This window comes from Nocardia thailandica NBRC 100428 (assembly GCF_000308795.1).
GTDB classification, from domain to species: domain Bacteria; phylum Actinomycetota; class Actinomycetes; order Mycobacteriales; family Mycobacteriaceae; genus Nocardia; species Nocardia thailandica.
This window is the reverse complement of sequence record NZ_BAGK01000025.1, coordinates 1-55,735: the sequence shown is the minus strand read 5'-3', so window position 1 is coordinate 55,735 and position 55,735 is coordinate 1. Positions and strand designations below refer to the sequence as shown.

Sequence of the window (55,735 nt, the reverse complement as noted above, 5' to 3'; positions counted from 1 at the left end):
GGTGCGGCGCCGTGATGCCCTCGTCGACGAGATGCGCCGCGCAGGAGACGAAGTCGGTGAAGGTGTTCTTCTTGGCCCCGGTCTTGCCCTGCTCGTACCACTGCCTGCCCATCTCGCCGCCGCCGCGCACGTGCGCGACCGCGAACGCCATGCCGCGGTCGAGCAGCGAGAGCCGCGAGACCGAGAAACTCGGATCGATGTTGACCTCGTAGGCGCCGTACCCGTAGAGCAGCAACGGCTTCGGGCCCTCGCCGTGATCCTTGCGCTGGACCAGCGAGATCGGGATGCGGGTGCCGTCGGAGGCCACCGCCCACAGGCGGTGCTGCTCGTAGGCGTCGGGGTCGAAGCCGCCGAGGACCGCGTCCTCCTTGCGCAGCAGCAGTTCGCCGCTGGCGGGCACGTAGTCGAACACCCGCATCGGGGTGATGAAGGAGGTGACCCCGACCCGGACGGTCGGCTGCTCCCACTCCGGGCTGGAACCCGTACCGACGGTGAACAATTCGAGCCCGAAGTCCAGCTCGACGCGCTCGCCGTAGCCCTCGGCGGTCAGCGGCCACACCGCGAGCCGGGACTGCGCGTCGCGGCGGTAGCCGAGCACGAGGAAGTCCCGGAACGCGTCGATGTCCTCGAGCCGGACGTCGTGGCGGTGGCCGATCAGCAGAGTCATGTTCGCCGGGTCGGCGACCGGGGCCTCGGCGAGGACGAAGTTCTCGGCCTTCTCGCCGTCGACCACGTCGTTGTGCAGGATCAGGAAGCGGTCCTCGCCGCCGATCACCGCGTGCTCGACGGAGTAGTCCACGCCCTCCCGGCGCGGCAGCACGACGCGGAATTCGCCTTCGGGACGGTCGGATTCGAGCGCCCAGTACTCCGAGGTGATCTTCGAACCGAGCACGATGAACAGGTAGCGCTCGGAGCGGCTCGGCGCGATGCTCACCCAGTAGCGCTCGTCCTCCTCGTGGAAGACGACCACGTCGTCGTCGTGGCTGGTGCCGATCCGGTGCCGCCAGACGGTGTCGGGACGCCACGACTCGTTGACCGTCTGATAGAAGAGGTGCGTGCCGTCCAGGGACCAGACCGCGCCGCCCGCGGTGCCGCTGATCTCGTCGGGCAGCAGCTCGCCGGTGCGCAGGTCCTTCACGCGCAGGGTGTAGCGCTCGTCGCCGGTGGTGTCGACCGAGTACGCCAGCAGGGCGCCGTCGTGGCTGACCGTCGCCGCGCCGAGCTGGATGAACTCCAGGCCCTCGGCGAGCACGTTCATGTCGAGCAGGACCTCCTCGCCCTCGATCGCGACGCCGGTCTCCAGCACCGGCGGCGACCAGGCGTCGAGGCCCTCGGCGGTCGCGTCGATGGGACAGCGGCACGTCGAGCGGTACTGCTTGCCCTCGAAGCTGCGCGAGTAGTACCAGAAGTCGCCGATCCGGGTCGGCACCGACAGGTCGGTCTCCTGGGTGCGCGACTTGATCTCGTCGAAGATCTTGTCCCGCAACGGCTGCAGGTGGGCCGTGCGCGCCTCGGTGTAGGCGTTCTCCTCCTCCAGGTACGCGATGACCTCGGGGTTGTCCTTGTCCCGGAGCCATTCGTACTCGTCGACGAACACGTCGCCGTGGTACGTCCGCTCGGTGGGCACCTTCTTCGCGATCGGCTCCGCCGTTACCACCCGATTCTCGCCTGCCATGGGTCCACCGTAGTCGTCGCGGGCCGAGCGGTCCCGCCGACTCGTCGACGGCCCGCGCCCGGCGCGGCCGGTCGCTATGCTCGTGCCATGCGGGTGGGGTATGCGGTCGCGGTGCTGTTCTCGGTCGCCGGGCTGCTGTCCGCGGGCGCGGCCGCGGCGCCCGCCCGGGCCTGCGCCTGCGGCGGCGTGGTGAGCGCGGGCGACCGGGCCACGGTCGGCGGCGAGACCGCCGTGGCGAGCTGGGACGGTCGGCGCGAGACCGTCCTCATGCGGCTCGACATGCGGTTCGACGGCGACCGGGCGGCCCTGATCGTGCCGACCCCGACACCGGCCACGGTGCGCGCGGGAGACGCCGCGGTGTTCGGCGAACTGGCCCGGCTGACCGCGCCGGAGCGGGTCACCGAGACCGACTGGTTCGGCTCGCCGGGCTTCGACGGCGCGAGCGCGGGCGCCCCGGGCGGCGCCCCGACCGTGCACGACCAGGTCCGGCTCGGCCCGCTGGAGGCGACCACCCTGTCCGGCGGCGACCTCACCGGCCTGCGCGCCTGGCTCGACGAGCACGGGTACACGATGAAGCCGGAGGTCACCGCCACCCTCGACCCGTACCTGCGCGAGGGCTGGTCCTTCGTCGCCCTTCGCCTCACCGGCAGCACTGCCCTCACCGGCGCCCTCGACCCCGTGGCGTTCGCCTTCGACACCGACCGCTTCGTCTACCCGATGCGCATGTCCGCGGCGGCCACGGCGGCCCAGTCGGTCCGGCTCTACCTGCTCGGCGAGCACCGCCTCGCCCGCACGGACGCCGACGCCGCGACCCAGAGCACCCGCACCGCCTTCGCGGGCCGGGTCGACCTGTCGGGCGCGCCCGCGCTGGCCGCGCTCGCGCCGCCCACCCACACCTACCTCACCGAGCTCGCGGTCTCGGTGCCGCGCCCGGCGGCCATCACCACCGACTTCACCTTCGCCGCCGCGCCGACCGACGACCCGGTGCGCGACCACTACGTCGCCCGGGAGTACGTCGACATCCTCGGCCTGCCCGCCGGTTACGTGCTGATCGTCGCCGGACTGTCGGCCGTGGTCGTCGCGGGCGCGGTCGTCGTCGGCGCCCGCAGGCGACACGGTTGATCCCACGTTCGCCGCGCGTGGCGGGCCCGCGGCGCGGCTTCCCGCGGGCGACGGCCGGGCGCGTGATCCGGATCCACGTCCGGCCCGGCGGCGATGTCCGCTCCGGTGCTCAGCCCGCGAGGCGCACGCTGCCGAAGATCCGCCGGGCCAGGTCGGGCGTGACCTCGCCGGGGACGCCCCGCGCGGCGGCGATCACCAGCACGAGCTGCGGATCCGTCGGCCCGGCGAAGGCGAAGGTGTAGGCCGAGAACTCGACGGCCGCGCAGCCCGCGTGCCCGTGCAGCCAGGTGCCCGAGGTCTCGACATACTGACCGGCGATCCCCGAGCCGGTGGTGAGGGCCGCGGGCGGGGACGCGCGGCGGGTCCAGCCGGAGCTGTCGAAGCCGAGCTGGGCCACATCGGTCCCGACCTGGGCGGCCGCCGCGGCGAGCCCCGGGGCGTCGGGCCGACGGTTGACGAACGTGACCGTGCGGGTGGACTTCTCGCAGTAGTACTTGCCGTCGGTGGTGGCGCCGACGCCGGAGACCCGGCCGCCGCCGGGCGTCTCGTAGCCCCGGATGACGCCCGGCTCGTCGACCACCCAGCCTGCGGGCACGTCGTAGGCGATGCCGCGCGACCGCACCGCCACGCCCTGGAACCCGGGGACGACGGCGGCGACGACCGCTTCCGAGGTCGTCGCCGGGGCGCGGGGCGTCGTGGTCACGGCGGGCGCGGTCGAGACGATCGCGGAGCGGGCGCCGCCCCCGCGCACCGGCGAGGCGTGCAGCGCGACGGTGCCCCCGGCGATCAGCAGGATCAGTGCCCCGAGGAGCAGGAGCGCGGCGCGCACCGACAGCGTGCCCGCGCGGACCGGCCGCTTCGGTGCCGGGCCCGTGTCGCGGATCGGTTCGGGCGGGCCCGGATGCGCCTGCGGCGCACTCTCGTACAGCCGCTGCCCGGCGGGTGGCCGCTGCCACACCGAATCGGGTTCCCACCCCTGGTCCGTCACCGATCACTCCAACGCCGACTCCCCATACGCGGTGAAAAGTACCACCGCGTACGGGGATTCGTGCGCGGATGCTCAGGCGCCGAGCGCGGACCCGATGGTCGGCCAGGAGGCGTGCAGCGCGTCCTGCCAGTACGACCAGGAGTGCGTGCCGACCGGGTGGTAGTCGATGTCGGCACCGATGCCCGCGGCGCGCAGGCGCTGATCGAAGGCGACCATGCAGGTGTTGACGCCGAGCTCGAGCGGGCCGCCGAGGAAGATGTTCTCCGCCAGCTGGGGTTTCAGCTCCGCCTCGTGCGGGCCGGGGATGCCGGTGCCGGTGGACAGGTAGAGCGCCTTGCCGCGCAGGCGCTCGATCATCAGGGCGGGGTCGTGCGCGGCCCACTCCGGGCTGCCCGGCGCACCCCACATGTTGCCGGGGTTGCCGCCGCTGCGCACGATCGAGAACATCATCGCGCCCGCCGCCATGGCGATGTCGGGGCAGGCGCTGTAGCCCGCGACGGCCCGGTAGAGGCCGGGGTGCCGGGCGGCGAGGATGTAGGCACCGTTGCCGCCCATCGACAGTCCGCCGATGCCGTTGACGCCGTTGCCGTCGAATCGCGCGTCGATCAGGCCGGGGAGTTCCTGGGTCAGGAAGGTCTCCCACTTGTAGCGGCCGAAGCGCGGATCGTCGGTGATCCAGTCGGTGTAATAGCTGGCCTGGCCCCCGATCGGCAGCACCACGTTGACGTTCTTGGTGCGGAAGAACGCCTCCGCGTCGGTGGCGTTCGTCCAGGTGCTCTGCCCGACCCCGGGGTCGAGCCCGTCGAGCAGGTAGAAGGTGCCGCGCGAACCGCCGCCGGCGGGATGCAGCACCTGCAGGTCGATGGGGCGGCCCATGGCGGGCGAGTCGACCGTGATGGCGGTGCGGGTCGGCGATAGTTCGGTGGAGCCGATGATCGCCGCGGCGGACGCCGGGGCGGGGTGCGCGACCACGGGCGCGAGCAGACCGAGAGCACATGCCAGCACAGAAGCAGCAACACCAGTTCGACGCACGACCCACCCTCCAAAACCGCATGCCAAAGGACAGTCCAAGGTAACGCGCGCGTTAACGCTTACCCGGCATTTGGTGTTTCGGGCGTTTCGTCAGCAAACCGCCCAGTTCGCTACGTCCGGTTCGCCCGGTCCAACGCGCCGCGGAGGGAACCCGCCAGGTAGTCGAGGTCGGCGCGGGGTGGGGAGGTGGGCCGGGCGCGCAGACCGAAACCGTCGCCCGGCGTGCGGGGGATGACGTGCAGATGCACGTGGAAGATCTCCTGGCCGGCGGTCACGCCGTCGGCCAGGAAGAAGTTGACGCCGTCCGCCGCCACCTCGCTGTCGCGCAGCGCCTGGGCGATCTTCTGCCCGACCTGGAAGAGCCTTCCGCCCAGGTCCGGATCGAGTTCGGCCAGGCTGGTCGCGGCCCGCTTGGGCACGACCAGGACGTGACCCGGCGTCACCGGCCGGATGTCCATGAAGGCGAGCACGTCGTCGTCCTCGTAGACCTTCGACGCGGGAGCGGTCCCGGCGATGATCTCGGAGAAGATGGTGTAGGGATTCACTAGAGGATCGGGGACGGCGTGTAGCGCGCGGCCTCGGGATCGGCCTCGATCAGCTTCTGGACCCGGGCGACCACCTCGGCGGTCTGATCGCCCGCGGCGCCGATGAAGGCCGACTTGTCGGCCAGCGCCTCGTCGAGGGCGGCGCGGTCCAGCGGCATCCGCTCGTCGGCGGCGAGGCGGTCGAGCAGGTCGGGTTCGCGGCCCTGCTCACGCATGGCGAGCGCGACGGCCACCGCGTGCTCCTTGATGACCTCGTGCGCGGTCTCGCGGCCGACGCCGGCGCGCACCGCCGCCATGAGGATGCGGGTGGTCGCCAGGAAGGGCAGGTAGCGCTCCAGCTCACGCGAGACAACGGCCGGGTAGGCGCCGAACTCGGCGAGCACGGTCAGGAAGGTCTCCATCATGCCGTCGATGGCGAAGAAGGCGTCCGGCAGTGCGACGCGGCGCACCACCGAGCAGAAGACGTCGCCCTCGTTCCACTGCGCGCCCGCCAGTTCGGCCGCCATGGAGGCGTATCCGCGCAGCACGACCTGCAGGCCGTTGACGCGCTCGCAGGAACGGGTGTTCATCTTGTGCGGCATGGCCGACGAGCCGACCTGGCCGGGCTGGAAGCCCTCGGTGACCAGCTCGTGGCCCGCCATCAGGCGGATGGTGTGCGCGAACGACGACGGACCCGCGCCGACCTGGACCAGCGCGGAGAGCACGTCGTGGTCGAGCGAACGCGGGTAGACCTGCCCGACGCTGGTGAACACGTCGGCGAAGCCGAGGTGCCGGGCGACCTGCTGCTCGAGCGAGGCCAGCTTGGCCGCGTCGCCGCCGAGCAGGTCGAGCATGTCCTGGGCGGTGCCCATCGGGCCCTTGATGCCGCGCAGCGGATAGCGGTCGATCAGCTCGCGCAGGCGGGTCAGCGCGACGAGCAGTTCGTCGGCGGCCGAGGCGAAGCGCTTGCCGAGGGTGGTGGCCTGGGCGGCCACGTTGTGCGAGCGGCCCGCCATGACCAGTTCCTGGTACTGCGCGGCCCGCTCCCCCAGCCGGGCGGCGATGGCGACGCCGTGCGCGTAGACGTGCTCGAGCGAGAGGCGGATCTGCAGCTGCTCGACGTTCTCGGTGAGGTCGCGGCTGGTCATGCCCTTGTGCACGTGCTCGTGGCCCGCGAGGGCGTTGAACTCCTCGATGCGGGCCTTCACGTCGTGGCGGGTGACCCGCTCGCGCTCGGCGATCGAGGCCAGGTTCACCTGGTCGATGACCCGCTCGTAGTCCTCGATCACCCCGGCGGGGACGTCGATGCCCAGCTCGGACTGCGCCCGCAGCACCTCGAGCCACAGCTTGCGCTCGAGCACGATCTTGTTCTCGGGCGACCAGAGCGCGACGAGCTCCGGGCTGGCGTAACGGGTGGCGAGGACATTGGGGACGAGGCTCACGGGCACTCAGTCTAGTTGGCGCACTCGTTCGGGCTGCTGGGGGACCATATTGGCCACGTTGGGCACGACCGGCGGCGCCACCAGGTCGATGAGTTCGAGCAACCCGGCGCGGGCGGTGCGGCGCGGTTCGGGCTGGCCCTCGATCAGCGCCGACACGACCGCGCTGTCCACCACCGCGACGAGCCTGCGCAGTTGCTCGGGGCGCACGACCCGGTCCGAACGGCGTAGGACGTCGGCCAGCAGGTCCTCGAGCTTGGCCCGTAGTCGCAACTGCACCTCGCGCAGCTCGGGGTGCCGCGCCGAGGCGACGGAGCGTTCGTAGCGGGCGATGACCTGCCCGCTCGCGTCCCCGGTGTCCGGGCCGACCAGCAGATCCAGCACGAGGTCGACCGTCGCCTCGGCGCCGCGGCGCCGGTGGCTGACCTCGCCGACGCGCCTGCGCATGGCGTCGAGCTCGACCGTGCCGCTGAACTCCACCGCGCGCGCGATGAGGTCTTCCAGGGACTCGAAGTAGTAGGTGGTCGAAGCCAGCGGGAGGTCGGCGCGAGTGGCGACCGAGCGATGCCGGACGGCGTCGAATCCGCCTTCGAGCAACAGCTCAGCCGCCGCCGCCACCAGAGCTTGGCGACGTCGTTCGCCTTTCGGAGTCGTCGCGGTGGTCACCGCGGGATCGTGCCAATCGTCATCAGTTCAACCGTGCGCAATCGTCATCGGGGAAACGCGGAAAAATAGGACTGACTGTGTTTTACCGCATCCCGGCACAGATGTGTTCGTACTGCGCAAAGTTGTTGTCGCACATCACTTCCGATAACCGACTGGTCAGTCTCGCAGATAGCCGGAAAGTCGCTCGAGCGCGAGCTCGATATCGGCGGTCGCCCCGGCAAAGGAGAAGCGAACGGTCCGGTCGCCTCGTACGGTGTCGAAATCGAGGCCTGGCGCCAGCGCCACCCCGGTGTGCGCGAGGACCCGCGCGCACCAGGCGCGCGAGTCCTCGGTCAGGTGGCCGATGTCGGCGTAGGCGTAGAAGGCGCCGTCGGCGGGGGCCAGGTCGGTGATGCCCAGCTCCGGCAGACCCTTCAGCAGCAGCTCGCGGTTGCGCGCGTAGCGGCGCACGTGCCCGTCCAGCTCGTCCTTCGCCTCCGGGCCGAAGGCGTGCGCGGCCGCGTACTGGGAGATCGCGGGCGGGCAGACGGTCATGTTGGAGGCCAGCCGTTGCAGCGCGGGACGCAGGTCGGCGGGCGCCAGCATCCAGCCCAGCCGCCAGCCGGTCATCGAGAAGTACTTCGACACCGACCCGATGACCACCGACTCCCGCGAGAACTCCCAGGCCGAGGCCGTCGGCTCGGCGTCGCCGTAGGTGATGCCGTGATAGATCTCGTCCGAGATCAGCAGCGTGCCGTTGGCCTCGCACCAGCGGGCCAGCGCCGCCAGCTCGGCCGGGTCGATCATGGTGCCCGTCGGGTTGGCCGGGCTCGCCACCACCAGGCCCGCGGGCGGGGCGGGCAGCGCCTCGAGCATCGCCACCGTCGGCTGGAACCGGGTGTGCGGGCCGCAGTCCAGCTCGACGACCTCGCAGCCGAGCGCGCGCAGCGTGTTGCGATAGGCCGGGTAGCCGGGACGGGCGACCACCACCGTGTCACCGGCGTCGAACGCGGCCAGGAAGATCAGCGTGAACGCGCCGGAGGACCCGGTCGTCACCACCACCTCGTCGGGGTGCACGTCGTAGCCGTAGGTCCGCCGATGGTGCGCGGCGATCTCCTCGCGCAGGGGCAGGATGCCGAAGGTCTCGGTGTAGCCGAGCAGCTCGGCGTCGATCGCGGCCCGCGTCGCGCGCAGCACCGGGGCGGGCGCCTTGGTCGACGGCTGACCCGCCGCGAGCACCAGCACGTCACCGTGCGACCGGGCCCGCTCGGCAGCCGCTTTCCACACGTCCATGACGTAGAAAGGGGGAATGGTCGACCGGCGTGATTCTCTGGACACCCGAATGACGGTAGAGCACCCGTCCGCGCGCGCACGCGGATAAGGTCGGCACAATGGCTCCGACAGCGAACAGGGAGGCAACCCACCGGCGGGCACGTCCCCGCCGGCGACGGAGCGCGGGGGCAGCATGACCGACACCGACACCGAGCTCGCCCCGGACCCGAAGGCCGAGCCGCGGGCCAGGACGCCCCGCTTCGCCCACGGCGTCGCCCTGCGCGCCGACTGGCGCGAGCACCTCGATACCCGCTCCCTGCGCGGGCGCGTGAGCGACCGGCTCGCCCGGCACCCCGCCGTCGGCGCCGTCCTGGCCGAGCTGCGCCGCGGCGAGCTGCGCACGGTGTTCCTCGCGCGGCCCCGCGCGGGCGCCGAGGCCCTGTGGGCCCGCAGGCCCGACCGCGAGCAGACCGTGCGCTTCCTGCGCAGGCACCGCGTGCTCATCGCCGGGCTGCTCGCGGTCGCCCTGTTCGCGGCCTCGGACACCCGCATACTCTCCGAACTCGGCGGCGAACCCGCCCCCGGCGAGGCGCAACCGGTCGCCCTCGCCTATCCCCCACAGCTGCAGAACACACCGCAGTCGGTGCGCCGCATGCTCACCGCCATCGCCAACGGCGAGAAGCGCCGCGAGGCCGCGGTCGTCGCCGCCGCGTCGCGGGCCACCCTGGAACGCGCCAAGGCCGAGGCCGCCGCGGCCGCCTCCGGGGAATGGCAGCCCTGGATCTCCAGCGCGCCGACCACGGTGCCGAACGTCGTCGTGCCCGGCACCGCCCTGCCCGGCGGCGGATTCAGCCTGCCCGCGCGTGGCCTGTTCACCTCGGGCTTCGGCTCACGCTGGGGCACCCTGCACCGCGGTATCGACATCGCGGCCGCCATCGGCAGCCCGATCTACGCCGTCGCCGACGGCACCGTCATCGACGCCGGGCCCGCCCAGGGCTTCGGCCTCTGGGTCCGGATCCGCCACGACGACGGCACCATCACGGTCTACGGGCACATGTACGACTTCTTCGTCTCGGTCGGCGAACGCGTGCCCGCGGGCATGCAGATCGCCCGCATCGGCAACCGCGGCGACTCCACCGGCCCGCACCTGCACTTCGAGGTCATCCAGAACGGCGAGCACATCGACCCGCAGCCCTGGCTGGCCCTGCACGGGCTGTCGCTGACCTGATCGGCCGCGCTCAGCCCTGCGGGATGGTCACCTCGGTCGCGCCGATGTCGGTGCGGAAGTGGCTGCCGGGCAGCTTGATCCGGCTCAGCCGCTCGTAGGCCCGCTCGCGCGCCTGCGCGAGATCCGCGCCGACACCGACCACGTTGAGCACCCGGCCACCCGCGGACACCAGCGCGCCGTCCTCCCGCTGACCGGTGCCCGCGTGCAGCACCAGCGTGTCCCCGTCGACCGCGCCCTCGCCCGCGCCGCTGATGACGTCACCGACGCGGGGGCGACCCGGGTAGTTCTCGGCGGCCAGCACGACGGTGATCGCCGAGCCGTCCTTCCAGCGCGGGGCCTCCACCTCCGCCAGCCGGCCGGTCGCGGTGGCGTGCAGCAGCTCCGCGAACGGGCTGTCGAGCAGCGCCAGCACCGCCTGGGTCTCGGGATCACCGAAGCGGCAGTTGAACTCGACGACGGCCGGACCCGCCACGCCGATCGCCAGACCGGCGTAGAGCAGGCCGGAGAACGACGACCCGCGGGCGACCAGCTCGGCCGCGACCGGCTTGACCACGTCCTCGACGATCTCGGTCAGCGTCTCGGCGGGCAGCCACGGCAGCGGCGCGTAGGCACCCATGCCGCCGGTGTTGGGGCCGCTGTCGCCGTCCCCGACGCGCTTATGATCCTGGGCGGGCAGCAGCGGGACGACGGTCTCCCCGTCGACCAGGCAGAACAGCGACACCTCCGGCCCGTCGAGGAACGACTCGAGCAGCACGGGGTGGCCCTGCTCGAGCAGCTCGGCGCCGTGATCGCGGGCGGCCCGGCGATCGTCGGTCACCACGACGCCCTTGCCCGCCGCGAGGCCGTCGTCCTTGACCACCCAGGTGGGACCGAAGCGGTCGAGGGCGGCGTCCAGGTCGGCCGGGTTGTCCACGATCTCGCTGTGCGCGGTGCGCACGCCCGCGGCGGCCATGACGTCCTTGGCGAACGCCTTGGATCCCTCGATCCGGGCGGCCGCGCCCGACGGGCCGAACACCGGGAAGCCCGCCGCGCGCACCGCGTCGGCGACGCCGAGCACCAGCGGCACCTCGGGACCGATGACCACCAGGTCGGCGGCCACGTCGGTGGCCAGCGCCACCACGGCCTCGGCCGAGGTCTGGTCGACCTGGCGCAGCTCGGCGAGCTGGCCGATACCCGGATTGCCGGGGGCGGCGACGACCGCGGTCACCGACGGGTCCCGGCGCAGGGCCAGGACGAGGGCATGTTCACGGGCTCCGGATCCGATGACGAGTACGCGCACGGCAGACAGCCTAGAGGACGGGCCGCCCACCGCATCCGGCCAGGTACCTGGGGTAATCCCGATGTTCATCTGCCGTCCACTGCTTACGGAGGCATCATGGAGGGAATACCGCACACAGGGCGGGGCTACACGAAAGGTGTGTGCGCACAATGGGTCTCATCAGCGGCATGATGGGCAACGCGGGTCCGATCGAACCCGCCTCGGCGCAGCAGGAGTTCGGCAGGCTGCTCGGCAACGGCGAGCAGATCTACGCCGGGTTCCTCCTGGTCCGCGACGCCATGCTGTTCACCAACCGCAGGCTGATCATGGTCGACAAGCAGGGCATCTCCGGCAAGCGGACCAGCTACCACTCCATCCCCTACCGCTCGATCTCCCACTTCTCGGTGGAGACGGCCGGTCACCTCGACCTCGACGCCGAGCTCTACATCTGGATCGGCAGCGACCCGTCCCCGATCAAGCAGAAGTTCAACCGCCAGGTCGACATCTACGAGGTGCAGGGCATCCTGTCGCACTTCATCGCCGTCTAGGGTCGCGCGGGTCCCGGCCACGGCCCGCGCGCACTAGGCTCGCCGCTATGGCATCCGTCTTCAGCGCGATCATCGCAGGTCAGATCCCCGGCCGCTTCGTATGGGAGGACGACGAGTTCGTCGCCTTCCTCACCATCGCCCCGGTCACCCCGGGCCACACCCTGGTGGTGCCGCGCGCCGAGATCGACCAGTGGCAGGACGTCGACGGCGAGGTCTTCGCCCGCCTGACCGCCGTCGCCCAGACGATCGGCCGCGCCGTGCGCGCCGCCTTCGACGCCCCCCGCGCCGGCCTGCTCATCGCCGGCCTCGAGGTCCCGCACCTGCACCTGCACGTCTTCCCGGCGTACTCGCTGACCGACTTCGACATCTCCGGCGCCGACCCCGACCCGTCCCCGGAGTCCCTGGACGAGGCCCAGGCCAAGATCAAGGCCGCCCTCCGCGACCTGGGCCACGGCGCCAACGTCCCGGACTGAGCGCGGACGTCGTTCTACCGCCGGCGCGATCGGGGAGGTCGATGCGGCAGTGGGCGAGGGCGCAGTGCCCCCGCCCACGCCGACACGACTCCCGCAGGCGGATCGAATCTCCACCAGGTCCGGACAGATCAGACTCGGGTGCGAGCTTCCGTCGCGGGTTCCGCTGCGAAACCGGTTGCCGTCACCGTGATCACGCACCGCTCTTCGCGGCGGTCTGTCTCATGGACGGCTTCCAGCAGGTGAGTCGACATCAATGTCATCCACCAGGCCCACGGCGGTTCCGGGGCTCCCCCCTGCTCGGCCTCGCCGGCAATTCGCCGGTAGTAGCTGTGCAGCTCCGGGGCGGTGAAGAGGATCTCGATCGGATGTTCCAGCTTGCGGTCACCACGCGAACCGATCGCCAGATGCCCGTGGTCGGTCTGACCGATACTCAGGTTCCATTCGCGGCCGGCCGCGACAACCGACTCGATGAGTTCGTCAGTGGTTGGGTCAGGCACCCCACACCACCGCCTGCGCGGGGGCAGCCGTGCCGATGAGGGTTGCGATCAGTGCTGTAGACGCCGCGGTTGCCGCGAGCAGCCGAGTTCGATTCATGGTGCCGATTCCCCTTCCCCGTGTTCGCCGGAGCCGGCGCACACTCCTTCGACCTCGAACGGGCACCTGTGGCCCCGTTCGTTGCGGTCACCTGGATTCGACGACGTCGGACCCTTCTCGGTTCCCTGACGTGAGGGGCGTCACCTTCCGGGCTGAGATCGTCGAAGCAGCCGGAGTGCCGAATCGGCGAAGGTGAGACGCCGGCAGGTTCAGCGGCGAGAAGAGTGCTGCGAGGGAAACACCGATTCGTGGATCAATACTCGCTATCGCTCTGCGCAGACGGGTTGGGTCCGGCCGCGACTCGCAGACGAGACCGGTCGGCCAGGTGTGAGACGCCGCAGGCGGCCGGATCAGGCACACGAGAATGGCTCCGATCCAGGTCGGAGCCATTCTTCAGGTTGAGCCCCCTGTCAGGATTGAACTGACGACCTTCGCTTTACAAGAGCGGTGCTCTACCACTGAGCTAAGGAGGCGTGTGGCGCCGAGCCGCGGCCATCATAACCGGGCACACCGGTCCGCGGCACCGCGGAGGTGCCGGCGGACCGGTGCGCTCGGTGATGCGTCCCGGGCGCAGTATCGGTTACCGCAGGTCAGGACTGGGCGCGGGCCGCATCGTCGGCGGCCATCGCGTCACGCAGGCTCTTGGGACGCATATCGGTCCAGTTCTTCTCGACGTACTCGACGCAGGCGGCCCGGCTGTCCTCGCCGAACACGACACGCCAACCCGCCGGGACCTCGGCGAATGCGGGCCACAGGGAGTGCTGTTCCTCGTCGTTGACCAGAACGAAGAAGCGGCCGTCCTCGTCGTCGAAGGGGTTGGTGCTCAATTTCACCTCACTGGATACTGGCGCTTGGTACGGGAGTGCTCCGCGGGCTCCACGGGTCCCGGCTCGTGTGGCACACGAGTGGCAGGGCCCCGGAGAAACCCCGAGCGTTGTGTCGACCCTAGCAAGGGAGACGTTACGTGTAGGCAGTTACCTCCGTGCGGAAATCAGCCTGCGAAGAAATCGAGCAGGATCTTGTTGACCGCCTCCGGCCGCTCCAGGTAGCCGTAGTGGCCCGTGTCGGGGATCTCCTGGTACCGGGCGCCGGGGATGGCCTCGGCCACCTCACGCGACAGATACGGCGGGATCATGCGGTCGTCGGCGAACCCGATGGCCAGACACGGCACCGTGATGGCGCGGTAGGCGGCGACCCGGTCGAAGTCGTGGGCCATCGAGCGCTGGGCGCGGATGCCCGCCGTGGACGGGCCGCCGGTGAACTCGAACAGGTCGAGCCAGTCGCGCGCGGCGGCCTTGTCGGCCATCGTGGCGGGCGACAGGTTCATCACCGCGGTCAGCGCCGCCTCGAACTTCGGCGGCAGCGTGGTGCCCGCCGCGTCGAGCGCCTGCTCGCCCTCCGACAGGGTCTTCTGGAACTGGTCGAGCCTGCCGTGCCCGGCCATGAAGACGGCCTTGCGGACCAGGTCGGGCCGGGCCAGCGCGAGCTCCTGGGCCACCCGCGCCCCCATGGAGGTGCCCGCGACCAGGGCGGGGCCCTCGCCGAGGAACTCGATGAGGGCGGCGGTGTCGGCCACCAGCTGCTCGATCCGGATCTCGCCGCCGCCCTCGTAGGACGGCGCGATGCCGCGGTTGTCGAAGGTGCACACGCGGTAGCCCGCCGCGACCAGCGCGGGCACCTGGTGCAGTTCCCACACCCGGCCCGGCGAGCCGGTGCCCATGATCAGCACCACCAGCGGGCCGCCACCGGGCACATCGGTGCCCTTGGTACGGTCGCCCTTGACCTGATAATTCAGTGGGATCCCGTTGACCGTGGCCAGTGGCATAGCGAACCTTTCGATAGCGGATCCGATCTCGGGTCACGGTAACCGACGTTTCGGTATGTGTGCCGCCCCACGTCATGGGGGCCCCGCAGTTCACCGCTGGTCCACTCGCGCCCGATAACATTGTTCATTCGCACACCCTGCCCGGATCCGGAGGACAGATCACCATGCCCGCCAAGAGCAGCGCCAACGACATCGCCGACGACGACCTCGAGCCTCTGGCCGACGAGACCGCGCGCCAGGCGCAGCGCGTCGTCGCCGCCTACGCCGAGGACGCCGACGAATGCCGCATGCTCCTGTCGATGCTGGGTATAGGCCCTAGCGTCCGCGGCGAGTAGACCTCCCCGGCACGACACAACCGAAAAGCGGGACCCTGCGACTGCGCAAAGGATGCGTGAGTGGACCAGATGAGTGACCGACAGTCCGACAACCCGTCCGAGACCAGCGATGCCGTCGTGACCGCGCCCAGCGACCACGGTTCCGGCTTCGTCGTGGTGGCCAACCGCCTGCCCGTCGACCTGGAACGGCTGCCCGACGGCACCACCCGCTGGAAGCGCAGCCCGGGCGGTCTGGTGACCGCGCTGGAGCCGGTGCTGCGCAGCAACAAGGGGGCCTGGGTCGGCTGGGCCGGCGTGCCCGACGTCGACGTCGACCCGATCATCGAGGACGGCCTCGAACTGCATCCGGTGCCGCTGACGGCGCAGGAGGTCGAGGACTACTACGAGGGCTTCTCCAACGGCACCCTGTGGCCGCTCTACCACGACGTGATCGTGCGCCCGGTCTACGACCGGCAGTGGTGGGCCGCCTACGTCGAGGTCAACCGGCGGTTCGCCGAGGCGACGGCCAAGGTAGCCGCGCAGAACGCCACCGTCTGGGTGCAGGATTACCAGTTGCAGCTGGTCCCCAAGATGCTGCGCATGCTGCGCCCCGATCTGACCATCGGTTTCTTCCTGCACATCCCGTTCCCGCCGGTCGAGCTGTTCATGCAGATGCCGTGGCGGACCGAGATCGTCGAGGGTCTGCTCGGCGCCGACCTGATCGGCTTCCACCTGCCCGGCGGCGCGCAGAACTTCCTCTACCTGGCGCGGCGGCTGGCCGGTCAGCCGACCTCGCGCGGCACCGTCGGTGTGCGATCCAAGCTCGGTGTGGTGCAGGTCGGGTTCCGCACGGTCCGGGTCGGCGCGTTCCCCATCTCGATCGCCTCGGCGGAGATGGACGAGTACTCGCGGCGGCGTTCGGTCCGGGAGCGGGCGGCCAAGATCCGGGCCGAGCTGGGCAACCCGAAGAACATCATGCTCGGCGTCGACCGGCTCGACTACACCAAGGGCATCGACATCCGGCTCAACGCGCTCCAGGAGCTGCTGCAGGAGGGCCGTATCGACCCGTCCGAGACGGTCATGGTGCAGCTGGCCACCCCGAGCCGCGAGCGGGTGCAGAGCTACATCCAGATGCGGGGCGACATCGAGCGGCAGGTCGGCCGGATCAACGGCGAGTTCGCCCGCGTCGGCTATCCGGTGGTGCACTACCTGCACCGGCCCATCCCCCGCGACGAGCTGATCGCGTTCTTCGTCGCCGCCGACGCCATGCTGGTCACCCCGCTGCGCGACGGCATGAACCTGGTGGCCAAGGAGTACGTGGCCTGCCACAGCGACCTCAACGGCGCGCTGGTGCTCAGCGAGTTCACCGGTGCCGCGGCCGAACTGCGCCAGGCCTACCTGTGCAACCCGCACGACCTGGACAGCGTCAAGACCGCGATCCTCGGCGCGCTCGACGACGACCGCGACACCAAGCGCCGCAAGATGCGGACCATGCGCCGCCAGGTGCTGACCCACGACGTGGACCGCTGGGCCCGCGCGTTCCTCGACGCGCTGTCGCACGGCAGCGTCGCCGGCGCGGCCCTGCTCACCGACCCGGCCGACTTCCCCGACACCGCCCGCTGACGCGGGCGGCACACAGCGACCTCACAGCGTTCCTCCAGCACCTTCCCAGCGCGGTGGGGCAGCATGGTCGCCATGCCCGAAGCCCGCATCCTGGTCGTCGACGACGAGCCGATGATCGTCGAGCTGCTGTCGGTGAGCCTGCGGTTCCAGGGCTTCGAGGTGGCTACGGCCGCCGACGGCGCCGCGGCGCTCGACCGTGCCCGCACGTTCCGGCCCGAGGCGCTGATCGTCGACGTGATGATGCCCGGCATGGACGGCTTCGGCCTGCTGCGCAGGCTGCGCGCCGACGGCATCGACGCCCCTGTGCTGTTCCTGACCGCCCGCGACGAGGTCGAGGACAAGGTCAACGGCTTGACCATGGGCGCCGACGACTACATCACCAAGCCCTTCAGCCTGGAGGAGGTCGTGGCCCGGCTGCGGGTCGTGCTGCGCCGCGCGGGCCGCGCCGAGCCGAGGGCCGAACCCTCGCGGCTGCGCTTCGCCGACATCGAGCTCGACGACGACACCCACGAGGTGTGGAAGGCGGGTGAACCGGTCGCCCTGTCCCCCACCGAGTTCACGCTGCTGCGCTACTTCATGGTCAACGCGGGCACCGTGCTGAGCAAGCCGCGCATCCTGGATCACGTGTGGCGCTACGACTTCGGCGGCGAGGTCGGGGTGGTGGAGACCTACGTGTCGTATCTGCGCAAGAAGGTCGACACCGGACCGGAGCGACTCATCCACACCCTGCGCGGCGTGGGTTATGTGATGCGCGAGCCGCGATGAGCCGCCGCGTGCGCGGGCTGTCGGCGGTGCCGTTGCGCGTGACGCTGGTCGTGGCGCTGGTGGCGCTGGCCGGGTTCGGGCTCGCCGTCTCCGGTTTCGTGGTCACCCGGGCCATGGCGACGTCGCTGGACAACCGGACCGACGCGCAGCTGCGCGAGGGCGCCGCCGACTGGACCCGGATACTGCGGGGTCCCGCGCCCCCGCCCCAGCTGCCGGTGCCCGCGCCGGGCTCCAAGCACTCCCCTAGCCGCTACTACCTCGTCGGCCACAACACCAACGGGCGGGACGTGCTGCTGAACAACGTGTTCGGCGTCGACACCGCGCCCGCGCTGCCGGATCCGCCCGCGCACCAGCCGGTGACCGTGGGTTCGGTGGGCGACTCCCCCGTGCTGTGGCGGGTGCTGACCGAGGAGACCCCCGATTCGACCGTCACCATCGCGCTGCCGCTGACCGAGAACATCGAGACCGTCCGCAAGCTCGTCCTCGTGCAGCTGACGGTCGGCGCGGTGGTGCTGGTCGTGCTGGCCGTTGCGGCCTACTTCCTGGTGCGCGGCAGTCTGCGCCCGCTGCGGCGGGTGGAGGCGACCGCGGCGGCCATCGCGGGCGGTGACCTGCATCGCCGCGTGCCGGTGCGCGGCACCAGGACCGAGGTCGACCGGCTCTCGGAGTCGCTGAACACCATGCTCACCCAGATCCAGCAGGCGTTCGCCGCCACCGAGGCCTCGGAGTCCGCGGCCCGCGAGTCCGAGGGCCGGATGCGGCGGTTCGTCGCGGACGCCAGCCACGAGCTGCGCACGCCGCTGACCACCATCCGAGGTTTCGCCGAGCTCTACCGGCAGGGCGCGACCGCGGACCCGGCGCTGTTCATGGACCGGATCGAGCACGAGGCGCAGCGCATGGGGCTGCTCGTGGAGGACCTGCTGATGCTCGCCCGCCTCGACGCCCAGCGACCGGTGGAGACCCGCCCGGTGGACCTGCTGACCCTGGCGGGCGACGCCGTACACAGCGCCCGCGCGGCCGCCGCCGCCCGCGCCGACGCCGGGCGCGACATCGCCCTCGACGTCGCGGACGGCGCCGGCACCCTCGAGGTCCTGGGCGACCGCCACCGCCTCGGCCAGGTGCTGACCAATCTGCTCAACAACGCGCTCACCCACACCCCGCCCGACGCCCGGATCACCGTGCGGCTGACCCCGCACCGCGACGAGGTGCGCGTCGAGGTCGTCGACACCGGTCCCGGCCTGCCGCCGGAGGACGCCGAGCGGATCTTCGAGCGCTTCTACCGCACCGACACCTCGCGCACCCGCGCGAGCGGCGGCACCGGGCTGGGGCTGTCGATCGTGCAGGCGCTGGTCGCCGCGCACGGCGGCGTGGTCGCCGTGGAGCAGACGCCCGGCGGCGGGGCGACGTTCGTGGTGCGCCTGCCCCGCGACCCGGCGGAGCCGATCAGACCGGCGTGACCTGGGCGACCAGCCAACGGTCGTCGGACTTGTCCAGCGACACCCGCACCCGGGTGCCGGTGGTCTGGCCCTCCGGCGCGTCCTTGCTGGTGGTCAGCTGGTTCAGGTACAGCAGCACCACCGCGTGGCCGGCGTCGGCGCTGACCACGCCGCCCGCCTGCATGGTGGCCTTCACCGTCAGCTGCTTCTCCTTGGCGCCGGGCACGATGGCCTGGTTGATCAGCTTGAGGTAATCCTCGCGGAAGCCCGGGGTGAGCGCGTCGGCCGCCTTCGGCAGCTCGGTCTCCACGGTGCCGGGCTCGTAGCTGAACATCGCGGTGACGGTGCGGCTCGCCGCGGTCAGGGCGTCCTCGCGGGCCTGGTCGGTGCGGTGCTGGTCCCAGAGCAGGAACAGCCCGGTGCCGAGCGCGGCGACCGCGAGCAGGGCGACCGCGCCGAGGACGGCGTAATAGATCCTCATCCTGCTCATCCGACGAACTCCACACTGGTCACCGACAGGTTGCCGTTGTCGTTGGTCACCGTCACCCGGAAGCGGTACATGCGCTGCTGGGGTTCGGGCGAACCGGCGTTGGTCACCGTCTGCTTGACCGCGACGAGGACCTTGGCCGAGCCGTCGTCCGCGCGCTCGATGCCCGACTCGACGACCTCGCCGCTGGAGTCGACCTTGGCCTGCTGCACGATCGTGGTGAACGGGTCGACCCGGCCGTCGAATTCGGACCGGAACTGCCCGGACGCGGTGGCCAGGATCCGGTCGATGTCCTGTTTGGCGGACTGGGCGCGGATGGTGGTCAGGTTGATGACGGCCTGGCGGGCGGTCGCGGTGTACTGCTCGCGCAGGTCGTCCTCGCGCATGCCCGCCCAGGCGAACCAGCCGGCCACGCCCGCGCCGGCGACCAGCGCGAGGACCAGCACGGCCGCGGCCGCGGCGAGCACGATCCGCCCGATCGAGCGCGACGACGCGGCCCGTTCCGCCTCGGGCTCGTCGGTGTCGTCGGGCTCGCCGGGCGCCACCGTGGTGCCCGGGTCGTCCGCGGCCCGCGGGGTCGGCTTGCCGAGGGAGACGGCGGGTTCGGCCGCGGCGGCGGGCTTCGGCGCGGCGGCGACGGTCACCGCAGGCGCCGTCCGCTCGATGGTGGTGTCGCCCTCGACCGGTGGTCCGGCCGATCGTGCCGCGCGTCGGCGCGGGCGGCGGTTGTCCGTCTCCGTCATCGCTGCTGCTCCTCCAACATCGCCTGCCAGCTGGCAGGCACGGTGCCCGAACCGCCGGGACCGATGTCGCCCTGGCGATAGGTTCGGCCGTCGGTCCCGAGGTAAACCCCCGTTGACGGATCGTAGGGCCGCGCCGCGGCGGGCGTGACCGAATTGGACGGAAGTCCACCCTGAGCGGCGGCGGGCGCGACCGGCTGCGGCGGGCCGAAGGGCGGGTTGGTGCCCTCCGGGACGAAACCGGTCCGGCACAGCTCCGGGGTCGGCGCGCGCCGGCCCGGGTACTCCATGCACGGGGTGTTGCGGATGCCGCGCACCTCGATGTTGGAGTCCTGCGGCACCTTGCAGTACAGGCCGGCGGGCGTGTCCATCGGGCTCAGTTCCGAAGGCTGACGCCACTGTTCGGGCGGCAGGAACCCGGTCGTGCACGCGGGCGGGTCGTTGAGCACCGCCATGAAGTCCACCATCACGCCGTAGTCGATCGGCCCGCGGATCGCGGTCTGCAGCGCGGCGATCAGGGGCGGGAAGACCACGAGCAACTGCTCGAGGCTCGCGTGATACGTCACGCCGACCTGACCGACGGAGACCAGATTGCGCAGCAGCACCGGCAGCGTCGGCTGCAGGTCCTGGAACTGCCGGGTGACCCGCTGCATGGCGGCCGGGCTGTCGGCGAGCAGGTTGCGCAGCGTGGGATCGTGCTCGCGCAGCTGATCGGTGAAAGTGGCCAGGTCCTGGGTCCAGGACCGGATGGCGCCCTCGGTCTGGACCTGGGTGTCGAGCAGCGGACCGATCTGGTCGAGCAGCTTCTTGGTCGGTTCGACGTCGTCGGAGGCCTGCTGGATCAGCAGCGCGGCCGAGTCGATGAAGCGCTGCAGGTCGGGGCCCGCGCCGTTGAAGGCCAGGAACGCCTCGTCGATGACCTGGCGCAGCCGCGTGTCGGCGACCCCGGCCAGCAGCCGGTCGGTCTGGTCGAGCAGGGCGCCCACGTCCTGCGGGAGCTTGGTGCGCTCCTCGGGGATCACCGACCCGTCGCGCAGGTACCCGCCCGCGGGCTTGTCGGAGGGCACCAGGTCGACGTACTGCTCGCCGATCGCGGACACGCTGCGCACCCAGGCGGCCGAATCGGCGGGCACCTTGTAGTCGCTGTCGATGGACAGCCGCGCGTCCACCCCGGCCGGGGTGAGCCGGACCTCGCGCACCACACCGATGTTGGTGCCGCGATAGGACACGTTCGAGGTCGGGTACAGCCCGCCGGTGGCGGCCAGCTTCACGGTGACCTCGTAGCGGCCGATGCCGAACATGGCGGGCAGCTGGACGTACATGCCGCCCATGACCACCAGGCCGATGACGGTCAGGACCGCGAAGATGCTGAGCTGGATCCGTACGAAGCGGGTGAGTTTCATCGGCCCGCACCTCCCTCGAGCGGCACGGTCAGCCCGGGAATGGAGGGCAGACCGGGGATCGGCGGCAAGCCGGGGATCGTCGGGGTCGGCGACGGGCCGGGCGACGCGAGCGGACCGGTGGCCGGGTTGCCCGCGTCGGTGGCCGTGGAGGGCGCGAACCCGCCGAGCACACCCTCGACGCCGCCGAACCGCCCGCCGAGCGGGGTGCCGGTGAGCCAGTTGCTGTCCAGGCGGCTGCCGGTCAGGTCGACGGTGATGTAGAGGTTGAGGTAGTCGCCCTTGATGACGTTGTTCAGGTTCTTCATCGGGAACGGGAACGTCGGCAGGATGCGCAGCGCCTCGAGCAGGTTGTTGCCGGTGTCGGCCAGGGTCTGCAGCACCGGGCCGAGGCTGGCCAGGTTGGCCTTCAGGTCGTCGCCGCCTGCCTGGACGACCCGCTGGGTGACGGCGCCGAGGTCGCCGAGGGCGGTGATCGCCGTGGTGATGTTCTCGGTGCGGTCCGCCAGCACGGTGATGGCGGGCTGGATCTGCTCGATGGCCTCGGCCAGCACGTCCTTCTGCGCGGCGAAGCTGCCCGCCAGCCGGTCGAGCCCCTGCATGGCCGCGATGATGTCGCCGGTCTGCTTGTCCAGGCCGGTGGTGAGGGTGGCCAGCTGCGGGATCAGGTCGGCGATCTCGCCCGCGCGGCCGTCGACCATGTTGTTCAGTTCGGTGGTGATGGTCTCGAGCTGGGCGATCCCGCCGCCGTTGAGCACCACCGACAGCGAGGACAGCACCTGCTCGGTGGTCGGATAGGCGCCGGCGCGGTCGAGCGGGATGAGATCGCCGTCGCGCAGCTGCCCCTGGGCGGGTTCGCCGGTCGGCGCGGCCAGCTCGAGGTGGTTGCTGCCGAGCAGCGAGGTCTGGCCGATCTTGGCGACCGCGTTGGCGGGCAGCCGCACGTCGGGGTTGAGCGAGACGGTGACCAGCGCGTGCCAGCCCTCGACCTCGATCCCGGTGACGGTGCCCACCGCGATGTCGTCCACCCGGACCGGCGAATTGCGGGTCAGGGTGGTGACGTTCGGCATCTGGATGCGGACCTTGTAGGCGCCCGCTCCGGTGCCCTCCGATCCCGGCATGGGCAGCGAGTTCAGGCCGTCCCACTGACAGCCGGTGGCGCCGAGGGCCACCGCCAGTCCGAGGGCGGTGCCCGCCACCATGCGTCGTGCGCGGTTCATCGTTCTCCTCCCGGCACCGCGAGGCCGGCCAGGCCCGACGGCACCGACACCGACGGCGCCGCCTCGGCCGCGAGGCTCGGCGGGCTGTACACCAGCTGGTTCGGGAACGCCGTCACGCTGCTGGCGACGTTGGCCATCAGCGGCACGTAGTTCATGGCCAGCGAGCTGATCACCGGGGCCAGGTACTGCGCGCACAGGTCGGCGCTGCGATCGGAGTCGGCGTGTTCGAGCGCCCGGATCGACCCGCACAGGAAGCTGATCGGGTTCATCGAGTTGTTCAGCGAGATGGCGCCGCTGAGCGTGCCCTGGGCCGGCTTGTAGATCTGGTAGAAGTTCACCATCGCGGTCGGGCCGGAGTGCAGGACGCGCTCGATCTCGGGCCGCTTGTCCACCAGCTGCTGGGTGACCTCCGACAGTCGCTGCACGCCCTCGGTGAGTTCGGTGCCGCTGTCGTCGAGGAACCGCTTGACGTCGGCCAGGGCCACGTCGAGCTGGTCGAGCCCGGTGCCGAGTTCGGCCGAGGCGCCCGCCAGCACCGACGACACCGAGGCCAGCCGGTTGCCGAACTGCACGATCTGCTCGTTGCTCGCCGAGAGCACCTCGACGAACTTCTGCAGGTTGCGCACGGTCCCGAACAGGTCGGTTCGCCCGTCGGACAGCGTGTTCAGGGTCGCGGACAGCTCGCGCAGGGTGTCGCGGAAGGCCTGGCCGTTGCCGTCGAGGTTCTCGGCGGCGGTGTCGACGAACCGGCCGAAGGAGCCCTGCTTGTCGTCGCCGACGGGGCCGAGCGCGGTGGCCAGCTTGGACAGTTCGGTCTTGATGTCGTCCCATTCGACCGGCACGGCGGTGCGGTCGATCGGGATCTCGGCGCCGTCGGTCAGCTTGGGCCCGCCGTCGTAGGCGGGGGCGAGCTGGACGAAGCGCGCCGACACCAGCGAGGGGGCGATGATGACGGCCCGCGCGTCGGCGGGCAGGTCGACGCCGCTGTCGATGCTCATCCGCACCCGGACGCGGTCGGTGCCGGGTTCGATGTCGTCGATCCGGCCGACGCGCACGCCGAGCACGCGCACCTCGTCACCGCTGTAGAGGCCGGTGGTCGAGGTGAAGTAGGCGGTGACGGAGGTCTTTCCGATACCGAGCGCGGTGTAGGCGGCGCTGCCCGCGACGACCACCGCGACGACCGCGACGACCGCGATCAGCCAGCGCGGGATCGCGCGTATCCACTGCTTCGGGTTCATCGCGGCGGCTCCTGGATGGCGGGGCCGATGGACGGCGGGGCGGGGTGGGTGAAGATGTTGCGCAGGTCCTCGGGCAGGTGCTCGGGCCAGACCAGCGCGTCGACGAGGCCGCGCAGCTCGGTACTGGTCGCGTTGACCACGTAGGCGTTGAACCACGGGCCGTTGCCGACCTGCTCGCCGAGGGCGGCCGCGTACGGGCCGAGCCCGTCGAGGGCGCCGGAGATGTTGTCCTTGTTGCGCTGCAGCAGCGCGAGCACGGAGTTCAGCTTGTCGAGCACCGGCCGCATCTGCGCCTCGTTGTCGGCGACGAGCCCCGACAGCTGCCGGGAGACGTCGTCGATGTAGACCATGAGCTGGTTGATCGCGGCGCGCCGCCGGTCGAGTTCGCCGAGCAGGCTGTTGCCGTCGAGCAGCAGCGCGTTGATCTGGGTGCTGCGGTCGGCCAGGATCTTGGTGACGTTCTGCGCCCGGGCGAGCAGGTCGGTGAGCGCCTGGTCGCGGGCGTTGATGCTGCGCGAGAGCGCGGTGACACCGTCGAGCGCGCTGCGCAGCGGGCCGGGGGTGTCGGCGAAGGCGGCCGAGAGCGTGTCCAGGGTCTTGTCGACCTGGTCCATGTCCAGGTCCTGCACCGTGGCGCCGAGGTCGCTGAGCGCCTCGTTGAGGGAGTACGGCGAGGTGGTGCGCTCGAGCGGGATGGTGTCGTCGACGCGCAGCGCGCCCTGGCCGAGCGGGACCACCTCGATCGACTTGCGGCCGAGCACGGTGTTGGTCTTGATGGCCGCGGTGGTCTTGGTGCCCAGCACGATCCGCTCGTTCAGGCTGAACGTGACCTTCACCTTGGTGCCCGCCAGCTCCACGTCCTCGACCTCGCCGGACCGCACGCCCGCCACCTGCACCGGGTCGCCGGGCACCAGCCCGCCCGCGTCGACGAAGAACGCGGTGAAGGTGGCGCCGGACCGCACGAACGGCAACCGGTCGAACTGCAGGGCCGCCAGCGAGATCGTGATCGCGAGCACGATGCCCACGATGCCGATCGTCGTTGCCGGGGAACGATTCTCATTCATTCGGCGCACACCTTCCGGTCGCCTGTTCACCCGGGAGCCGCACGTGCAGCGGCTTGCCGTCGGGGCCGTCGACCAGCAGGTTGGTGCCGCAGACATACAGCTGCAGGAACGAGCCGTAGGCGCCGATACGGATGAGCTGTTTGTAGGTCGCGGGCAGCTTGTCGAGCACCCACTGGATCTGGTCGGAGCCGTTGTCGAGGTTGGTCGACAGGCGCCCGGTCTGCTCGATGGTGTTGCGCAGATCCGGCCGCGCCTGCGCGAGCAGGTCGGTGAGATCGGCGGTGGCGCCCGCGATCCTCGGCAGGGCCTCCCCGATCGGATCGCGCTGCGCGGCCAGGCCGCTGATCAGGCGCTGCAGGTCGTCGACCGTGGTCGCGAACTGCTTGTCGCGGTCGTCGATGGTGGCCAGCACCGTGTTGAGGTTGGTGATGACGCTGCCGATCAGCGCGTCCCGGTCGGCCAGCGTGCGGGCGAAGCTGCCGCCGCTGTTGAGCAGGGTGACCAGCGTGCCGCCCTGGCCCTGGAAGATCTGGAGCAGGGCCTCGGTCAGGTCGTTGACCTGGGTGGGGTCGAGGCCGCGCAGCAGCGGCTTGAAACCGCCGAGCAGCAGGTCGAGGTCGAGCGCGGGCGAGGTCTGGGTCTGGTGGATGGTGCCGCCGGGCTGGAGTTTCTGCGCCGAGCCGGGGCCCTCCATCAGTTCCAGGTACCGGTCGCCGACCAGGTTCTCGTAGCGGATGGTCGCCCGGGTGCTCTGCAGCAGCGTGTACTTGCGGTCGACGTCGAACTCGACGTGGGCGAGGTTGTCGTCGCCGACCTTCACCGCGCTGACCGAGCCGACCGGCACGCCGGCGATGCGCACCTTGGCGCCGGGCAGCATGCCCGAGGAACTGGTGAACACGGCGTGGTAGCCGTTCTCCCTGGCGAAGCGCGCCTGGCTCAGCACGATGGCGAGGCCGGCGAACACCAGCGCCATGATCACCGTGAAGATGCTCAGCTTGACGATCGTTCCCGTGTTCTTCACCGTGTGGTCCCCACTCCCGGCAGGCCGTCGAGCAGCAGTTCGAACACCTTGGGCCCGTTGAGCTGCGGCGATCCGGTGTGCGGCGTGTACACCGTGCCCTGGCTGGTGTCGGTCACCACGTAGTCCGAGTGGCTGCCGGGCACGCGGTTGGTCACGCCGTCGCAGTGCGGGCCGCCGGTGGCGTTCACCTTGGGCAGGCTCTCGGGATAGGTGTAGGGCTGGGCGCCGGCCATGAAGTTGGTGTTCATGCCGATGCCGGGCATCCGGCCGCCGAACATGGCCTCCGCGACCGGCATCAGCGGGCCGATGCCGTCGATGATGCAGCGCAGCGCGGGCGCGTACTCGTTGAGCAGGCTCGTGGTCGGCCGCAGCAGGTCGAGCGCGGTGACCAGCTGGGTCTCGTTCTCGCGCAGCACCGAGCCGGTGGTGTCGGCGAGGCCGATGACGTTGGCCAGCACGGTGTCCAGGTCGTCCTGGTTCTCGGTGATGGTGCGGCCGGTGACGGTCAGGTTGTCCAGGGTGCGCAGCAGGGGCGCGCTGGAGTCGGCGTAGATACCGGTCACGGTGGCAGTCTTGTCCAGATCCGTCTGCAGCGTGGGCAGATACGGGTTCATCTCGCGGAGGTAGGCGTCGAGGCGGACCGCCAGGTCGCCGAGCTTGTCGCCGCGGCCTTCCAGCGCGGTGCCGAGCGCGGTCAGGGTGGCGTTGAGCTTCTCGGGTTCGACCTGGGCCAGCACGTCGCTGAGGTGCTGGAACAGGGTGTTGAACTCGACGGTGACCGCGCCGGCGGCCACGGTGCTGCCCGCCTTCAGCGAGGTGGTCGCGGGCTGTTCGGGGACGACGAAGTTGACGTACTTGGCGCCGAAGACGGTGGTCGAGCGGATGTCGACGCTCGCGTTGGAGGGCACCATGGCCAGCTTGTCCGGGTCGAGTTCGAGCCGGAGCTGGGCGCCGTCGTCGTGCAGGTCGATCTGGCTGACGTGCCCGATCTCGACGCCGCGCATCTTGACCTTGGCGTCGACGTCGAGCACGAGGCCGCTGCGTGGCGCGTCGACCAGCACGGTCGCGGTCTTGGTGAAGCGGCCCTGGAACAGGGCGAGGGCGAAGCCCGCGACGGCGAGCAGCAGGCACACCATCGCCAGGCCGGCGAGTTTGCGACCGAGCCCGCCCTGCAGGGCGGTGAGGGTCCGGGTCCACAGTGTCATTTGGCGCTACCCCGAGAGATGGAAGTTGCCGGAGGTGCCGTAGATCGCCAGCGAGATCAGCAGCGTCACTGTGACGACTGCGACCAGGGAGGCGCGCACCGCGTTACCCACCGCCTTGCCGACGCCGACGGGTCCGCCCGCCGCGTGGAAGCCGTAGTAGGTGTGGATCAGCATGACCACCAGGGCCATGACGATGGCCTGCGCGAACGACCAGAGGATGTCGCTGGGGATCAGGAACGTCGAGAAGTAGTGGTCGTAGACGCCCGCCGACTGGCCGTAGATGACGACGGTGGCGAAGCGGCTGGCGATGAACGAGGCGATCACCGCGAGCGAGTAGAGCGGGATGATCGCGATGAGCCCGGCCAGCACGCGGGTGCCGACCAGGAACGGCACCGGCCGGATGGCCATGGATTCCAGGGCGTCGATCTCCTCGGCGACCCGCATGGCGCCCAGCTGCGCGGTCGCTCCCGCGCCGATGGTGGCGGCCAGGCCGATGCCCGAGATGACCGGGGCGGCGATGCGCACGTTGATGAAGGCGGCGAAGAAGCCGGTGAGGGCCTCGACGCCGATGTTGCCCAGCGAGCTGTAGCCCTGCACCGCGATGGTGCCGCCCGCCATGAGGGTCAGGAAGCCGACGATGACGACGGTGCCGCCGATGACCGCCAGCGCGCCGCTGCCCATGCTGATCTCGGCGATCAGCCGGATGGTCTCGGTGCGGTAGGACAGCAGCGCCCGCGGGACCGAGGCCAGCGCCCGGACGAAGAAGATCGCCTGATCGCCGACCGAGTCGAGCGAGGCCGACAGCCGGCGTACCCGGCGCACGGACTTGGGGAACTTGGAGCGGATCACTATCGCCATCGGGTCACCGCACCGTGAATTTCAGGCCGATCGCGGTGACGACCACGTTCACCACGAACAACGCCATGAAGGAGAAGACGACGGTCTGGTTGACCGCGTCACCGACACTCTTGGGACCACCTTTGACCTCCAGGCCCAGGTAACAGGCGACCAGCCCCGCGATCAGGCCGAACAGACCGGCCTTGACCTCGGAGATGACCAGCTCGGGCAGATGGGTCAGCAGCGTGATCCCGTTGATGAAGGCGCCCGGGTTGACGCCCTGCAGGAACACCGAGAAGGCGAACCCGCCGACGATGCCGATGGTGCACACCAGGCTGTTGAGCAGCAGGGCGACATACATCGAGGCCAGCACGCGGGGCACGACCAGCCGGTGGATGGGGTCGATGCCGAGCACCTTCATGGCGTCGATCTCTTCGCGGATGGTGCGGGCGCCGAGGTCGGCGCAGATGGCGGTCGCGCCGGCGCCCGCCACGATCAGCACGGTCACGATCGGGCCGATCTGGGTGACCGCGCCGAAGGCGGCGCCCGAGCCGGACAGGTCGGCGGCGCCGATCTCGCGGAGCAGGATGTTGAGGGTGAAGACCACCAGGACGGTGAAGGGGATGGCCACCAGCAGGGTCGGGAAGATCGAGACCCGGGCGACGAACCACGACTGATCGACGAACTCTCGCCATTGGAACGGGCGCCGCACCGCGGCTCGTGCTGTGTTCGCGCCTAGCTCGAAGAATCCGCCGACGGCCCGCAACGGCACAGCAAGGAGGTCGTTCACCCGCGCTCCTCCTCCTGGGTTCGACGGGCGCCTGTGCCCGTGGATCGATAGTTCACCGCCACCCCCGTAGAAAGACTGGTCAAAGACTAGAACACGTTCTCATGAATGTCTGCGGTTTCAAGAGACTTCGACCAGGACTTTTTCCTTGATTTCGGCGGTAATTCTGGAACGAACACGGTCACGGGCCGAACCCACCACTGTGAGGGGGAGCACATCCCGAAATTCATTCCTACCAACACCTGGACCACCGATCAACAGATGCGGGACAGCGTGTTCCGCCCCCTCGGGAGGCGGAAAACACCCAGCAAACCGAGCCCGTTCGGCTCAGCCCAGCTCGTAGAGCGCGCGCGCCGAGAAACCGTGGCCTGCGGGGCGTTCCGCGAAATAGCCACCGAGCGCGGCGGCCAGGTCCGCGTCGGACCATTCGGCGCCCGCGGCGTCGAAGCGCTGCTCGACCAGCGGGGCCGCCATGAGCGCGACCATCGGCCCGTAGACCACGAACACCTGGCCGGTGACGTTGTCGGCCGCGGGCGAGGCCAGGTAGGCGACCAGCCGCGACACGTGCTCGGGCGCGAGCGGGTCCACCGCGCCCTCGGGGGCGTCGTCGAACACCGCCTCGGTCATCGCCGTGCGCGCCCGCGGGCAGATGGCGTTCGCCCGCACGCCGAAGCGGCCGAGCGCCCGCGACGCGGACAGGGTCAGCGCGGTGATACCGGCCTTGGCGGCCGCGTAGTTCGCCTGCCCCTCCGGGCCGAGCAGACCCGCCTCGGAGGAGGTGTTGATCAGCCGGCCGTAGACCGGGCCGCCGGCCGTCTTCGACGCGGCGCGCCAGTAGGCGCCCGCGTTGCGCGAGAGCAGGAAGTGGCCGCGCAGATGCACCGCGATCACGGCGTCGAAGTCCTCGTCGGACATGTTGAACAGCATGCGGTCGCGGGTGATGCCCGCGTTGTTGACCACGATGTCGAGCCCGCCCAGCGATTCGGCCGCGGTCGCGACCAGCGCGTCGGCGGTCGATCGCTCGGCCACGCTGCCCGCGACGAATTCGGCCTTGCCGCCGAGCGCGCGGATATCGGCGAGGGTCTGCTCGGCCGCGGCCTCGGTCAGGTCGTTGACCACCACCGCGGCGCCCGCGGCGGCGAGCGCGAGCGCCTCGGCCCGGCCCAGACCGCCACCCGCGCCGGTCACGACGGCGACCCGGCCCTCCAGAGATGTCTGCAATTCGCTCACCGGGCCGACTTTAGAACGTGTTTCACTATTGGACAAGAGCTGATCAGATCAGCCGCAATGCCGCTTTGGGACACTGCGCGACGGCCTCCTCGGCCTCGGCGATCCGGGATTCGTCCAGATCATCGGAGACCACGTGCAGCATGTCGTCGTCGTCGAGTTCGAACATGTCAGGGGCGATTCCGACGCAGATGCCGTTGGCCTCGCACCGATCGGTGTCGACACTGATCCTCATGGGTTTTCCTTCCGTTCACGGCGGCGCCGGGGGGAGACCGGGCGGCCGCGGCCGCGCGAAGGGCGGCCACCCGATCCGGTCTAATACTGGAACATGTTTCAGTCGATATGCAATCATCGGTTTCAGGCGGTGTCCCGACTCGGCGCCGCCGGGTCCGAAATTTCCCGCGAGATGTCGAGGTAATCCCCATGCGCGTCGCGTACACGCCCGAGCAGCAGGAGTTGCGCGCCGAGCTGCGCGAATACTTCACACGGCTGATCACTCCCGAGCGACGGGCGGCACTGCGCGCGCAGACCGGCGAGTACGGCTCCGGCGACGTCTACCGCGAAGTGGTGCGCGAGATGGGCCGCGACGGCTGGCTCGCGCTGGGCTGGCCGAAAGAATACGGCGGCCAGGACCGCTCCACGATGGATCAGCTGATCTTCACCGACGAGGCCGCCATCGCGGGCGCCCCGGTGCCGTTCCTGACCATCAACTCCGTCGCGCCGACGATCATGCACTACGGCACCGAGGAGCAGAAGAAGTTCTTCCTGCCCAGGATCGCCGCGGGCGAACTGCACTTCGCCATCGGCTACTCCGAGCCCGGCGCGGGCACCGACCTGGCCTCGCTGCGCACCTCGGCGGTCCGCGATGGCGACTCCTACGTCATCAACGGCCAGAAGATGTGGACCAGCCTCATCGCCTACGCCGACTACATCTGGCTGGCCGTGCGCACCGATCCGGCCGCCAAGAAGCACAAGGGCATCAGCATGCTGGTGGTGCCGACCACGGCCGAAGGCTTCTCCTGGACGCCCGTGCACACCATGGCCGGACCGGACACCTCGGCCACCTACTACCAGGACGTGCGGGTCCCCACCTCGGCGCTGGTCGGCCCCGAGCACGGCGGCTGGTCGCTGATCACCAACCAGCTCAACCACGAGCGCGTCGCCCTGACCTCGGCGGGCCCGCTCACGGTCGCCCTCGACCAGACCGTGTCCTGGGCGCGCGAGACCGAACTGCCCGGCGGCGGCCGGGTGATCGACCAGGAATGGGTCCGGCTGAACCTGGCCCGGGTGCAGGCCAAGGTCGAATACCTCAAGCTGCTGAACTGGGAGATCGCCAGCCGGGCCGACGCGGGCGGCGACGCCGCCCCGCGCCCCTGGGACGCCTCGACCTGCAAGGTCTACGGCACCGAACTGGCCACCGAGGCCTACCGGCTGCTCATGGAGGTTCTCGGCCCGCAGGCCTACCTGCGCCAGGACTCCCCCGGCTCCCTGCTGGCGGGCCGGCTCGAGCGCATGCACCGCGCCGCCCTGATCCTCACCTTCGGCGGCGGCACCAACGAGGTGCAGCGCGACATCATCGCCATGACCGCCCTGCGCCAGCCCGCGGCCGCCCGCTGATCCAGAAAGCCGGTAAACCCCCATGGATTTCACACCCACCGAAGCCCAGAACGATCTGGCCCGGCTGACCGCCGAGGTCTGCGGCAAACTCGTCACCGCCGACCGGCTCCGCGAACTCGACTCGGCGGGCCGCTTCGACGAGCAGCTGTGGAAGGCCCTCGCCGAGACCGGCGTGCTGGCCGCCGCGCTCCCGGAGGACCTCGGCGGCAGCGCCTTCGGCCCGCAGGAACAGGCCGCGGTGCTGCGCGAGCTCGGCCGCGTCGTGGCCGCCGTCCCCTACCTGTGGTCGATCGCGCTCGGCGCGGGGGCGCTCGCCGCGTTCGGCGACGCCGACCAGCGGGCGCTGGCCGCCCGCGCTGGCGCGGGCGAGGCCGTGCTGACCGTGGCCCTGAGCGCCGAACTACGCTCGGTCACCGACGAACCCGCCGTCGAAGCCGTCGGCACCGGCGAGGGCTGGACGCTCACGGGCGCCGCGACCACCGTGCCCTACGCCGATCGCGCCGAGCGGATCCTCGTGCCCGCCCGCACGTCCGGCGGCGTCGCGGTGTTCCTCGTCGACCCCGATCAGGACTCGGTGCGCCGCACGGCCCAGCAGGTGGTCGACCTGTCCCCCGAGTTCGAGGTCACCTTCGCCGGCGCCCCCGCCGAACTCGTCGGCACGGTCGACCGGGGTGCGGAGATCCTCGACTGGCTGCGACTGCGCGGCTGGCTCGGCCTGAGCGCGTTGCAGCTGGGCACCCTGGAACGCGCCCTCGACCTGACCGCCGAGCACGGCCGCACCCGCGAGCAGTTCGGCAAGGCGATCGGCTCGTTCCAGTCGGTGGCCCAGCGCCTGGCCGACGCCTACATCGACATCCAGGGCCTGCGCCTGACCGTCACCCAGGCCGCGTGGCGCCTGGCCGAGAACCTGCCCGCCGCCGAGTCGGTGCACATCGCCAAATTCTGGGCGGCCGACGCCGGGCACCGGGTCGCGCACACCATCGTCCACGTGCACGGCGGCCTCGGCATCGACCGCGACCACATCGTCCACAACTACTTCACCGCCGCCAAGCACCAGGAATTCGCCCTCGGCGCCGCGCCGGACCACCTGCGCGCGCTCGGCTCCCTGCTGGCCGGCTGACCCCGGTCCCGCCGGCGCAACCGCCCGGCACGGTCGACCTCGACCGTGCCGGGCGGTCTGCGTCCGGGCTCAGGTGGGCCGGGAGGTCAGGTATCCCTGCAGGACGGGCCCGATGTCGGTGACGATCCGGTGCGGGGTCAGGTCGACGACCGGCGGCAGGCGCAGCACGTAGCGGCACAGCGCGAGCCCGAGGAGCTGGGTGACGATCAGGCCGCCGCGGCGTTCGGCGTCGGCGGGGTCGCCGACGCGCAGCACGGCGGGCAGGACCTGCTCGGCGAAGATCCGCCGGAAGCGGTCGGCGACCGCGTCGTCGGTGATCGAGGAGCGCAGCAGGATCAGCAGGACGGTGTTGTCGCCGTCCTCCCAGATCGCGAGGAAGCGGCGGATCAGCACGTCGCCGAGGGCGTCCGGATCGGCGGCCGCGAGGTCGGGCAGGTCGAGGTCGAGATCGAGCGCGGCGGCGAAGAGGCCGTCCTTGCTGCCGAAGTAGCGCATGACCATCGAGGGGTCGATCCCGGCGTCGGCGGCGACCGCGCGGATCGTGGTCCCGCCGTAGCCGTCGGCGGCGAACCGGTTCCTGGCCGCGGTGAGGATGGCCGCGCGGGTGCGGTCGGAGCGGCGCGGCGGGTTCTGCGGGTCGGGCATGGGAACCAGCATATGCCAACAACTGTTGACTTTTGTCGGCCACGGGCGTCACCATGGAAGCCAACAGGCGTTGGCAAACAGATGTTGACCTAGGAGTCCCGATGACCGCCGCACCCCTTCCCGCTCACACGTCCGTCCTCGTCGCGGGCGCGGGCCCGGCCGGTCTCACCGCCGCGATCGTGCTGGCCGAGGCGGGCGTGGACACCGTCGTCGTCGACCGGCTCGCCGAGGGCGCCAACACGTCCCGCGCGGCCGTGGTCCACGCGCGCACGCTGGAGGTCCTCGACGAGATCGGCGTCGCGGGCGAGCTGTGCGAGCGCGGGCTCGAGGTGCCGACCTTCACCGTGCACGACGGCCCGAAGACGGTGGCCACGGTCGAGTTCGGCGAGCTGCCGACCGCGTTCCCGTTCACGCTGATGGTCCCGCAGAACGTCACCGAGGAGGTCCTGCTCGACCGCCTGCACCGCGCGGGCGGGCGGGTGCACCGGCCCGTCACGGTCACCGGGCTGCGGCAGGAGAACGGCGGCGTCACCGTCGAATGCACCGGTCCCGACGGCACGGCGGGCCGCCTGCGGGCCGCCTATGTCATCGGCGCCGACGGCATGCACAGCACGGTGCGCGACCACGCGGGCATCGGCTTCTCCGGCGACACCTACCCCGCCTCCTTCGTCCTCGCCGACGTCCACATGGCCTGGCCGCGCTCGCGCGAGGAGGTCTCGCTGCACCTCTCCCCCGAGGGCGTCACCGTCGTGGCGCCGCTGCCCGCGGTCGGCGCGGACCGCTACCGTGTCGTCGCCACCGTGGACTCCGCGCCCGAGCATCCCACCCACGAGGAGATCCAGGCGCTGCTCGCCGCCCGCGGTCCCGCGGGCGAGGTGACGGTCACCGAGCTGCTGTGGAGTTCGCGCTTCCGCGTCCATCACCGCGTCGCCGACACCTACCGCGTGGGCCGCGTCCTCCTGGCGGGCGACGCCGCCCACGTGCACAGCCCCGCGGGCGGCCAGGGCATGAACACCGGCATCCAGGACGCGGCGCTACTCGGCCGCCTCCTCGCCCGGGTCGTGGCGGGCGCGCCGGACGCCCTGCTGGACACCTACGAGGCCGACCGCAGGCCGGTCGCCCTCGAGGTCGTCGCCTTCACCGACCGCATGACCCGCATGGCCACTCTCGGCAACCGCCCCGCCCGCGCCGTCCGCAACACGGCCCTGCGCCTGCTCACCTCCCTCCCCCCGGTCCGCAACGGTCTCGCGCACCGCCTCGCCGAACTCGACTACCGCTGAGCCCGGAGCCTCACGGGCCCGCATCGGGCCGGGGACGGGCGAGCGCCGCGATGTACCAGGTGGCGCCCTCGACGGTCACCGACCCGCCCGGCCGCGCGGACTCCGTCTGCCTGCGGTCCAGCACGACGTATTTCGGGACGATCGCCGCCAGCGTGGTCGGCGTGGTCGACCCGTCCGCACCGCCACGGGGCACGCCGAACACCACCAGGGTGCCGCCGCTCGCCATCCGCAGCGCCGTCGGCTGCGCGGCCAGCGAGGAGCTCAGGGTGCCCGCCAGACCGGTCGGCGGCGGCGCGGCCTTCGCGGCGGTCTCCAGGGTGACCAGCACCGCCCCGCCCGCGGCGGCGAGGCCGACGACCTTGACGGGCGCCGGCGTGGGCGAGGCGGTCAGCGCACCCACCGCGACGGCGCCGGTCAGCACGATCGCGCCCGCGGCGACCATCGGCGCCAGCAGCCTGACCACCTCGGCGACGAGGTCGGTCAGCTTCCGCGCGTACTCCACCGCCGCCCGGCCGGACCCGGTGACGGGAACCGCCATCGTGGCCATCCGCTCCCGGACGAGGCGCGGCCCGACGAGGGCCTCGTAGAACGCCTCGTCCACCAGCAGGGCCACCGCGCGATACTCCGGCACCGCAGGCGCGCCCGCGGCGACGATCGCCGCGGTCAGGGTGGCGGCGTGATCGGCGAGCTCGGGAAGGCAGTCGCCCCGGCCCACCTCGGGCCGCAGGTAGCGCGGGGCCTGACCGCCGCGGGCGAGCAGGGCAGGCACGGCGTGCTCGGGGTAGAACTGGAACAGGATCGCACCGCGCAGGTCGCGGGCCAGCCCCGGCTCGAGGACCGGCACCGGGACTCCGTTGATCACCCATTCGTAGAGCACCGCGCCGGGCGCCCCCTGCCACGCGTGCAGCTCCGCGTCGACGCCGGGGGCCTGCGCCCGGAACACCACGTCCGGTTTCCGATACCAGCGGAGCACGCTGAAGGTCGTGCCCAGCTCCCAGGCCGACCCGCAGGACAGCCGGGCCCGGTTCACGTACCAGCCCGCCTCCGCGGCCGCGGCGGGAGCCAGGCGCTTCGGCTTGATCTCCCAGATCTGATGCGTCTCCAGGCACACCAGATCGGCGTAGCCGGTCGGATCGGTCCTGATCGGCGGCCGATACGGCTGGGTACGCGCCGACTTGGCCGCGTGCGGGATCGAGTACTCGGCACGGGGACCGCGCCACGCCTGGCAGCAGAAGTTGAACTGGATGACCAGGTGTTCGACCTCGCCGTACCGCAGCATCATCTGTGCCACGTCCGGCGCGCGCCACCAGGCGATCTCGCCACACGCCATGTCGGCCCCTCAGACGATCGTCGTCAGGTTCGAGGTCATGGCGATGTCGATGCCGGAACTGGGCGTGTACTCGCGCCATTCGGCGATCAGCGCGCCGCGCGCGCCGGGTTGCAGCACGGGGAACGGTTCGGTGAGGCCGTCGTGGCCGAAGCGCAGCGCGGTGACCGCCAGGTGGGTGTCGTCGACGATCGCGGTCACCGTCGGCGCTTCCTGGACACCGCGGGCGTCGGCCGTGTCGATCACCACCGGCAGCCCGACGACGAAGCGGTCGGTGGCTTCGACCTCGATGACCTCGGCGCCGGGCGCGACGACGGCGGACGAGGTCGTGTACACCGCGTCGGCGAGGCGCACCGCCCGGCGCGCGGGGTTGGCGGGGGCGATGCCGGGATAGTTGCGGTCGTCGTAGGCGGCGATCTCGCGCGCGATGGTCAGGTACGGCGAGTCGTTGCCGCCCCCGCCACCACCGATGACGCCGTCCTGGACGAACCGCACCCACGCGGTCTCCCAGCCCTTGCGGACGGTCAGGACGACCCGAGCGCTGCCCGCGCGCAGGAACGCCTGCCGCGTCTTGTCCGGATGCGTCAGGGAGCGGACGAAGTTCCAGCTCTCGGGGAGATCCCAGAAGTAGGAGTAGAGGAAGGTGACCACGTTCTCCCACTCGATCGCCTGGTTGACGAACCGGACGATGTCCTCGTACTCGCGGACGGGCGCCCACTGCACGGCGGTCCCGCGCACCGGGTCGGCCGTCCCGTCGAAGGCCGTCCCGTGCGTGACGTCGACCCCGCGCATCCGGAAGAACAGCGCGACCGCCTCGGGCATGAAGTGGAACCCGTTGCCCACGAAGAACTGCAGGACCGCCTTCATGATCTCGTCGTTCTCCTCCCGCCGGAGGGTCAGCGTGTCCACCCCGGCGAGCCGCTCCTCCAGTTCGCGGATCCGGCCCGCGATGTCGGTCTGTTCCGCGTAGTAGCGGGTCTGCGCGGCGGTGTGCAGCGCCTCCCAGACCGCGTTGCGCCAGCGTTCGAGGGTCTCGCCGGTCCACGCCGTGCGCACGGTGAAGCCGACCCACACCTCCTGGGCGCCGTGGGTGAAGACGGTGACCTTCTGATGGCCGGTCGCCCCGCGCAGGAACGGCGTGCCGTCGTCGTCGACCAGCAGTTCCTGGCGCAGGATCAGCGCCGTCCCGATGCCGGACCAGTTGGCGCCGAGACGCGCGCCCTTGACCTCGAAGTTGATGCCCTTGCCCGGCTGGGCCCCGATCTGGGTGTCGACGAAGATCTCGGTCACCACCGCGCCCGGCGGGACGTCGAATTCGAGGTCGAGGAAGTACCACCCGCCGCCGCTGGGCCGCGACCCGCTCGGCGTGAGCACCGGCGGGTCGGCGGGGTAGGGCGGGACGGTGGTCCCCCACTGGTCCGCCAGCGCCTGGTAGTTCGCCCGGGTGACCTTGCTCTGGGTCACCTCGAAGCGGAACGGTGCCAGCCGCCCGCGCAGCCATTCGAGCTGGGCATACGACTGACGCATCGCGGCCGCCGGCTCGGGCACGACCAGGTCGTAGGTGAGGCGCAGCCCGTAGCGGTAGAGCCGGACGTCCCAGGTGCGCAGCAGGCTGAAGTAGTCGACGCGGACCGGGTCGGCGCCGGTGTTCTCCAGCATCCGCGTCGAGGTCTCCTCCGTGCCGGTCTCGGTCTTGGTGGAGATGGTGGTCTTGTGTTCGGTGCGCGAGCGCGACGACGCCTTGCCGGTGATCTCGGAGGCGTGCCGGGTCGACTCGGTCGCGGAGGCGGAGGACGCGTCCTGGCCGCCGAAGGACGTGGTGGTCGAGCCGGAGATGATGGGGATACCGCCCTGCACGGTGCCGGTGATGTTGAACTGGTTGCCGTGCTGGGCCTGCGAGGTCGTCGACTGGGCCAGCTCGGTCGTCTCGGTCACGCCGGTCTCGCTGTAGTCCTCGAGCGAGTCGGTGACGATGGTGGTGAATTCCGAGGACACCACCGACCATTCCTTGTGGGTCACCGCGGTGCGCTCGCCCGGGGCGAGGGGGATCGTGCCGACCAGTTCGCCGCGCTCGATCCCGGCGGGCGACATCTCGAGCCGCTCCAGGTTGAGCATGCCGATGGGGTCGACGGCCCGGTTGACCGCGAATCCGCGCATCGCCGCGACGGCGTCGTTCACGCGCAGCTCGAGGACGCCGTCGCCGCGCTGTCCTTCGGGCCGACCCGCGCGCAGCTGCTGCGGGCCCCCGGCGAGCGCGGCGGTCCGGACGGCCACCAGCGCGGCGCCGAAGGTGGCCAGTTCGCTCGCGGGGATCGAGCCGACGTCGGCGGCCACGGGCCGGAAGGCGGGCACGGCCGGGTCCTCGAACGCGCGCAGGACCGCCGCCGTGTCGTCCGACACCCGCGGCCCCTCGACCCGACGTACGCCCGCGCGCAGGTGGTCGAGCACCGCGTCGGTCTCGCCGGGCGTCAGCGCGAGCCGGTCGATCGTGCGCTGTTTGAGGACGGCGTCGCCGCGCTCGGCCCGCCCGCCGGTCGCGATCGGCACGAGCGTGGCCTTGTAGACGTGGCGCGCGGCGGCGGTGAGGGGACGCGCCGGGCCCGCGGGCTCGGCGGGGACGTGCTCGATCGGGTGCCCCACTGCGGCCTCCTCGGCGGATCGGCGAACCCTGCGGTATCCCGTATTGTCCGCCCTCGGGACCCCGCTGACCAGCCGATCCGCGTCGTGTCCCCGCCCGACGCGGGCAGGCCCGTCGGCGGACCGGCGGGCCTGTCGGACGGGCGGCGGGCTAGGCCACGCCCACCTCGCCCACCTCGTCGGCGGGGCGGGCCTCGGTCTGTTCCTTGGCCCAGCGGTAGTCGGGCTTGCCTGCGGGCGAGCGCTTGATCTCCTCGACGAACCACAGGCTGCGGGGCTGCTTGTAGGAGGCGATCTCCTGGGTGAGCACCGGGCGCAGGTCGGCCAGCGTCGGCCGGGCGCCGTCACGGGTCTGGACGACGGCGACGACGCGCTGGCCCCAGCGTTCGTCGGGGACGCCGACGACCAGGGCGTCGAAGATGTCCGGGTGGGCCTTGAGGGCGCCCTCGACCTCCTCGGGGAAGATCTTCTCGCCGCCGCTGTTGATGCTGACCGAACCGCGGCCGAGCATCGTGACCGAGCCGTCCTCCTCCACGCGGGCGTAGTCGCCCGGGATGGCGTAGCGGACGCCGTCGAACTCCTTGAAGGTCGCCGCGGTCTTCACCTCGTCCTTGTAGTAGCCCAGCGGGATGTGACCGCTGCGGGCCAGCATGCCGACCACGCCGGACCCCGGCTCGACCGGCACGCCGTTCTCGTCGAGCACCTGGGTGGCGGCGTCGATCTTCACGCGCGGGCCGCCGGTGTGGTTGGCGCCCTTGGCGACGACCGACAGGCCGCCGAAGCCGGTCTCCGAGGAGCCGATGGAGTCGGAGATCATCCGGTTCGGCAGGACCTCGAGGAACTTGTCCTTGAGCGGCGGGGAGAACAGCGCGGCGCTGCTGGCCAGCACGTAGAGCGTCGAGAGGTCGTAGGGCTCGCCGGTTTCCGGGTTGCCCTCCTCCAGCGCGTCCAGCATCGGGCGGGCCATGGCGTCGCCGGTGATGAAGATCAGGTTGATGCCGTGCTTGTCCACCATCTGCCAGACGGTGTGCCCGCTGAACTCGGGGATCATCACGGCCTTGCCGCCGCCGAAGAGGCTGTGGAAGGTGGCCCACTGCGAGCCGCCGTGGATCATCGGCGGGATCGGGAAGCGCACCATCTGCGGGTTGGCCGCGCCGACCTTGGCCAGCTCCCACTCGTCCTTGACGTACTCGCCGGTGACGAAGTTGATGCCGGCGCCGAGCACGCGCCAGACGTCCTCCTGGCGCCACATGACGCCCTTGGGCAGGCCGGTGGTGCCGCCGGTGTAGAGCATGTACAGGTCGTCGGGCGAACGCTCGCCGAAGTCGCGCTCGGGCGAGGAAGCGGCCAGCGCCGCCTCGTATTCGGCGGTACCGGGCGCGGTCGGCACGTCGGTGCCGTCCTCGACCACGAGCACCGTCGTCAGCCCCGGCACCTTGTCGCGGACCGCGGTGACCTTGTCGGTGTAGCGGCGCTCGTGGATCAGCGCGACCATGTCCGAGTTCTCGAAGATGTGCAGTAACTCGTTCTCGACGTAGCGGTAGTTGACGTTGATCATCACCGCCCGCGCCTTGAAGATCGCGACCATCGCTTCGACGGCTTCGACTGTGTTGCGGGAGTAGATACCCACCTTGTCACCGGGGCGCACGCCCTGTTCTTGCAGGTAGTGCGCCAGCTGGTTGGCGCGCTGCTCGAGTTGGGCAAAGGTCGACTCGCGGTGTTCGCCGACCAGCGCGATCCGGTCGGGCATGAGGTCGACGGCATGTTCGACGAGATCGGCTATGTTGTAGCTCACAATCACAAAAATAGAACGTGTTACTGTTTCTGACAAGGGATTCTCGAACTGACCCTCTCAGCCGGGACCCGAGACTCCAGGAGATGCCCCATGCCGCACTGCCTCGTCGAGAAGCGCGACCACGTGCTGATCGTGACCATGAACCGCCCGGAGGCGCGCAACGCCCTGTCCGGCGAGATGATGGCGATCATGCGAGACGCCTGGGACCAGGTGGACAGCGATCCCGACATCCGCGTGGCGATCCTGACCGGCGCGGGCGGCGCGTTCTGCGCGGGCGCCGACCTCAAGGCGATGACGACCCAGCACCCAGGCGACTCCTTCGCGGGCGGCGGCTGGGACCTCTCGCGCATCGACGCCCTGCTCAAGGGCCGCCGCCTGACCAAGCCGCTCATCGCCGCCGTCGAGGGACCGGCCATCGCGGGCGGCACCGAGATCCTGCAGGGCACCGACATCCGGGTGGCCGGCGAGAGCGCGAAATTCGGCGTGTCCGAGGCCCGCTGGGGCCTGTTCCCGCTGGGCGGCTCGGCGGTGCGCCTGGCCCGCCAGATCCCGTACACCGTCGCCGCCGACATCCTGCTGACCGGCCGCCACATCAAGGCGGCCGAGGCCAAGGAGATCGGCCTGATCGGTCACGTCGTGCCCGACGGCACCGCCCTGGACAAGGCACTCGAAATCGCCGCGAGCATCGCCGCCAACGGCCCGCTGGCCGTCCAGGCCATCCTGCGCACCCTGCGCGACACCGAGGGACTGCACGAGAACGAGGCGTTCAAGATCGACGCCGAACTGGGCGCCGAGGTCTTCAAGTCCGCCGACGCCAAAGAGGGCCCGAAAGCCTTCGCGGAAAAGCGCAAGCCCACTTTCACCGGCTCCTGAGTCCGGGCGGCCCGGGACCGGGCCGCCCTCCGGAAGAGCGAGCCGTCACACCTTCATGAAGAAGGGCTCCCACTGGTGGCCGTCCGGGTCGAGGAAGGTGCGCCCGTGCATGCCGACCTCGGCCTCCTGGCTCCGCTTGTCGGGGTTGACCCATTCGGTGCCGCCCGCGGCGACGGCGGCGTCGGTCAGCTGGTCGACCTCGGCCGCGCTGCCCAGCGACAGGGCGTACCCGGCATAGCTGTTGGCCTGCGAGTCACCGATCGGACGCTGGGTGAAGGTGCTGAAGAACTCGTGGGTCAGCAGCATCAGGCAGATGTTGTCGTCGACGACGATGCAGGCCGCGTTGCCGTCGGTGAAGTCCTCGTTCACCTTCCAGCCCAGCGTCTCGTAGAAGGACTTGGAACGGTCCAGGTCGGCGACGGGAAGATTGACGAAGATCATCTTGCTGCTCATGGTTGCGAGTCCTTTTCGGTAGCCGTGTGCCGGTCTCGCTGATGTAGACGGGACGGTCGCCGGCGATTCATCGCGGCGATGCGAGAAATCGCCCTCCCGCCTGTCGGTGCCCTGTGGCATCGTGAGCTTCATGAGCGACGCCAGCACCGCCACCGGCCCCGATCGGGAGGTCCTCGCCGAATTCGAGACGCACCGCCGGGAGCTGTGCGCGTACGCCTACCGCATGCTCGGCTCCTCGTTCGAGGCCGAGGACGCGGTGCAGGAGACGTTCACGCGAGCCTGGCGGTCCTACGACTCGTTCGAGGGGCGGGCCAGCCTGCGTTCGTGGCTGTACAAGATCACGACGAACATCTGTCTCGACATGCTCGACCGGCCGCAGAGCCGCGCCAGACCGATGGACCTGAACGGGCCGGGCAGGCCGGATTCCCCGCTGCCCGCGCCGCAGCCGGACTACGTCTGGATCGAGCCGATCCCGAACGCGCTGGCCTTCGGCGCCGACCCGGCCGAGCACGCCAGCACCAAGGACACGCTGCGCCTCGCCTTCGTCGCGGCCTGCCAGCACCTGCCTGCCACGCAGCGGGCCATCCTGATCATGCGCGAGGTGCTGCGCTTCTCCGCGAGCGAGACCGCCGAGGCGCTGACGATGTCGCCCGCCTCGGTGAACAGCGCCCTGCAGCGGGCGCGGGCCACCATGTCGAAGGTGACGCCGACGGTCGCCGACCGTTTCGACGAGACCGATCCCGGGCAGCGCAAGCTGGTCGACGATTTCGTGGCCGCGTTCGAGGCCTACGACATGGACGCGCTCACGACGCTCCTGAAAACCGATGTGGCGCTGTCCATGCCGCCGTTCGATCTGTGGATCTCCGGCCCGGAGAACGTCGCCGCGTTCATGCTGGGGACCGGAAGCGCCTGCCGCGATTCCCGGCTCGTCCCGCTCGAAGGCGCCAACGGCGCACCGGCTTTCGGCCACTACAAGCCGCACGCCGAGCAGCCCGGCGTCTGGGTGCCGTGGTCGATCACCATCCTGGAGCTGGACGGCCCCACCATCGCGGGCCTGAACTTCTTCCTCGACACCGACAGGCTGTTCCCCCTCTTCGGTCTCGCCCCGGAGCTGCGCGAGGCGGTCTGACCGACCGAACACGGCACGGGGCGGGACCGATGTTCGCGGTCCCGCCCCGTGCCGTTTTCTCAGAGCAGCTTGCGCTTGTAGAGCTTGCCGTTCGGATCGCGGGGAAGTTCGGTGCGGTACTCGACGCTGCGGGGCAGCTTGTACTTGGCGAGCTGCTCGGCGGCGTAGGCGAGCAGTTCCTCGGTCAGCGCCTCGTCGCCGGTGGTGCCCTCGACGGGCTGGACGAACGCCTTCACCTGCTGGCCCCAGTCGGGGTCGGGCACGCCGAGGACCGCGACGTCGGCGACCTTCGGGTGGCCGATGAGCACCCCCTCGATCTCGGCCGGGTAGATGTTGACGCCGCCGGAGAGGATGAGGTCCGAGCGCCGGTCGCAGAGGAACAGGAAGCCGTCCTCGTCGAGGTAGCCGATGTCGCCGACGGTGAAGAGGTCGCCGACGCGGGCGTCGTCGGTCTTGGCCTTGTCGTGGTGGTATTCGAAGCTGGAGGCGCCCATCTTCATGTAGACCAGGCCCTCCTTGCCGGGCGGCAGCTCGGAGCCGTCGGTCTCATCGAGGACCTTGATGACCGACCACGGCCAGGCCCTGCCGACCGAGCCCGGCTTGCGCAGCCAGTCGGCGCCGTTGATGACGGTGCCGCCGCCCTCGGTCGCCGCGTAGTACTCGGTGACCACGGGGCCCCACCACTCGAGCATGGCGCGCTTGGTCTGGGCGGGGCAGGGCGCGGCGCCGTGCACCATGCTGCGCAGCGAGCTCACGTCGTAGCGGGCGCGCACGTCCTCGGGCAGGGCGAGCAGGCGGTGGAACTGGGTGGGCACCATGTGGCTGTGGGTGACCTTGTGCCGCTCGATGAGCGCGAGCATGTCCTCGGCGCCCCAGCGGTCCATGAGCACCAGCTTGTGACCCATCTGGATGGAGATGGTCGCGAAGTTGAGCACGGCCGTGTGGTACAGCGGGGAACCGCAGATGTGCACGTGATCGTCGTAGGGCGCGAGGTCGAAGAGCGCGAAGAACGACTTGTTGGGCTGCGGGACGACGTCGGGGTCGGCGCCGGTCAGCGGGCGGCGAACACCCTTGGGGCGCCCGGTGGTTCCCGAGGTGTAGAGCATCGGCGCGCCGATGGAGCGCTCGGCCGGGCGGCCGGTGTCGGCGGCGCCGAGCCAGGAGGCGGGCCGGAAGCCGGGGACGGCGCCGACCGAGAACCGCGCGTCCTCGGGCAGCCCCGCCGCCTCGGCCGCCGCGGCGGCGGTCTCGGCGAACCGCTCGCTGGCGATGAACGCCTTGGCGCCACTGTCTTCGAGGATGTAGGCGATCTCCGGCGCGGTCAGGTGCCAGTTGACCGCGACGATGTAGAACCCCGACTGGTAGGCGGCGAAGTACGCGGCGATGGCCTCGACACAGTTGTGCACCATGCTGACCAGCGCGTCGCCGGTCTGTAGGCCGATGCCACGCAATCCGTTGGCATATCGATTGGCCAGCACGGCCAATTCTCGGTAGGTGACTTCGCGGCCGTCCGGATCGACCACGGCGATCCGGTCGGGCTCGGCGGCTGCGATATTCCACAGGCCGAGGACTTCGCCGACTTTGGTGGGGCTCTGCTGGCTGCTCACCCCATCGAATTTAGAACGTGTTCTACCGTTCTACAAGAGGGGCGACGCGGCGCAGCTGCTCGACGTCGGCCACCGAGATCAGCATCATCGTCACGCCGGCGGCCTCCCATTCCTTCAGCCGGCCGCGCACGTGCGCCTCGTCGCCGATGATCGCGGTGTCGAAGATCAGCTCGTCGGGCACCGCCGCGGCGGCCTCGGCCTTGCGGCCCGCCTGGAACAGGGCCGAGATCTCGTCGACCTCGGCGCCGTAGCCCATGCGCCGGTAGACCTGGGCGTGGAAGTTCAGCTCGGGGGCGCCCATGCCGCCGATGTAGAGCGCCGACACCCAGCGCATCCGCTCGAGCTCGGGCGCGGGGTCGTCGGTCACGATGACCTGCGCGCTGGCCGCGATCTCGAAATCGGCCCTGCTCCGCCGCGCGCCCGCCCGGGCGAAGCCCTCGTCGAGCCACTCGTTGTACATGCCGGCCAGGCGGGGCGCGTAGTAGATCGCGAGCCAGCCGTCGGCGATCTCCGCGGTCAGCGCGACGTTCTTCGGACCCTCCGCGCCCAGCCAGATGGGCAGGTCGGCGCGTCGCGGATGCACGATCGGCTTGAGCGGCTTGCCGAGACCGGTCGCGCCGGGACCGTCGTAGGGCAGCCGGTAGTGCGGGCCGTCGGAGGTCACGGGGGCCTCGCGGGCCAGCACCTGACGGATGATGTCGACGTACTGGCGGGTGCGCGCGAGCGGCCGCGCGAACGGCTGCCCGTACCAGCCCTCCACCACCTGCGGGCCGGACACGCCGAGCCCGAGCACGGCGCGGCCGTTGCTGAGGTGATCGAGGGTGAGCGCGTGCATGGCGGTCGCGGCCGGGGTGCGCGCCGACATCTGCGCGACCGACGTCCCGAGGCGGACCCGCTCGGTGGCCGAGCCCCACCAGGCCAGCGGGGCGAAGGCGTCCGACCCCCACGACTCGGCCGCGAACACGGCGTCGAAGCCCACGTCCTCGGCGGCGCGGACCAGCTCACCCACGCCCTGTGGGGGCTGCGCGCCCCAGTACCCCAGCTGAAGTCCGAATTTCATGATCGGCGCCCTTTCCGGCAAATCCTTGCCAGCAGAATAAGAACCTGTTCTACTCGATATCGTGACCCAGGGGAATACCGCAGTGGAAGTATTGAGCGCACCCCTGCGGGTGCGATTCGACTACACCAGATCCGTCGGCCCGATCATCGGCGCCTTTCTGGCCGGACTGCGCGAGGGCCGGATTCTCGGCGCCCGCGGCAGTGACGAGCGCGTGCTGGTGCCGCCGCCGGAGTTCGACCCGCAGACCGCCGCGCCGATCGGAGAGCTCGTCGAGGTGGCCGCCGTCGGCACCGTCAGGTCCTGGACCTGGGTGCCACAGCCGCTGCCCGGCCAGCCGTTCGACCGGCCCTTCGCGTGGGCGTTCGTCCAGCTCGACGGCGCCGACACCACCCTCCTGCACGCGGTCGACGTGACCTCGCCACAGGACATCCACACCGGCCTGCGGGTCCGGGTGCGGTGGGCCGCCGAGCGCACCGGCCGCATCCAGGACATCGCCTGCTTCGAGCCCGGCGACACCGCCGTGCCCGCCACACCGCAGGACGCGACCGAACCCGTCGAGATCCTGACGACGCCGGTCGACCTGTCCTACAAGCACACCGCCTCCCCGCAGGAGACCGTCTACCTGCGCGGCCTGGCCGAGGGCAAGCTGCTCGGCGGACGCTCCCGCCCCGGCGACCGCGTCTACTTCCCGCCGCGCGGCGCCAACCCGACCGACGGCACCCCCACCGACGAGGTGGTCGAACTGTCCGACCGCGGCACCGTCACCACCTTCTGCATCGTCAACGTGCCGTTCCTCGGCCAGCGGATCAAGCCGCCCTACGTGGCCGCCTACATCCTGCTCGACGGCGCCGACATCCCGGTCCTGCACCTGGTGCTGGGCTGCGACGCGAGCGAGGTCCGCATGGGCATGCGGGTCGAGGCCGTGTGGAAACCCCGCGAGGAGTGGGGCCACGGCCTGGAGAACGTCGACCACTTCCGTCCATCGGGCGAGCCCGACGCCGAGTACGACACCTACCGGCAGCACCTGTAGAGAGGCAGCCTTGACCACACCCGAGATCGCGGTGGTGGGCTTCGCCCACGCACCGCACGTTCCCGAGACCTTCGGCACCACCAACGGTGTCGAGATGCTCGTCCCGTGTTTCCGTCAGCTCTACGACGACCTCGGCATCACCAAGGCCGACATCGACTTCTGGTGCTCGGGCTCGTCGGACTTCCTCGCGGGCCGCGCGTTCTCGTTCATCTCCGCCATCGACGCCATCGGCGCGGTGCCGCCGATCAACGAATCGCACGTCGAGATGGACGCCGCCTGGGCGCTGTACGAGGCGTGGGTGAAACTGCTGTCGGGCCAGGCGCAGACCGCGCTGGTCTACGGCTTCGGCAAGGCGTCGGCGGGCAACCTGCACCAGGTGCTGACCATGCAGCTCGATCCGTACCTGGTCGGGCCGCTGTGGCCGGACGCGGTGTCGGTGGCGGGTCTGCAGGCCAGGGCCGGGCTGGACGCGGGCCGCTGGACCGAACGCGACATGGCCGCCGTCGCCGGCGGCGACATCGAATCCCTGCTCGCCACACCGTATGTGGCCGACCCGCTGCGGGCACACGACATCGCGCCCATCACCGACGGCGCCGCCGCGATCGTGCTGGCCGTGGGCGACCGGGCCAGGGAACTGTGCGAGCGTCCGGCGTGGATCACCGGCATCGCGCACAACATCGACTCCGGCGCCCTCGGCGCGCGCGACCTGACCAGGGCGCCCTCGGCCGCCGCCGCCGCGGAGGCCGCCACCCGGGGTGACCGGAGCGGCATCGAACTGGCCGAGCTGCACGCGCCGTTCAGCCACCAGCAGCTGATCCTCGCCGAGGCGATCGGGCTCGACGGCTCGGTCACCGTCAACCCGTCCGGCGGCGCGCTGGCGGCGAACCCGATGTTCGCCGCGGGCCTCGAGCGGATCGGCAACGCGGCCCGCGCCGTGATGTCCGGGCAGGCGCGGCGGACGCTGGCGCACGCGACCAGCGGCCCCGCCCTGCAGCAGAACCTGGTCGCCGTCCTGGAATCGGAGGCACGATGAACAGCCAGAGCTTCCCCGCCGCCGTCCTCGGCACCGGCCAGACTCGTCACGTGACGCAGCGCAGCGATGTGTCGATGGCCGGGATGTGCCGTGAGGCGATCGACCGCGCGCTCGACGACGCCGGGCTGACCATCGCCGACATCGACGCCGTCGTGGTCGGCAAGGCGCCCGACTACTTCGAGGGCGTCATGATGCCCGAGCTCTACCTCGCCGACGCCCTCGGCGCGGTCGGCAAGCCGCTGCTGCGCGTGCACACGGCCGGCTCGGTCGGCGGTTCCACCGGCTGCGTCGCCGCCAACCTGGTCCAGGCGGGCGTGCACAAGCGGGTGCTCGCCGTCGCCTGGGAGAAACAGTCCGAGTCCAACGCCATGTGGGCGCTGTCGATCCCGGTGCCGTTCACCATGCCGGTCGGCGCGGGCGCGGGCGGGTACTTCGCCCCGCACGTGCGCTCCTACATCCGCCGGTCCAACGCGCCCGGGCACATCGGCGCGATGGTCGCGGCCAAGGACCGCCGCAACGGCGCCAAGAACCCCCTGGCCCACCTGCACCAGCCTGGCAAGACGGTCGAGGAGGTCCTGGCGTCCCAGATGCTGTGGGACCCCATCCGTTTCGACGAGACCTGCCCGTCCTCCGACGGCGCCTGCGCCGTCGTCATCGGCGACGCCGAGGCCGCGGCCGCGGTGACCGCCGAGGGCCGCAAGGTGGCCTGGGTCCACGCGACCGCGATGCGCACCGAGCCGACCACCTTCTCCGGCCGCGACCAGGTCAACCCGCAGGCGGGCCGCGACGCCGCGGCGGCGCTGTGGAAGGCCGCGGGCATCACCGATCCCCTCGAGGAGATCGACGTCGCCGAGATCTACGTGCCCTTCTCCTGGTTCGAGCCGATGTGGCTGGAGAACCTGGGCTTCGCGGCGCCGGGCGACGGCTGGAAGCTCACCGACAAGGGCGAGACCGAGATCGGCGGCAGGCTGCCGGTCAACCCGTCCGGCGGCGTGCTCTCCTCCAACCCGATCGGCGCCTCCGGCCTGATCCGCTTCGCCGAGGCGGCCAAGCAGGTCATGGAGCGGGCCGGCGACTACCAGGTCGAGGGCGCGCGCAAGGCGCTCGGCCACGCCTACGGCGGCGGCTCGCAGTACTTCTCGATGTGGGTCGTCGGCAGCGAGCGACCGGCATGAAGTTCACCCTCGGCATCGCGCTGAGTCCCCTCGACCAGCTGACCGCGCTGGCGAAGACCGCCGAGGAGTGCGGCTTCACCTCGATCGCCCTGCCCGACTCGCTGTTCTACATGAAGTCGGCCGCGGCGAAGTACCCCTACACCCCCGACGGCAGCCGCTTCTGGGGACCGGAGACACCCTGGGTCGACCCGCTGATCGGCGCGGCCACCATGGCCGCGGTCACCACCGACCTGCGCTTCTACACCAACGTGCTCAAACTCGGGTCGCGCAATCCACTGCTGCTCGCCCGCCAGGTCGGCTCGGTGGCCAACCTGTCGGGCAACCGGTTCGGGTTCGGCGTCGGCATCGGCTGGGCGCCCGAGGAATTCGAGTGGTGCGGGGTGCCCTACGCCCGCCGCGGCGCCCGGGTCGACGAGATGATCGAGGTCATCAAGCTGGTCCTGGCCGGCGGCATGGTCGAATTCCACGGCGAGTTCTACGATTTCGATCCGCTGCAGATCTCCCCGGCGCCGTCGGAGCCGGTGCCGTTCTACGTCGGTGGCCACACCGACGTGGCGCTGCGGCGCGCGGCCCGCGTCGGCGACGGCTGGACCTCGGCGATGATGAAGTTCGACGAACTCACCGGCACCATCGCCACCCTGGACCGGCTGCGCGCCGAGTACGGACGGTCCGACCTGCCCTTCGAGATCCAGGCCGTCTGCATCGACAAGTTCGGCCGCGAGGGCTACCAGGATCTGGCCGACGCGGGCGTCACCGACGCCATCGTGGTGCCGTGGCTGGCCGACGGCGTCGGCTTCGACGGCGAGCTCGCCGCCAAGCAGGACTCGCTGCGCCGCTTCGCCGAGAAGTACATCGCCGACCCGGTGGTGGCGGAGGTGCGCGCATGACCACCGTCGAGCACCCCGCCCGCGCGGCGGGCCTGGCCTCCCAGGCCGCCGTCCGGGCGCGGGACAAGGCGGCCTGGGTCGCACTGTTCGCCGAGGACGGCATCGTCGAAGACCCCGTCGGCCCCTCCGGCTTCGACCCGGAGGGGGTCGGCCACCGCGGGCACGAGGCGATCGCCGCGTTCTGGGACAAGGCGATCGCGCTCACCGAGAGCATCGAGTTCCTGTTCACCGACTCCTTCGCCTGCGGCAGGGAGATCGCCTTCACCGGACTGATCCGCACCACCCTCGGCGGACACGTCATCGACGCCGAAGGAGTGTTCACCTACAAGGTGGACGCCGACGGCAAGATCGCCGCGCTGCGCGCGTTCTGGGAAGTGGACCGCGCCATGGCCACGGCCCGCGCTGTGTGACCGGAGCGCTGGCGCGCTCGAGTCGCGGCCCTTCGGGCCCCGACGGCAAGAACCCCGATCCTCGTGGCTTCGCCCCTTGGGTCGGGGTTCTTGCCGTCGGGGCGGCCGCGACGCTCGCTGCGCTCGCCGGCCTCCTCGGGGTCGGCCCCGGGTGGCTGGGTCGGAAAAGTCGAACCGGGCAGGCAGGGTCCGAGCCGGTCGGGGGCGCGCAGCGGAACGGCCCCGACCGGCTGAGCCGATCGGGGCCGTCACTCCGATGCCTAGTGCTTGACCGGGCAGCCGCCCTTGTAGTCGACCGGGAGTTCCTTGATGCCGTTGAGCCAGCCCGAGCGCAGCCGCTTGGGATCGCCGAGGGCGGTGATGTCGGGCAGGTGATCGGCGATCGCGTTGAAGATCAGGTCCACCTCGAGGCGGGCCAGGTTGGCGCCGACGCAGTAGTGGGCGCCGGTGCCGCCGAAGGACAGGTGCTGGTTGTCCTTGCGCAGGATGTCGAACTTCTCCGGGTCCTCGAAGACCTCTTCGTCGAAGTTGGCCGAGCGGTAGAGCAGGACGAGGCGCTGGCCCTTCTTGATCTGCACGCCGCCCAGTTCGGTGTCCTCGAGCGCGGTGCGCTGGAAGGAGATGACCGGGGTGGCCCAGCGGATGATCTCGTCGACGGCGGTGGCCGGGCGCTCCTTCTTGAACAGCTCCCACTGGTCGGGGTGGTCGAGGAAGGCCATCATGCCGTGGGTGATGGCGTTGCGGGTGGTCTCGTTGCCCGCGACGGCGAGCAGGATGACGAAAAAGCCGAACTCCTCGGGCGTGAGGTGCTCGCCGTCGACGTCGGCCTCGATCAGCGTGGTGACCAGGTCGTCGGACGGGTCGGCCTTGCGGGCCTCGGCCATCTGGTAGGCGTAACCCAGGATCTCCATGGACGCCGCGACCGGGTCGATGTCGATGTCCGGGTCGTCGTAGCCGGTCATCTCGTTGGACCACTGGAAGACCTTCATCCGGTCCTCCTGCGGCACGCCGATCAGTTCGGCGATCGCCTGCAGCGGCAGTTCGCAGGCCACCTGGGTGACGAAGTCACCGCTGCCGGACTCGGCCGCGGCCTTCACGATCTGCTCGGCGCGCGCCGACAGCTCGGCGCGCAGGCCGTTGACGGCGCGCGGGGTGAAGCCCTTGGAGATGATCTTGCGGAGCTTGGTGTGCTCGGGGGCGTCCATGTTCAGCAGGACCAGGCGCTGCAGTTCGATCTGCTGGCGCTCGATGTCGTCGTTGAAGCGCGGGATCGCGGTGTTCTCGTAGGTCGAGAACACATCGCTGCGCCGCGACACCTCCTTGACGTCGGCATGCTTGCTGACCACCCAGAAGCCGTCGTCGTGGAAGCCACCGACCTCGACGGGCTGCGGGTTCCACCAGATCGGTGCGCTCCGGCGCAACTCGGCGTACTCGGCGACAGGGACACGCTCGGCGTAGATGTCGGGGTCGGTGACGTCGAACCCTTCCGGGAGGTTCGGCCGTGTGCGCGGATCTACCACCAGATGTCTCCTTCGACAAACTGAAACACGTTCTACAATCATTGAAGCATAGGGGTAACGACTAGGGAAGAACCTCGCCGTTTCCCCTGGCACCGGAAACTGAACTTGTTGCAGTTGCAAGGAGAGAACCTATGGGCACACCCGTGATCGTCGAGGCCGTGCGTACGCCGATCGGCAAGCGCAACGGCCTGCTGTCGGGCCTGCACGCCGCCGAGCTGCTCGGCCTGGCACAGCAGGGCCTGCTCGACCGGGCGGGCCTCGACCCCGCCCTGATCGAGCAGGCCATCGGCGGCTGCGTCACCCAGGCGGGCGCACAGTCCAACAACATCACTCGCACCGCCTGGCTGCACGCGGGCCTGCCCTGGCAGACCGGCTGCACCACCATCGACACCCAGTGCGGCTCGGCCCAGCAGGCCAATCACCTCATCGCCGGCCTCATCGCCACCGGCGCGATCGAGGCGGGCATCGCCTGCGGCGTCGAGGCGATGAGCCAGGTCCCCCTCGGTGCGAACGTCGGCACCGACGCGGGTCCGCGCCGCCCGGCGTCGTGGTCGATCGACCTGCCCAACCAGTTCGAGGCGGCCGAGCGAATCGCGAAGCGGCGCGGCATCACCCGCGCCGACGTCGACGCCTTCGGCGTGCGGTCCCAGGAACGCGCGGCGCGCGCGTGGGCCGAGGGCCGCTTCGACCGCGAGGTGCTGACCGTGTCGGCGCCCGCGCTCGACGCCGAGGGCAAGCCGACCGGGGAGAAGGTCGAGGTCAACCGGGACCAGGGCCTGCGGGCCACCACCGTCGAGGGGCTGGCCAAGCTCAAGCCCGTACTCGAGGGCGGCGTGCACACCGCGGGCACCTCCTCGCAGATCTCCGACGGCGCGGCCGCGGTGCTGCTGATGGACTCCGACGCCGCCGACCGCCACGGCCTGCGGCCACGCGCCCGCATCCGCACCCAGGCGGTCGTCGGCGCCGAGCCCGAGTTCCACCTGGACGGCCCGGTGCAGGCGTGCACCCGGCTGCTCGAGCGCTCCGGAATGAAGATTTCCGATATCGATCTTTTCGAGATCAACGAGGCCTTCGCCTCGGTCGCACTTTCGTGGGCTTCTGTCCACGAGCCCGACATGGACCGGGTGAATGTCAACGGCGGCGCGATTGCGCTCGGACATCCGGTGGGCTCCACCGGTTCTCGGCTCATCACCACCGCCCTGCACGAGCTCGAGCGCACGGGAGGCAGCACCGCCATGATCCTCATGTGCGCCGGCGGGGCCCTCGCCACCGGGACCATCATCGAGCGCCTGTAGGCTGCATCCACCGAATCCGGGCGCCCTGGTTGAACATTCATCCCAGGGCGCCCGGAACGTGTCGTACACCACACAGCCAGGGGGGCCGGATAACCTATGAGGCATCAGCTATCTTGTAGCTATCTCCGGCCGGAACGGGAAGATCGCCGCGACGGGCGGGAACTCCCGTCCCCCTGGACTCCACAAGAGTCGTTGGCGCGACCCGCAAACGCGACCGCCGTCACCCCGGCCCGCAGGTCCACTCAGGAAACCGCAGAGAAATCCTGAATCAGGCGTAGGTTTTCAGTTACTCAGCCGCTAATATCAATGATACGTATCCGAGATAACGACTGTTAGTACAGTGAAGGGAATTGGGCGGCTCACAATGGCTGATTTCGCGGCGCGGCTGAACAAGCTGTTCGAAACCGTGCATCCCCCGGGGCGCAAGCCGCACACCAACGCAGAGGTTGCGGCTGCGCTAACTGCCTCCGGGCATCCGATCTCGAAGCCGTACCTCTCGCAGTTACGGTCGGGACAGCGCACCAACCCGTCCGACGAGACGGTCGCCGCCCTGGCGAAGTTCTTCAAGGTCAAGCCCGACTACTTCTTCAACGACATCTACGCGGCGAAGATCGATCACGATCTCGAGCTGCTGTCGCAGTTGCAGGGGTACGGGCTGCGGCGGTTGTCGAGCAGGGCTTTCGACCTCTCCGAAGAATCTCAGAATCTGCTCACCTCCATGGCGGAGAAATTGCGGGCCAGCGAAGGACTTCCCGAAGTTCCTCCGGACGGCACCGAATAGGATCCACTCGCGGCGAACCCTTGCCACCCGGGTGGGTGCTCGGGTTCGCCCGGGCATCGGATACGTGAGCGATGAACGACTCAGGGGCGGTGGATAATCCACCGCCCCTGAGTTTTCGCGTGTCCGGGGACCTCCGGGTCAGCCGCGTGTGGACGCGCTCGGCTTCGCGGCGTCCGCGCCTGCCGCCGTGGTCGACTCGAAGGCGCGGGCGATCGCGAGCACCCAGCCGCGCGGGCTGACCCCCGGCGGCGGCGCGATCCAACGCGCGTCGACGAACAAGTCCCCCAACGGATTTCGCACCCACTCGGCCACCACCGCCGCGCGTTCGGGCACCGCGTGCGGCGGTTCCCCGGCCGCCGCGATGACCACGCCGCCGCCCGAGAGCAGGTACATCGCGTCCATCACCTGGGCCACGTGGTCGGAGGCCTTGAGCTGGGTGGAGGTCGCGTTCTGTTCGTGCGCCACGACTTCCGGGAACCGCCCGACCATCAGCCGGTGCAGCGGCCGGATCCGGCGCAGCAGGATGCGGGCCCGCGTCCACAGCTCGACCACGATCCACACCGCACCGAAGGCGATCAGCAGACTCGCGATCTCCCAGGCGGGCCAGCCCCAGGTCGGCTCGCCGGGCGGAGTGGGGGCGGCGCCCTGGAAGGCCCGGCCGGCATTGGCCACGGCGAGGACCGCCACGAGCGCGGTGCCGGCGGTGTAGATGGCGATGCCGCGACCGAGCGCCGTCCAGTCGAGGTTGCGCAGGCCGGTGGTGACGATGAAGACGCAGCCGAGCGCGGTCGCGATCCAGCCGAAGGTGAACGACCAGGCCAGCGTGATCGCGACCGCGATCAGCCCGATCGCGTACACCACCAGCGCGACCTGGCGCAGGTTGCGCCGCGACACGACCGGCCAGGCCGCCGACGCGACCACCGAGGTCGCGGTGGTGAAGGTGATCCACGCCGCGTCGACGATGCCGGTGGACAACCACCCGCTACGCAGGCCGCCGGGCAGCAGGTTGTCGATCGCGACCGCCACGTCGGGGATAGCGACGGTCGCGGCCAGGGCGACCGCGGCCACCGCGACCACGATCGCGACCCGGGCGGTCGTCGCGGGTTTCACCAGCACGCGTCCCACTCGCGCACCGGCGGCAACCCAGACCAGCAGGGCTGTCAACCAGAGTGTCATCCGAGTGCCTCATCGAATCGAAGGACCGAGACGCCTGCGCCCCGGTTGTTGAACACGCGCAGCCGGGTCATCAGCATCGCCGCGAAGGTCTCGGCCTCCCATTCGGCGAGCTCGTCGGCGCCGTCGTCGACGATCTGCTGGTGCGCGCGCTGGCTGAGCATGTAGGCGATCAGGTCGTCACTGGCCTCGAGCGTGACCTCCTCCGCCGGGGCGCCCTCGTGGTCGAAGACGATGTGGCCGAGTTCGTGCGCGAGGGTGTGGTCGCGGCTGGGCAGGGCGTCGGCCAGCACGATGATGTCGCGGTCGGGATAGAACCGGCGCTGGCCGCACACGCCGGGGCCCAGCTGGGCGCTGGTGATCTCGATCTCGCGCTGCCGCTCCCGCGAGATCGAGGCGACGACCTCGTCGAGGGTGGTGGCGTCGTAGTCGGCGGCGACCGCGCAGACCGCGTCGACGGCCGCCGCGACCCGCCGGTAGGAGCGCGAGGTGCTCTGCGTCTTGCTCTGGCTCATCGTCGCGTCCCCTTACGACCTCGGGCCGAAGAATTCGGCACGCGCCGCGTTCACGCGCGCCTGCGCGGCCGCGGCACCTTGGAAACTGACAGCACCGGAACCGGTGCCCGCCAGGGTCAGCGCGATGAGCCCGCCGATGACCGACAGCAGCTTCGGCTCGGGCAGACCGCTGTTGTCGCTGGTCGGGCGGACCTGCGGGTTGGGCTTGGCGGCGGGCGCGGGCGCGGCCGCCGCGGGCGGAGCGGGTGCCGCCGCGGGCGCCTCGGGCGCGGGCGGGGCGACCTCGGGCGCGGCGACGGGCAGGTTCGGCAGACCCGGAACGGACGGGGAGGGCGCGGGCGGGAGCGCGATGGGCGGCAGCGCCGGGGCCGCGGGCGGCGAGGGGA

Annotated in this window: 53 protein-coding genes, 1 tRNA gene and 1 pseudogene (1 of these 55 cut by a window edge); 20 read left to right on the top strand and 35 right to left on the bottom strand. The window is 70.8% G+C overall.

Features of this window, described 5'->3' with window-relative positions; all coding sequences use genetic code 11:
• Positions 1-1,675, bottom strand: the 5' portion of a protein-coding gene (locus ON36_RS02830; RefSeq protein WP_043647393.1) for a S9 family peptidase. 476 nt of this gene lie to the left of the window's left edge; the window shows 1,675 of its 2,151 coding nt (coding positions 1-1,675); the start codon lies at positions 1,673-1,675; its stop codon lies off the left edge, out of view.
• A gap of 87 nt (positions 1,676-1,762) precedes the next feature.
• Here ON36_RS02830 and ON36_RS02825 point away from each other — a divergent pair, with 87 nt between their 5' ends.
• The gene (locus tag ON36_RS02825) at positions 1,763-2,797 is read left to right on the top strand and encodes a DUF2330 domain-containing protein (RefSeq protein ID WP_043647392.1); all 1,035 of its coding nucleotides are present in this window, start codon (positions 1,763-1,765) and stop codon (positions 2,795-2,797) included.
• A gap of 109 nt (positions 2,798-2,906) precedes the next feature.
• Here the strand turns inward: ON36_RS02825 and ON36_RS02820 are convergent, their stop codons facing one another.
• The 6 genes from ON36_RS02820 to ON36_RS02795 form a co-directional block, all read right to left on the bottom strand.
• Positions 2,907-3,785, bottom strand: coding sequence for a DUF8017 domain-containing protein (locus ON36_RS02820; RefSeq protein WP_043647391.1), 879 nt, complete (start codon positions 3,783-3,785; stop codon positions 2,907-2,909).
• A gap of 72 nt (positions 3,786-3,857) precedes the next feature.
• A complete protein-coding gene (locus ON36_RS02815; protein WP_245557848.1) occupies positions 3,858-4,790 on the bottom strand; it encodes an alpha/beta hydrolase in 933 nt (310 codons plus the stop codon).
• 137 nt (positions 4,791-4,927) lie between these two features.
• Entirely contained in the window at positions 4,928-5,362 is a 435-nt protein-coding gene (locus ON36_RS02810; RefSeq protein ID WP_043647389.1) for an HIT family protein, read from the bottom strand.
• Complete coding sequence (gene purB / locus ON36_RS02805; RefSeq protein WP_043647428.1) at positions 5,362-6,783, bottom strand: adenylosuccinate lyase; 1,422 nt, start codon at positions 6,781-6,783, stop codon at positions 5,362-5,364. The genes ON36_RS02810 and purB overlap by 1 nt, the downstream gene beginning before the upstream one ends.
• Positions 6,784-6,789: 6 nt before the next feature.
• Positions 6,790-7,446, bottom strand: a complete 657-nt coding sequence (locus ON36_RS02800) for a TetR/AcrR family transcriptional regulator (RefSeq protein WP_043647388.1) — start codon at positions 7,444-7,446, stop codon at positions 6,790-6,792.
• A gap of 156 nt (positions 7,447-7,602) precedes the next feature.
• The gene (locus ON36_RS02795; RefSeq protein ID WP_043647387.1) at positions 7,603-8,763 is read right to left on the bottom strand and encodes a pyridoxal phosphate-dependent aminotransferase; all 1,161 of its coding nucleotides are present in this window, start codon (positions 8,761-8,763) and stop codon (positions 7,603-7,605) included.
• 127 nt (positions 8,764-8,890) lie between these two features.
• On the opposite strand from ON36_RS02795, the gene ON36_RS35615 reads away from it, so the two are divergent.
• The gene (locus ON36_RS35615; RefSeq protein ID WP_043647386.1) at positions 8,891-9,925 is read left to right on the top strand and encodes a M23 family metallopeptidase; all 1,035 of its coding nucleotides are present in this window, start codon (positions 8,891-8,893) and stop codon (positions 9,923-9,925) included.
• A gap of 10 nt (positions 9,926-9,935) precedes the next feature.
• Here the strand turns inward: ON36_RS35615 and purD are convergent, their stop codons facing one another.
• Positions 9,936-11,204, bottom strand: coding sequence for a phosphoribosylamine--glycine ligase (purD, locus tag ON36_RS02785; protein ID WP_043647384.1), 1,269 nt, complete (start codon positions 11,202-11,204; stop codon positions 9,936-9,938).
• 149 nt (positions 11,205-11,353) lie between these two features.
• Between purD and ON36_RS02780 the strand changes: the two genes are divergently transcribed.
• Entirely contained in the window at positions 11,354-11,731 is a 378-nt protein-coding gene (locus tag ON36_RS02780) for a PH domain-containing protein (protein WP_043647382.1), read from the top strand.
• Positions 11,732-11,778: 47 nt separating this feature from the next.
• Positions 11,779-12,204 carry an HIT family protein gene (locus ON36_RS02775; RefSeq protein WP_043647381.1) on the top strand — a complete coding sequence of 142 codons (426 nt, stop codon included), beginning with the start codon at positions 11,779-11,781 and terminating at the stop codon, positions 12,202-12,204.
• Between the two features lie 128 nt (positions 12,205-12,332).
• Here ON36_RS02775 and ON36_RS02770 read toward each other — a convergent pair whose 3' ends face one another.
• From ON36_RS02770 to ON36_RS02755, 4 genes are all read right to left on the bottom strand, one after another.
• The gene (locus ON36_RS02770) at positions 12,333-12,701 is read right to left on the bottom strand and encodes a hypothetical protein (RefSeq protein ID WP_043647379.1); all 369 of its coding nucleotides are present in this window, start codon (positions 12,699-12,701) and stop codon (positions 12,333-12,335) included.
• Between the two features lie 498 nt (positions 12,702-13,199).
• A tRNA-Thr gene (locus ON36_RS02765) sits at positions 13,200-13,271 on the bottom strand.
• Between the two features lie 117 nt (positions 13,272-13,388).
• On the bottom strand, positions 13,389-13,625 hold the full coding sequence (locus tag ON36_RS02760) for an MbtH family protein (protein ID WP_043647427.1): 237 nt from the start codon (positions 13,623-13,625) through the stop codon (positions 13,389-13,391).
• 164 nt (positions 13,626-13,789) lie between these two features.
• Positions 13,790-14,623: an alpha/beta fold hydrolase gene (locus tag ON36_RS02755; RefSeq protein WP_043647378.1), complete on the bottom strand. Its 834-nt coding sequence runs from the start codon at positions 14,621-14,623 to the stop codon at positions 13,790-13,792.
• Between the two features lie 164 nt (positions 14,624-14,787).
• On the opposite strand from ON36_RS02755, the gene ON36_RS35370 reads away from it, so the two are divergent.
• The 4 genes from ON36_RS35370 (at position 14,788) to ON36_RS02740 (ending at position 18,782) form a co-directional block, all read left to right on the top strand.
• Positions 14,788-14,958, top strand: coding sequence for a hypothetical protein (locus ON36_RS35370; protein WP_169334675.1), 171 nt, complete (start codon positions 14,788-14,790; stop codon positions 14,956-14,958).
• Positions 14,959-15,027: 69 nt separating this feature from the next.
• Entirely contained in the window at positions 15,028-16,560 is a 1,533-nt protein-coding gene (locus ON36_RS02750; RefSeq protein ID WP_043647426.1) for an alpha,alpha-trehalose-phosphate synthase (UDP-forming), read from the top strand.
• Positions 16,561-16,623: 63 nt separating this feature from the next.
• Positions 16,624-17,325 (top strand): response regulator transcription factor, encoded by a 702-nt coding sequence (locus ON36_RS02745; protein WP_085999560.1) that lies wholly within the window; start codon positions 16,624-16,626, stop codon positions 17,323-17,325.
• Positions 17,322-18,782 carry a sensor histidine kinase gene (locus ON36_RS02740; protein WP_174377531.1) on the top strand — a complete coding sequence of 487 codons (1,461 nt, stop codon included), beginning with the start codon at positions 17,322-17,324 and terminating at the stop codon, positions 18,780-18,782. The genes ON36_RS02745 and ON36_RS02740 overlap by 4 nt, the downstream gene beginning before the upstream one ends.
• On the opposite strand, the gene ON36_RS02735 is transcribed toward ON36_RS02740, so the two are convergent.
• From ON36_RS02735 to ON36_RS02680, 12 genes are all read right to left on the bottom strand, one after another.
• Complete coding sequence (locus ON36_RS02735) at positions 18,769-19,251, bottom strand: hypothetical protein (RefSeq protein ID WP_052313584.1); 483 nt, start codon at positions 19,249-19,251, stop codon at positions 18,769-18,771. The genes ON36_RS02740 and ON36_RS02735 overlap by 14 nt on opposite strands.
• A complete protein-coding gene (locus ON36_RS02730) occupies positions 19,248-19,991 on the bottom strand; it encodes an Rv1363c family protein (RefSeq protein ID WP_052313583.1) in 744 nt (247 codons plus the stop codon). The genes ON36_RS02735 and ON36_RS02730 overlap by 4 nt, the downstream gene beginning before the upstream one ends.
• Positions 19,988-21,391, bottom strand: coding sequence for an MCE family protein (locus tag ON36_RS02725; RefSeq protein ID WP_043647375.1), 1,404 nt, complete (start codon positions 21,389-21,391; stop codon positions 19,988-19,990). The genes ON36_RS02730 and ON36_RS02725 overlap by 4 nt, the downstream gene beginning before the upstream one ends.
• Positions 21,388-22,608 carry an MCE family protein gene (locus ON36_RS02720; RefSeq protein WP_043647374.1) on the bottom strand — a complete coding sequence of 407 codons (1,221 nt, stop codon included), beginning with the start codon at positions 22,606-22,608 and terminating at the stop codon, positions 21,388-21,390. Before ON36_RS02720 ends, ON36_RS02725 begins: the two co-directional genes overlap by 4 nt.
• Positions 22,605-23,846: an MCE family protein gene (locus tag ON36_RS02715; protein WP_043647372.1), complete on the bottom strand. Its 1,242-nt coding sequence runs from the start codon at positions 23,844-23,846 to the stop codon at positions 22,605-22,607. The genes ON36_RS02720 and ON36_RS02715 overlap by 4 nt, the downstream gene beginning before the upstream one ends.
• Positions 23,843-24,910, bottom strand: a complete 1,068-nt coding sequence (locus ON36_RS02710; RefSeq protein ID WP_043647370.1) for an MCE family protein — start codon at positions 24,908-24,910, stop codon at positions 23,843-23,845. The genes ON36_RS02715 and ON36_RS02710 overlap by 4 nt, the downstream gene beginning before the upstream one ends.
• Positions 24,903-25,931, bottom strand: a complete 1,029-nt coding sequence (locus ON36_RS02705; RefSeq protein WP_043647369.1) for an MCE family protein — start codon at positions 25,929-25,931, stop codon at positions 24,903-24,905. Before ON36_RS02705 ends, ON36_RS02710 begins: the two co-directional genes overlap by 8 nt.
• Positions 25,928-27,136, bottom strand: a complete 1,209-nt coding sequence (locus tag ON36_RS02700) for an MCE family protein (RefSeq protein ID WP_052313582.1) — start codon at positions 27,134-27,136, stop codon at positions 25,928-25,930. The genes ON36_RS02705 and ON36_RS02700 overlap by 4 nt, the downstream gene beginning before the upstream one ends.
• Positions 27,137-27,142: 6 nt before the next feature.
• The gene (locus tag ON36_RS02695; RefSeq protein ID WP_043647368.1) at positions 27,143-27,994 is read right to left on the bottom strand and encodes an MlaE family ABC transporter permease; all 852 of its coding nucleotides are present in this window, start codon (positions 27,992-27,994) and stop codon (positions 27,143-27,145) included.
• Between the two features lie 4 nt (positions 27,995-27,998).
• Complete coding sequence (locus ON36_RS02690) at positions 27,999-28,763, bottom strand: MlaE family ABC transporter permease (protein WP_043647366.1); 765 nt, start codon at positions 28,761-28,763, stop codon at positions 27,999-28,001.
• A gap of 324 nt (positions 28,764-29,087) precedes the next feature.
• Positions 29,088-29,990: a 3-oxoacyl-ACP reductase gene (locus tag ON36_RS02685; RefSeq protein WP_043647364.1), complete on the bottom strand. Its 903-nt coding sequence runs from the start codon at positions 29,988-29,990 to the stop codon at positions 29,088-29,090.
• 43 nt (positions 29,991-30,033) lie between these two features.
• The gene (locus tag ON36_RS02680) at positions 30,034-30,222 is read right to left on the bottom strand and encodes a ferredoxin (protein ID WP_043647363.1); all 189 of its coding nucleotides are present in this window, start codon (positions 30,220-30,222) and stop codon (positions 30,034-30,036) included.
• 188 nt (positions 30,223-30,410) lie between these two features.
• On the opposite strand from ON36_RS02680, the gene ON36_RS02675 reads away from it, so the two are divergent.
• The gene (locus ON36_RS02675) at positions 30,411-31,604 is read left to right on the top strand and encodes an acyl-CoA dehydrogenase family protein (protein WP_043647362.1); all 1,194 of its coding nucleotides are present in this window, start codon (positions 30,411-30,413) and stop codon (positions 31,602-31,604) included.
• Between the two features lie 22 nt (positions 31,605-31,626).
• A complete protein-coding gene (locus ON36_RS02670) occupies positions 31,627-32,724 on the top strand; it encodes an acyl-CoA dehydrogenase family protein (RefSeq protein WP_043647361.1) in 1,098 nt (365 codons plus the stop codon).
• Positions 32,725-32,793: 69 nt separating this feature from the next.
• Here the strand turns inward: ON36_RS02670 and ON36_RS02665 are convergent, their stop codons facing one another.
• On the bottom strand, positions 32,794-33,369 hold the full coding sequence (locus ON36_RS02665; protein ID WP_083884871.1) for a TetR/AcrR family transcriptional regulator: 576 nt from the start codon (positions 33,367-33,369) through the stop codon (positions 32,794-32,796).
• A gap of 101 nt (positions 33,370-33,470) precedes the next feature.
• Between ON36_RS02665 and ON36_RS02660 the strand changes: the two genes are divergently transcribed.
• Positions 33,471-34,649: an FAD-dependent oxidoreductase gene (locus tag ON36_RS02660; protein WP_043647358.1), complete on the top strand. Its 1,179-nt coding sequence runs from the start codon at positions 33,471-33,473 to the stop codon at positions 34,647-34,649.
• A 10-nt stretch (positions 34,650-34,659) separates the two neighbouring features.
• Here the strand turns inward: ON36_RS02660 and ON36_RS02655 are convergent, their stop codons facing one another.
• The 3 genes from ON36_RS02655 to ON36_RS02645 form a co-directional block, all read right to left on the bottom strand.
• On the bottom strand, positions 34,660-35,979 hold the full coding sequence (locus tag ON36_RS02655) for a TrbL/VirB6 family protein (RefSeq protein ID WP_043647357.1): 1,320 nt from the start codon (positions 35,977-35,979) through the stop codon (positions 34,660-34,662).
• A gap of 9 nt (positions 35,980-35,988) precedes the next feature.
• The gene (locus ON36_RS02650; RefSeq protein WP_083884866.1) at positions 35,989-38,616 is read right to left on the bottom strand and encodes a hypothetical protein; all 2,628 of its coding nucleotides are present in this window, start codon (positions 38,614-38,616) and stop codon (positions 35,989-35,991) included.
• A 148-nt stretch (positions 38,617-38,764) separates the two neighbouring features.
• On the bottom strand, positions 38,765-40,408 hold the full coding sequence (locus ON36_RS02645) for an acyl-CoA synthetase (protein ID WP_043647355.1): 1,644 nt from the start codon (positions 40,406-40,408) through the stop codon (positions 38,765-38,767).
• 90 nt (positions 40,409-40,498) lie between these two features.
• Between ON36_RS02645 and ON36_RS02640 the strand changes: the two genes are divergently transcribed.
• A complete protein-coding gene (locus ON36_RS02640; protein WP_043647353.1) occupies positions 40,499-41,281 on the top strand; it encodes a crotonase/enoyl-CoA hydratase family protein in 783 nt (260 codons plus the stop codon).
• A gap of 45 nt (positions 41,282-41,326) precedes the next feature.
• Here the strand turns inward: ON36_RS02640 and ON36_RS02635 are convergent, their stop codons facing one another.
• Positions 41,327-41,734, bottom strand: a complete 408-nt coding sequence (locus tag ON36_RS02635) for a VOC family protein (RefSeq protein ID WP_043647352.1) — start codon at positions 41,732-41,734, stop codon at positions 41,327-41,329.
• 130 nt (positions 41,735-41,864) lie between these two features.
• Here ON36_RS02635 and ON36_RS02630 point away from each other — a divergent pair, with 130 nt between their 5' ends.
• Positions 41,865-42,863: a sigma-70 family RNA polymerase sigma factor gene (locus ON36_RS02630; protein WP_043647351.1), complete on the top strand. Its 999-nt coding sequence runs from the start codon at positions 41,865-41,867 to the stop codon at positions 42,861-42,863.
• Positions 42,864-42,922: 59 nt separating this feature from the next.
• Here ON36_RS02630 and ON36_RS02625 read toward each other — a convergent pair whose 3' ends face one another.
• Positions 42,923-44,470: an acyl-CoA synthetase gene (locus tag ON36_RS02625; RefSeq protein WP_052313581.1), complete on the bottom strand. Its 1,548-nt coding sequence runs from the start codon at positions 44,468-44,470 to the stop codon at positions 42,923-42,925.
• Positions 44,471-44,492: 22 nt separating this feature from the next.
• A complete protein-coding gene (locus tag ON36_RS02620; protein ID WP_043647349.1) occupies positions 44,493-45,530 on the bottom strand; it encodes an LLM class F420-dependent oxidoreductase in 1,038 nt (345 codons plus the stop codon).
• Between the two features lie 61 nt (positions 45,531-45,591).
• Between ON36_RS02620 and ON36_RS02615 the strand changes: the two genes are divergently transcribed.
• The 5 genes from ON36_RS02615 to ON36_RS02595 are packed head-to-tail and all read left to right on the top strand — an operon-like array spanning position 45,592 to position 50,065.
• Positions 45,592-46,560, top strand: a complete 969-nt coding sequence (locus ON36_RS02615) for a Zn-ribbon domain-containing OB-fold protein (protein ID WP_043647347.1) — start codon at positions 45,592-45,594, stop codon at positions 46,558-46,560.
• Between the two features lie 10 nt (positions 46,561-46,570).
• A complete protein-coding gene (locus tag ON36_RS02610) occupies positions 46,571-47,593 on the top strand; it encodes a thiolase family protein (RefSeq protein ID WP_043647345.1) in 1,023 nt (340 codons plus the stop codon).
• A complete protein-coding gene (locus ON36_RS02605; RefSeq protein WP_043647343.1) occupies positions 47,590-48,768 on the top strand; it encodes a thiolase family protein in 1,179 nt (392 codons plus the stop codon). Before ON36_RS02610 ends, ON36_RS02605 begins: the two co-directional genes overlap by 4 nt.
• Positions 48,765-49,655 carry a TIGR03619 family F420-dependent LLM class oxidoreductase gene (locus ON36_RS02600; RefSeq protein ID WP_043647341.1) on the top strand — a complete coding sequence of 297 codons (891 nt, stop codon included), beginning with the start codon at positions 48,765-48,767 and terminating at the stop codon, positions 49,653-49,655. Before ON36_RS02605 ends, ON36_RS02600 begins: the two co-directional genes overlap by 4 nt.
• A complete protein-coding gene (locus ON36_RS02595) occupies positions 49,652-50,065 on the top strand; it encodes a nuclear transport factor 2 family protein (RefSeq protein WP_043647339.1) in 414 nt (137 codons plus the stop codon). Before ON36_RS02600 ends, ON36_RS02595 begins: the two co-directional genes overlap by 4 nt.
• Positions 50,066-50,325: 260 nt before the next feature.
• Here the strand turns inward: ON36_RS02595 and ON36_RS02590 are convergent, their stop codons facing one another.
• A complete protein-coding gene (locus ON36_RS02590; RefSeq protein WP_052313580.1) occupies positions 50,326-51,627 on the bottom strand; it encodes a cytochrome P450 in 1,302 nt (433 codons plus the stop codon).
• A gap of 89 nt (positions 51,628-51,716) precedes the next feature.
• Between ON36_RS02590 and ON36_RS02585 the strand changes: the two genes are divergently transcribed.
• Positions 51,717-52,880, top strand: coding sequence for a steroid 3-ketoacyl-CoA thiolase (locus tag ON36_RS02585; protein ID WP_043647335.1), 1,164 nt, complete (start codon positions 51,717-51,719; stop codon positions 52,878-52,880).
• Between the two features lie 364 nt (positions 52,881-53,244).
• Positions 53,245-53,661 carry a helix-turn-helix domain-containing protein gene (locus ON36_RS02580; RefSeq protein WP_014348820.1) on the top strand — a complete coding sequence of 139 codons (417 nt, stop codon included), beginning with the start codon at positions 53,245-53,247 and terminating at the stop codon, positions 53,659-53,661.
• A gap of 138 nt (positions 53,662-53,799) precedes the next feature.
• On the opposite strand, the gene ON36_RS02575 is transcribed toward ON36_RS02580, so the two are convergent.
• The 3 genes and pseudogenes from ON36_RS02575 to ON36_RS02565 all read right to left on the bottom strand — a co-directional run.
• Positions 53,800-54,837, bottom strand: a complete 1,038-nt coding sequence (locus ON36_RS02575; RefSeq protein ID WP_043647332.1) for a hypothetical protein — start codon at positions 54,835-54,837, stop codon at positions 53,800-53,802.
• Positions 54,834-55,349: an ImmA/IrrE family metallo-endopeptidase gene (locus tag ON36_RS02570; RefSeq protein ID WP_043647330.1), complete on the bottom strand. Its 516-nt coding sequence runs from the start codon at positions 55,347-55,349 to the stop codon at positions 54,834-54,836. The genes ON36_RS02575 and ON36_RS02570 overlap by 4 nt, the downstream gene beginning before the upstream one ends.
• 12 nt (positions 55,350-55,361) lie before the next feature.
• Positions 55,362-55,735 (bottom strand): annotated as a pseudogene (locus ON36_RS02565) (cell surface protein); the annotation flags it as partial.

What these genes read in the sequence shown, in the direction of transcription:
- ON36_RS02580 (WP_014348820.1), top strand. Translation starts at nt 53,245, where the DNA reads ATGGCTGATTTCGCGGCGCGGCTGAACAAGCTGTTCGAAACCGTGCAT.
- ON36_RS02710 (WP_043647370.1), bottom strand. Translation starts at nt 24,910, where the DNA reads ATGAATGAGAATCGTTCCCCGGCAACGACGATCGGCATCGTGGGCATC.
- ON36_RS02575 (WP_043647332.1), bottom strand. Translation starts at nt 54,837, where the DNA reads ATGACACTCTGGTTGACAGCCCTGCTGGTCTGGGTTGCCGCCGGTGCG.
- ON36_RS02635 (WP_043647352.1), bottom strand. Translation starts at nt 41,734, where the DNA reads ATGAGCAGCAAGATGATCTTCGTCAATCTTCCCGTCGCCGACCTGGAC.
- ON36_RS02600 (WP_043647341.1), top strand. Translation starts at nt 48,765, where the DNA reads ATGAAGTTCACCCTCGGCATCGCGCTGAGTCCCCTCGACCAGCTGACC.
- ON36_RS02680 (WP_043647363.1), bottom strand. Translation starts at nt 30,222, where the DNA reads ATGAGGATCAGTGTCGACACCGATCGGTGCGAGGCCAACGGCATCTGC.
- ON36_RS02570 (WP_043647330.1), bottom strand. Translation starts at nt 55,349, where the DNA reads ATGAGCCAGAGCAAGACGCAGAGCACCTCGCGCTCCTACCGGCGGGTC.
- ON36_RS02590 (WP_052313580.1), bottom strand. Translation starts at nt 51,627, where the DNA reads ATGATTGTAGAACGTGTTTCAGTTTGTCGAAGGAGACATCTGGTGGTA.
- ON36_RS02665 (WP_083884871.1), bottom strand. Translation starts at nt 33,369, where the DNA reads ATGCCCGACCCGCAGAACCCGCCGCGCCGCTCCGACCGCACCCGCGCG.
- ON36_RS02780 (WP_043647382.1), top strand. Translation starts at nt 11,354, where the DNA reads ATGGGTCTCATCAGCGGCATGATGGGCAACGCGGGTCCGATCGAACCC.
- ON36_RS02720 (WP_043647374.1), bottom strand. Translation starts at nt 22,608, where the DNA reads ATGAACCGCGCACGACGCATGGTGGCGGGCACCGCCCTCGGACTGGCG.
- ON36_RS02660 (WP_043647358.1), top strand. Translation starts at nt 33,471, where the DNA reads ATGACCGCCGCACCCCTTCCCGCTCACACGTCCGTCCTCGTCGCGGGC.
- ON36_RS02755 (WP_043647378.1), bottom strand. Translation starts at nt 14,623, where the DNA reads ATGCCACTGGCCACGGTCAACGGGATCCCACTGAATTATCAGGTCAAG.
- ON36_RS02630 (WP_043647351.1), top strand. Translation starts at nt 41,865, where the DNA reads ATGAGCGACGCCAGCACCGCCACCGGCCCCGATCGGGAGGTCCTCGCC.
- ON36_RS35615 (WP_043647386.1), top strand. Translation starts at nt 8,891, where the DNA reads ATGACCGACACCGACACCGAGCTCGCCCCGGACCCGAAGGCCGAGCCG.
- ON36_RS02740 (WP_174377531.1), top strand. Translation starts at nt 17,322, where the DNA reads ATGAGCCGCCGCGTGCGCGGGCTGTCGGCGGTGCCGTTGCGCGTGACG.
- ON36_RS02715 (WP_043647372.1), bottom strand. Translation starts at nt 23,846, where the DNA reads ATGAACCCGAAGCAGTGGATACGCGCGATCCCGCGCTGGCTGATCGCG.
- ON36_RS02730 (WP_052313583.1), bottom strand. Translation starts at nt 19,991, where the DNA reads ATGACGGAGACGGACAACCGCCGCCCGCGCCGACGCGCGGCACGATCG.
- ON36_RS02670 (WP_043647361.1), top strand. Translation starts at nt 31,627, where the DNA reads ATGGATTTCACACCCACCGAAGCCCAGAACGATCTGGCCCGGCTGACC.
- ON36_RS02620 (WP_043647349.1), bottom strand. Translation starts at nt 45,530, where the DNA reads ATGAAATTCGGACTTCAGCTGGGGTACTGGGGCGCGCAGCCCCCACAG.
- ON36_RS02725 (WP_043647375.1), bottom strand. Translation starts at nt 21,391, where the DNA reads ATGAAACTCACCCGCTTCGTACGGATCCAGCTCAGCATCTTCGCGGTC.
- ON36_RS35370 (WP_169334675.1), top strand. Translation starts at nt 14,788, where the DNA reads ATGCCCGCCAAGAGCAGCGCCAACGACATCGCCGACGACGACCTCGAG.
- ON36_RS02700 (WP_052313582.1), bottom strand. Translation starts at nt 27,136, where the DNA reads ATGACACTGTGGACCCGGACCCTCACCGCCCTGCAGGGCGGGCTCGGT.
- ON36_RS02695 (WP_043647368.1), bottom strand. Translation starts at nt 27,994, where the DNA reads ATGGCGATAGTGATCCGCTCCAAGTTCCCCAAGTCCGTGCGCCGGGTA.
- ON36_RS02640 (WP_043647353.1), top strand. Translation starts at nt 40,499, where the DNA reads ATGCCGCACTGCCTCGTCGAGAAGCGCGACCACGTGCTGATCGTGACC.
- ON36_RS02750 (WP_043647426.1), top strand. Translation starts at nt 15,028, where the DNA reads ATGAGTGACCGACAGTCCGACAACCCGTCCGAGACCAGCGATGCCGTC.
- ON36_RS02735 (WP_052313584.1), bottom strand. Translation starts at nt 19,251, where the DNA reads ATGAGCAGGATGAGGATCTATTACGCCGTCCTCGGCGCGGTCGCCCTG.
- ON36_RS02825 (WP_043647392.1), top strand. Translation starts at nt 1,763, where the DNA reads ATGCGGGTGGGGTATGCGGTCGCGGTGCTGTTCTCGGTCGCCGGGCTG.
- ON36_RS02745 (WP_085999560.1), top strand. Translation starts at nt 16,624, where the DNA reads ATGGTCGCCATGCCCGAAGCCCGCATCCTGGTCGTCGACGACGAGCCG.
- ON36_RS02775 (WP_043647381.1), top strand. Translation starts at nt 11,779, where the DNA reads ATGGCATCCGTCTTCAGCGCGATCATCGCAGGTCAGATCCCCGGCCGC.
- ON36_RS02675 (WP_043647362.1), top strand. Translation starts at nt 30,411, where the DNA reads ATGCGCGTCGCGTACACGCCCGAGCAGCAGGAGTTGCGCGCCGAGCTG.
- ON36_RS02605 (WP_043647343.1), top strand. Translation starts at nt 47,590, where the DNA reads ATGAACAGCCAGAGCTTCCCCGCCGCCGTCCTCGGCACCGGCCAGACT.
- ON36_RS02585 (WP_043647335.1), top strand. Translation starts at nt 51,717, where the DNA reads ATGGGCACACCCGTGATCGTCGAGGCCGTGCGTACGCCGATCGGCAAG.
- ON36_RS02595 (WP_043647339.1), top strand. Translation starts at nt 49,652, where the DNA reads ATGACCACCGTCGAGCACCCCGCCCGCGCGGCGGGCCTGGCCTCCCAG.
- ON36_RS02655 (WP_043647357.1), bottom strand. Translation starts at nt 35,979, where the DNA reads ATGGCGTGTGGCGAGATCGCCTGGTGGCGCGCGCCGGACGTGGCACAG.